The sequence below is a fragment of the Rhodococcus yunnanensis NBRC 103083 genome (genome assembly GCF_001895005.1).
Classification (GTDB): Bacteria; Actinomycetota; Actinomycetes; order Mycobacteriales; family Mycobacteriaceae; genus Rhodococcoides; species Rhodococcoides yunnanense.
Genome location: NZ_BCXH01000017.1, coordinates 1 through 57,671 on the forward strand (window position 1 = coordinate 1; position 57,671 = coordinate 57,671).

52 protein-coding genes and 1 riboswitch (1 of these 53 running past the window's edge) are annotated in these 57,671 nt (G+C 64.6%); of the genes, 34 read left to right on the top strand and 18 right to left on the bottom strand.

The features are described 5' to 3' along the window. Positions 1 to 130: 130 nt before the first annotated feature. The 4 genes from qcrB to ctaE all read right to left on the bottom strand — a co-directional run bounded on the left by qcrB (position 131) and on the right by ctaE (position 4,702). Positions 131 to 1,912 carry a cytochrome bc1 complex cytochrome b subunit gene (gene qcrB / locus RY1_RS22600; protein ID WP_072806306.1) on the bottom strand — a complete coding sequence of 594 codons (1,782 nt, stop codon included), beginning with the start codon at positions 1,910 to 1,912 and terminating at the stop codon, positions 131 to 133. After that, entirely contained in the window at positions 1,909 to 3,114 is a 1,206-nt protein-coding gene (qcrA, locus tag RY1_RS22605) for a cytochrome bc1 complex Rieske iron-sulfur subunit (protein ID WP_371829501.1), read from the bottom strand. The genes qcrB and qcrA overlap by 4 nt, the downstream gene beginning before the upstream one ends. After that, complete coding sequence (gene qcrC, locus RY1_RS22610) at positions 3,111 to 3,989, bottom strand: cytochrome bc1 complex diheme cytochrome c subunit (protein ID WP_072806308.1); 879 nt, start codon at positions 3,987 to 3,989, stop codon at positions 3,111 to 3,113. Before qcrC ends, qcrA begins: the two co-directional genes overlap by 4 nt. Before the next feature lie 101 nt (positions 3,990 to 4,090). Beyond that, positions 4,091 to 4,702, bottom strand: coding sequence for an aa3-type cytochrome oxidase subunit III (gene ctaE / locus RY1_RS22615; protein WP_072806309.1), 612 nt, complete (start codon positions 4,700 to 4,702; stop codon positions 4,091 to 4,093). 151 nt (positions 4,703 to 4,853) lie between these two features. Here ctaE and RY1_RS22620 point away from each other — a divergent pair, with 151 nt between their 5' ends. Together RY1_RS22620 and trpD are read left to right on the top strand one after the other, a co-directional pair. Continuing rightward, complete coding sequence (locus RY1_RS22620) at positions 4,854 to 5,339, top strand: hypothetical protein (protein WP_174565451.1); 486 nt, start codon at positions 4,854 to 4,856, stop codon at positions 5,337 to 5,339. A 59-nt stretch (positions 5,340 to 5,398) separates the two neighbouring features. Further along, positions 5,399 to 6,472: an anthranilate phosphoribosyltransferase gene (gene trpD / locus RY1_RS22625; protein WP_072806311.1), complete on the top strand. Its 1,074-nt coding sequence runs from the start codon at positions 5,399 to 5,401 to the stop codon at positions 6,470 to 6,472. Positions 6,473 to 6,474: 2 nt separating this feature from the next. On the opposite strand, the gene RY1_RS22630 is transcribed toward trpD, so the two are convergent. Next, the gene (locus RY1_RS22630) at positions 6,475 to 6,750 is read right to left on the bottom strand and encodes an Lrp/AsnC family transcriptional regulator (protein ID WP_072806312.1); all 276 of its coding nucleotides are present in this window, start codon (positions 6,748 to 6,750) and stop codon (positions 6,475 to 6,477) included. 54 nt (positions 6,751 to 6,804) lie between these two features. Then, positions 6,805 to 8,535 (bottom strand): DEDD exonuclease domain-containing protein, encoded by a 1,731-nt coding sequence (locus RY1_RS22635; RefSeq protein ID WP_072806313.1) that lies wholly within the window; start codon positions 8,533 to 8,535, stop codon positions 6,805 to 6,807. 141 nt (positions 8,536 to 8,676) lie between these two features. On the opposite strand from RY1_RS22635, the gene RY1_RS22640 reads away from it, so the two are divergent. From RY1_RS22640 to RY1_RS22660, 5 genes are all read left to right on the top strand, one after another. Continuing rightward, positions 8,677 to 8,958 carry a hypothetical protein gene (locus RY1_RS22640; protein WP_072806314.1) on the top strand — a complete coding sequence of 94 codons (282 nt, stop codon included), beginning with the start codon at positions 8,677 to 8,679 and terminating at the stop codon, positions 8,956 to 8,958. Positions 8,959 to 9,073: 115 nt separating this feature from the next. Continuing rightward, a riboswitch (cyclic di-AMP (ydaO/yuaA leader) is annotated at positions 9,074 to 9,236 on the top strand. Between the two features lie 17 nt (positions 9,237 to 9,253). Continuing rightward, positions 9,254 to 9,811, top strand: a complete 558-nt coding sequence (locus RY1_RS22645; RefSeq protein WP_072806315.1) for a C40 family peptidase — start codon at positions 9,254 to 9,256, stop codon at positions 9,809 to 9,811. 353 nt (positions 9,812 to 10,164) lie between these two features. Then, positions 10,165 to 11,178, top strand: coding sequence for a C40 family peptidase (locus tag RY1_RS22650; RefSeq protein WP_174565453.1), 1,014 nt, complete (start codon positions 10,165 to 10,167; stop codon positions 11,176 to 11,178). Further along, positions 11,162 to 12,481 (top strand): peptidase MA family metallohydrolase, encoded by a 1,320-nt coding sequence (locus RY1_RS22655; RefSeq protein WP_245819875.1) that lies wholly within the window; start codon positions 11,162 to 11,164, stop codon positions 12,479 to 12,481. The genes RY1_RS22650 and RY1_RS22655 overlap by 17 nt, the downstream gene beginning before the upstream one ends. A gap of 14 nt (positions 12,482 to 12,495) precedes the next feature. Beyond that, entirely contained in the window at positions 12,496 to 13,620 is a 1,125-nt protein-coding gene (locus RY1_RS22660; RefSeq protein ID WP_072806317.1) for a glycosyltransferase family 4 protein, read from the top strand. Between the two features lie 19 nt (positions 13,621 to 13,639). On the opposite strand, the gene RY1_RS22665 is transcribed toward RY1_RS22660, so the two are convergent. Continuing rightward, complete coding sequence (locus RY1_RS22665) at positions 13,640 to 15,436, bottom strand: AMP-dependent synthetase/ligase (RefSeq protein WP_072806318.1); 1,797 nt, start codon at positions 15,434 to 15,436, stop codon at positions 13,640 to 13,642. Between the two features lie 132 nt (positions 15,437 to 15,568). On the opposite strand from RY1_RS22665, the gene RY1_RS22670 reads away from it, so the two are divergent. The 6 genes from RY1_RS22670 (at position 15,569) to RY1_RS22695 (ending at position 20,177) form a co-directional block, all read left to right on the top strand. Continuing rightward, positions 15,569 to 15,961, top strand: coding sequence for a polyketide cyclase / dehydrase and lipid transport (locus tag RY1_RS22670; protein ID WP_072806319.1), 393 nt, complete (start codon positions 15,569 to 15,571; stop codon positions 15,959 to 15,961). Positions 15,962 to 16,096: 135 nt separating this feature from the next. Continuing rightward, complete coding sequence (locus RY1_RS22675; protein WP_072806320.1) at positions 16,097 to 16,534, top strand: SRPBCC family protein; 438 nt, start codon at positions 16,097 to 16,099, stop codon at positions 16,532 to 16,534. A 35-nt stretch (positions 16,535 to 16,569) separates the two neighbouring features. Continuing rightward, positions 16,570 to 17,808 (top strand): ArsA family ATPase, encoded by a 1,239-nt coding sequence (locus tag RY1_RS22680; protein WP_084727752.1) that lies wholly within the window; start codon positions 16,570 to 16,572, stop codon positions 17,806 to 17,808. Between the two features lie 14 nt (positions 17,809 to 17,822). Beyond that, the gene (locus tag RY1_RS22685) at positions 17,823 to 18,269 is read left to right on the top strand and encodes a hypothetical protein (protein WP_072806322.1); all 447 of its coding nucleotides are present in this window, start codon (positions 17,823 to 17,825) and stop codon (positions 18,267 to 18,269) included. Between the two features lie 71 nt (positions 18,270 to 18,340). Next, positions 18,341 to 19,315: an ROK family protein gene (locus tag RY1_RS22690; protein ID WP_072806323.1), complete on the top strand. Its 975-nt coding sequence runs from the start codon at positions 18,341 to 18,343 to the stop codon at positions 19,313 to 19,315. A 139-nt stretch (positions 19,316 to 19,454) separates the two neighbouring features. After that, a complete protein-coding gene (locus RY1_RS22695; RefSeq protein ID WP_072806324.1) occupies positions 19,455 to 20,177 on the top strand; it encodes a lysophospholipid acyltransferase family protein in 723 nt (240 codons plus the stop codon). 53 nt (positions 20,178 to 20,230) lie between these two features. Here the strand turns inward: RY1_RS22695 and RY1_RS22700 are convergent, their stop codons facing one another. Continuing rightward, the gene (locus RY1_RS22700) at positions 20,231 to 21,523 is read right to left on the bottom strand and encodes a glycosyltransferase 87 family protein (protein WP_139279961.1); all 1,293 of its coding nucleotides are present in this window, start codon (positions 21,521 to 21,523) and stop codon (positions 20,231 to 20,233) included. A 153-nt stretch (positions 21,524 to 21,676) separates the two neighbouring features. Between RY1_RS22700 and RY1_RS22705 the strand changes: the two genes are divergently transcribed. Both RY1_RS22705 and RY1_RS22710 read left to right on the top strand, forming a co-directional pair. Then, positions 21,677 to 22,162: a polyadenylate-specific 3'-exoribonuclease AS gene (locus RY1_RS22705; RefSeq protein ID WP_072806409.1), complete on the top strand. Its 486-nt coding sequence runs from the start codon at positions 21,677 to 21,679 to the stop codon at positions 22,160 to 22,162. A gap of 99 nt (positions 22,163 to 22,261) precedes the next feature. Continuing rightward, positions 22,262 to 23,650 carry a class II 3-deoxy-7-phosphoheptulonate synthase gene (locus RY1_RS22710; RefSeq protein WP_072806326.1) on the top strand — a complete coding sequence of 463 codons (1,389 nt, stop codon included), beginning with the start codon at positions 22,262 to 22,264 and terminating at the stop codon, positions 23,648 to 23,650. Positions 23,651 to 23,660: 10 nt separating this feature from the next. Here RY1_RS22710 and pknB read toward each other — a convergent pair whose 3' ends face one another. Next, positions 23,661 to 25,667 (bottom strand): Stk1 family PASTA domain-containing Ser/Thr kinase, encoded by a 2,007-nt coding sequence (gene pknB / locus RY1_RS22715; RefSeq protein WP_072806327.1) that lies wholly within the window; start codon positions 25,665 to 25,667, stop codon positions 23,661 to 23,663. A 151-nt stretch (positions 25,668 to 25,818) separates the two neighbouring features. Here pknB and RY1_RS22720 point away from each other — a divergent pair, with 151 nt between their 5' ends. After that, the gene (locus RY1_RS22720; RefSeq protein ID WP_072806328.1) at positions 25,819 to 26,190 is read left to right on the top strand and encodes an Rv2175c family DNA-binding protein; all 372 of its coding nucleotides are present in this window, start codon (positions 25,819 to 25,821) and stop codon (positions 26,188 to 26,190) included. Here the strand turns inward: RY1_RS22720 and RY1_RS22725 are convergent. From RY1_RS22725 to RY1_RS22740, 4 genes are all read right to left on the bottom strand, one after another. Next, a complete protein-coding gene (locus RY1_RS22725) occupies positions 26,162 to 27,202 on the bottom strand; it encodes a phytoene/squalene synthase family protein (protein WP_072806410.1) in 1,041 nt (346 codons plus the stop codon). The two genes, RY1_RS22720 and RY1_RS22725, sit on opposite strands and share 29 nt — an antisense overlap. After that, positions 27,195 to 28,826, bottom strand: a complete 1,632-nt coding sequence (locus RY1_RS22730) for an alpha-(1->6)-mannopyranosyltransferase A (RefSeq protein ID WP_072806329.1) — start codon at positions 28,824 to 28,826, stop codon at positions 27,195 to 27,197. Before RY1_RS22730 ends, RY1_RS22725 begins: the two co-directional genes overlap by 8 nt. Positions 28,827 to 28,912: 86 nt before the next feature. Beyond that, a complete protein-coding gene (gene crtI / locus RY1_RS22735) occupies positions 28,913 to 30,541 on the bottom strand; it encodes a phytoene desaturase family protein (protein ID WP_072806330.1) in 1,629 nt (542 codons plus the stop codon). Positions 30,542 to 30,558: 17 nt separating this feature from the next. Further along, complete coding sequence (locus RY1_RS22740) at positions 30,559 to 31,698, bottom strand: polyprenyl synthetase family protein (RefSeq protein WP_084727754.1); 1,140 nt, start codon at positions 31,696 to 31,698, stop codon at positions 30,559 to 30,561. Positions 31,699 to 31,804: 106 nt separating this feature from the next. Here RY1_RS22740 and RY1_RS22745 point away from each other — a divergent pair, with 106 nt between their 5' ends. Beyond that, positions 31,805 to 32,773 (top strand): methylenetetrahydrofolate reductase, encoded by a 969-nt coding sequence (locus RY1_RS22745; protein WP_084727763.1) that lies wholly within the window; start codon positions 31,805 to 31,807, stop codon positions 32,771 to 32,773. On the opposite strand, the gene RY1_RS22750 is transcribed toward RY1_RS22745, so the two are convergent. The 5 genes from RY1_RS22750 to RY1_RS22770 form a co-directional block, all read right to left on the bottom strand. Beyond that, positions 32,747 to 33,883 carry a glycosyltransferase family 2 protein gene (locus RY1_RS22750; RefSeq protein WP_072806412.1) on the bottom strand — a complete coding sequence of 379 codons (1,137 nt, stop codon included), beginning with the start codon at positions 33,881 to 33,883 and terminating at the stop codon, positions 32,747 to 32,749. The genes RY1_RS22745 and RY1_RS22750 overlap by 27 nt on opposite strands. A gap of 68 nt (positions 33,884 to 33,951) precedes the next feature. After that, positions 33,952 to 34,683, bottom strand: a complete 732-nt coding sequence (locus tag RY1_RS22755) for an LppM family (lipo)protein (RefSeq protein ID WP_072806332.1) — start codon at positions 34,681 to 34,683, stop codon at positions 33,952 to 33,954. Between the two features lie 35 nt (positions 34,684 to 34,718). After that, entirely contained in the window at positions 34,719 to 35,540 is an 822-nt protein-coding gene (locus RY1_RS22760; RefSeq protein ID WP_072806333.1) for a carotenoid biosynthesis protein, read from the bottom strand. Beyond that, positions 35,537 to 37,150, bottom strand: coding sequence for a phytoene desaturase family protein (locus RY1_RS22765; RefSeq protein ID WP_072806334.1), 1,614 nt, complete (start codon positions 37,148 to 37,150; stop codon positions 35,537 to 35,539). The genes RY1_RS22760 and RY1_RS22765 overlap by 4 nt, the downstream gene beginning before the upstream one ends. A gap of 10 nt (positions 37,151 to 37,160) precedes the next feature. Next, complete coding sequence (locus tag RY1_RS22770; RefSeq protein ID WP_072806335.1) at positions 37,161 to 37,769, bottom strand: GNAT family N-acetyltransferase; 609 nt, start codon at positions 37,767 to 37,769, stop codon at positions 37,161 to 37,163. A 188-nt stretch (positions 37,770 to 37,957) separates the two neighbouring features. On the opposite strand from RY1_RS22770, the gene RY1_RS22775 reads away from it, so the two are divergent. From RY1_RS22775 to RY1_RS22855, 17 genes are all read left to right on the top strand, one after another. After that, a complete protein-coding gene (locus RY1_RS22775) occupies positions 37,958 to 38,407 on the top strand; it encodes an SAV_6107 family HEPN domain-containing protein (protein WP_072806336.1) in 450 nt (149 codons plus the stop codon). Positions 38,408 to 38,623: 216 nt separating this feature from the next. Continuing rightward, positions 38,624 to 39,064 carry an SCO2097 family morphological protein gene (locus RY1_RS22780; RefSeq protein ID WP_072806337.1) on the top strand — a complete coding sequence of 147 codons (441 nt, stop codon included), beginning with the start codon at positions 38,624 to 38,626 and terminating at the stop codon, positions 39,062 to 39,064. A gap of 502 nt (positions 39,065 to 39,566) precedes the next feature. Beyond that, entirely contained in the window at positions 39,567 to 39,998 is a 432-nt protein-coding gene (mraZ, locus tag RY1_RS22785; protein ID WP_072806338.1) for a division/cell wall cluster transcriptional repressor MraZ, read from the top strand. 303 nt (positions 39,999 to 40,301) lie between these two features. Beyond that, a complete protein-coding gene (gene rsmH / locus RY1_RS22790) occupies positions 40,302 to 41,261 on the top strand; it encodes a 16S rRNA (cytosine(1402)-N(4))-methyltransferase RsmH (RefSeq protein ID WP_371829503.1) in 960 nt (319 codons plus the stop codon). Further along, positions 41,261 to 41,989 carry a cell division protein FtsL gene (gene ftsL, locus RY1_RS22795; RefSeq protein WP_245819878.1) on the top strand — a complete coding sequence of 243 codons (729 nt, stop codon included), beginning with the start codon at positions 41,261 to 41,263 and terminating at the stop codon, positions 41,987 to 41,989. The genes rsmH and ftsL overlap by 1 nt, the downstream gene beginning before the upstream one ends. A gap of 34 nt (positions 41,990 to 42,023) precedes the next feature. Beyond that, positions 42,024 to 43,973, top strand: coding sequence for a peptidoglycan D,D-transpeptidase FtsI family protein (locus tag RY1_RS22800; protein WP_245819879.1), 1,950 nt, complete (start codon positions 42,024 to 42,026; stop codon positions 43,971 to 43,973). Positions 43,974 to 44,176: 203 nt separating this feature from the next. Then, the gene (locus RY1_RS22805) at positions 44,177 to 45,775 is read left to right on the top strand and encodes a UDP-N-acetylmuramoyl-L-alanyl-D-glutamate--2,6-diaminopimelate ligase (protein WP_072806414.1); all 1,599 of its coding nucleotides are present in this window, start codon (positions 44,177 to 44,179) and stop codon (positions 45,773 to 45,775) included. Continuing rightward, positions 45,772 to 47,280, top strand: a complete 1,509-nt coding sequence (locus RY1_RS22810; RefSeq protein ID WP_072806341.1) for a UDP-N-acetylmuramoyl-tripeptide--D-alanyl-D-alanine ligase — start codon at positions 45,772 to 45,774, stop codon at positions 47,278 to 47,280. Before RY1_RS22805 ends, RY1_RS22810 begins: the two co-directional genes overlap by 4 nt. A 121-nt stretch (positions 47,281 to 47,401) precedes the next feature. After that, positions 47,402 to 48,481 (top strand): phospho-N-acetylmuramoyl-pentapeptide-transferase, encoded by a 1,080-nt coding sequence (mraY, locus tag RY1_RS22815; RefSeq protein ID WP_072806342.1) that lies wholly within the window; start codon positions 47,402 to 47,404, stop codon positions 48,479 to 48,481. Positions 48,482 to 48,487: 6 nt separating this feature from the next. Next, on the top strand, positions 48,488 to 49,966 hold the full coding sequence (gene murD / locus RY1_RS22820; protein WP_072806343.1) for a UDP-N-acetylmuramoyl-L-alanine--D-glutamate ligase: 1,479 nt from the start codon (positions 48,488 to 48,490) through the stop codon (positions 49,964 to 49,966). Beyond that, positions 49,963 to 51,432 (top strand): putative lipid II flippase FtsW, encoded by a 1,470-nt coding sequence (ftsW, locus tag RY1_RS22825; protein ID WP_084727756.1) that lies wholly within the window; start codon positions 49,963 to 49,965, stop codon positions 51,430 to 51,432. The genes murD and ftsW overlap by 4 nt, the downstream gene beginning before the upstream one ends. A gap of 68 nt (positions 51,433 to 51,500) precedes the next feature. Further along, on the top strand, positions 51,501 to 52,574 hold the full coding sequence (locus RY1_RS22830; protein WP_245819889.1) for a UDP-N-acetylglucosamine--N-acetylmuramyl-(pentapeptide) pyrophosphoryl-undecaprenol N-acetylglucosamine transferase: 1,074 nt from the start codon (positions 51,501 to 51,503) through the stop codon (positions 52,572 to 52,574). Between the two features lie 24 nt (positions 52,575 to 52,598). Then, positions 52,599 to 54,083 carry a UDP-N-acetylmuramate--L-alanine ligase gene (murC, locus tag RY1_RS22835; protein WP_072806344.1) on the top strand — a complete coding sequence of 495 codons (1,485 nt, stop codon included), beginning with the start codon at positions 52,599 to 52,601 and terminating at the stop codon, positions 54,081 to 54,083. A gap of 113 nt (positions 54,084 to 54,196) precedes the next feature. Then, complete coding sequence (locus RY1_RS22840; RefSeq protein WP_084727765.1) at positions 54,197 to 54,913, top strand: cell division protein FtsQ/DivIB; 717 nt, start codon at positions 54,197 to 54,199, stop codon at positions 54,911 to 54,913. A 208-nt stretch (positions 54,914 to 55,121) separates the two neighbouring features. Continuing rightward, positions 55,122 to 56,336, top strand: coding sequence for a cell division protein FtsZ (gene ftsZ, locus RY1_RS22845; protein WP_072806345.1), 1,215 nt, complete (start codon positions 55,122 to 55,124; stop codon positions 56,334 to 56,336). Between the two features lie 29 nt (positions 56,337 to 56,365). Further along, positions 56,366 to 57,097 carry a peptidoglycan editing factor PgeF gene (pgeF, locus tag RY1_RS22850; protein WP_072806417.1) on the top strand — a complete coding sequence of 244 codons (732 nt, stop codon included), beginning with the start codon at positions 56,366 to 56,368 and terminating at the stop codon, positions 57,095 to 57,097. Then, positions 57,094 to 57,671 carry the 5' portion of a YggS family pyridoxal phosphate-dependent enzyme gene (locus RY1_RS22855; RefSeq protein WP_245819881.1) on the top strand. Its footprint extends 190 nt past the window's final position, so only the first 578 of its 768 coding nucleotides appear in the window; the start codon lies at positions 57,094 to 57,096; the stop codon falls past the right edge of the window. Before pgeF ends, RY1_RS22855 begins: the two co-directional genes overlap by 4 nt.

Consider the following 57,671-nt stretch of genomic DNA (forward strand, 5'->3'; position numbering starts at 1 on the left):
GGGGGATGCGGTGTGCGTGGCCGCCGAGGCTCAGGGTGGGGGAGGGGAGGGTCGGCGTACTAGGGGTGCGGACGAAGCAAAAGAGGGCAACACCCGAATGGGTGCCGCCCTCTTTTCGTTCTGAAACTGTCTAGTGCTCGCTCTCACTGTCCTGGTGTGCAGGGGAGTGATCGCTTGCGCCGTTGCCACTGGACAGATCGTTGGATTCATGTCCGTTCGAGCTGTGGCCCTTCGACCCGCTGCCGTTCGAACCATTGCCGTTCGATCCGTGACCATTGGACCCATGGCCGTTGGTCGAACCGTTGCTGGTCTGGTAGGTCTTCAGCATCTTCAGCTGCTCTACCTCGCCGTGGTGCAAGGCCTCTTCGAGTGCCTTGCTCTCCGCTACCGGGTCGGGGCGGAAGATCGAACCGGAACCGGGCTTGCCGGCAGATCCGAGCTTGTTCATCTTCTTCGGGAGCGCTGCACCCTGGTAGTCGAGCGGGATCGGGTGACCGTGATCGTCGACCGGTCCGAGTGGCTGATGAATCTCGACGTACTGGCCGTGCGGCAGACGCTTGATGATGCCGGTCTCGATTCCGTGATCGAGGACTGCACGGTCACTGCGCTGGAGGCCGATGCAGAACCGGTACGCAACGAAGTACGCGATGGGCGGCAGTACGAGCATGCCGATTCGGCCGATCCACGTCATGGCGTTCAACGAGATGTCGAACTTGTACGCCACGATGTCGTTGACACACGAGATGGTCAACACGATGTAGAACGCCAGGACCATCGCGCCGATTGCGGTACGGACCGGGACGTCGCGGGGGCGCTGGAGCAGGTTGTGGTGCGCACGGTCCCCGGTCAGACGCTTCTCGATCCAGGGGTACGCGATCATCACGGTGAAGACGAGACCCATGATCAGCGCGACGGCGAACACGGCAGGGATCGTGTATCGACCCGCAATGTAGATGTCCCAGGCCGGCCACAGACGAGCGAGACCGTCGGTCCACATCATGTAGAAGTCGGGCTGTGATCCAGCCGAGACCTGCGCTGGGTTGTACGGGCCGAGGTTCCAGATCGGGTTGATCTGGAACAGACCGCCCATGAGTGCAAGCACGCCGAACGTGACGGCGAAGAACGCGCCGGACTTCACAGCGAACACAGGGAGGATTCGGACGCCGACGACGTTGGTCTCGGTGCGGCCGGGTCCGGGGAACTGCGTGTGCTTCTGGTACCAGACCAACGCCAGGTGAGCTGCGATCAACGCGAGGATGATGGCAGGCAGCAGCAGGACGTGTGCAACGTACAGGCGCGGAATGATGATGGTGCCGGGGAAGTCGCCGTCGAAGACCATCCAGTGCAACCAGGTTCCGATCACCGGGATGCTCATCGAGATGCCGGAGAACGCCGCTCGAAGGCCGGTGCCCGAGAGCAGGTCGTCGGGAAGCGAGTAACCGAAGAAGCCCTCGAACATCGCCAGGATCAGCAGAAGGCAACCGATGACCCAGTTGGCCTCACGCGGACGACGGAATGCTCCGGTGAAGAAGATGCGGAGCATGTGCACGATGATCGAGCAGGCGAACATGAGCGCTGCCCAGTGGTGAATCTGTCGCATGAACAGACCGCCGCGGACCTCGAACGAGATGTTCAGCGCGGTTTCGTAAGCACGAGACATCGATACGCCACGGAGTGGTTCGTAGATGCCGTTGTACTCGACCTCGCTGAGGGAGGGGTCGAAGAACAACGTCAGGAACACACCCGAGATCAGCAGGATGATGAAGCTGTACAGCGCGATCTCACCGAGGAGGAAAGACCAGTGCGTCGGGAAGACCTTGTTGATCTGGCGACGTATACCCGGTGCCAGGTGGTAACGACTGTCTACGTCGTCAGCCTGCTTGGCAGCGAGGGCTTGCAGTGAAGGGCTCATGATTCGCTCTCCGCTTCGGTGTTCGGGCGGCGCTCCCAGAAGGCAGGTCCGAGGGCTTCGATGAAGTCTCCGCTGGCAACGAGGAATCCTTCTTCGTTGACCGTGATCGGCAGCTGCGGCAGAGCACGAGCGGCCGGACCGAAGATCGGCTTGCAGTATTCGAGTGCGTTGAACTGCGACTGGTGGCAGGGGCACAGGATGCGGTTGGTCTGCTGCTCGTACAACGACGTCGGGCAACCGAGGTGGGTGCAGATCTTCGAGTAACCGAAGTAGTCGCCGTAGTTGAAGCTTTCCTGGCCCTTGCGCTTGATGACCTTGGCCGTGTCCTCGGAACGGAGACGGATGAGCATCACCGAGTTACGGATACCACGCAGCGACGCGAGCAACGCATGATCGTCGTCGCGGTCGGCCTCGCGGAACGGGAACACGGTTTCCATGGCTCCGGCATCCATATCCTCGGGGCGCACCAACACGACGTCGTGGGGACGTCCGGTGTCACGCCGAAGGTAGATCGTCTCCCCAGGGTAGCGCGGAGTCCAGCCGGAAACCCAGAGCGGAGACTTGTCGCCTTCTGCCCACGGGTTCTTGATCAGACCGCCGAGCGGAAGAATGGCCATGATTCCGAGGGCGCCGCCGCCGAAGAACAGCGAACGCTTGATGACCTTGCGACGACCGATGGTCGACGTGGCGAGCGAATCGCCGAGCTCGGCGACGACCGTCTGGCGGTCGACCTCCGAGGATTGACCGTCGTGGCGGTCCTGGATGGAGACCTCTTCAGGGATGAACTTCTTGGTGAACTGCACCGCGCCGACGCCTACGCCGAGAATCGCCAGACCCATGGTCAGACCGATCAGCGGTGTGTAGAGCGTGTACAGGCCGTAGTTCTCCTCTCCCATGCCCGCGTACTCCCACGGCCAGAAGAGGTAGATCCCGATGAATGCCACTGCCGATACACCGGAGAGCGCGAACCAGAACGCGACGTTGCGCTCGGCGCGCTTCTCGGCGCGGGTGCCTGTGACGGCCCAGCGATCGCGGCGGTAGGCAACATCGACGTGGTCGAGGTTGGTTCCCAGCTCGACGAGCTGGTCGCGCGTCATTCCGGCGAGTTCCTCGTCGGTGTACTTCTTGTTCACGTCCACCTTGTCGACTTTCGTGCTGTCGGCGTGGCCACTGTCGGTACGCCCGGAATCAGCATCGCTCATGACCTTGATCCGATCCATAGTGTTGCGCCGACGACAGCAGCGATTCCGACTACCCAGATTGCGATTGCTTCGGTACCGGGACCGAAGCCGCCCAGACCCCAACCGCCGGGTGCGGTCGTTTCCTGCGCCGATTTCACGTACGAGATGATGTCGATCTTCTCTTCCTGCGTCAGCTGACGGTCGGAGAATTTCGGCATGTTCTGCGGCCCGGTGAGCATTGCCGCGTAGATCTGCTGCTCGCTGGCGGGTCCGAGTGGGGGAGCGAACTTGCCCGAGGACAGTGCGCCTCCCTCGCCGGTGAAGTTGTGGCACGAGGCGCAGTTCAACCGGAAGAGTTCGCTGCCGCGAGCGATGTCGCCGCCGGTGAGCGAGGACTGTGCGATGTCACCGTTGCTGTCGCGGATGACCGTCGGTCCTCCGCCGTTCGCCTGGATGTATGCGCCGAGTGCGTCGATCTGCTTGTCGTCGAACTTCGGTGGCTTACGCATGATCTGAGCCTCGTTGCGCACCGCCGGCATACGCCCTGACGAGACCTGGAAGTACACCGCAGCTTCGCCGACGCCGATGAGGCTGGGTCCGCGGTCCTGTACGCCCTGCAGGTTCACGCCGTGGCACGTGACGCACGAGGTGTCGTAGAGCTGCTTGCCTTCGCGGATCAAGGCGGCCGAATCCTGATCGGCCGTCGCCACCTGCGGTGTCGGTGTCAGAGCAGAAGCGAGGAATCCCGCGCTGATGAGTCCCATCATGAGTACGAGGGCGCCGGTCACGCGTCGACGCACCTTGCGCTGACGTCGGCTCTTGATGGCCGATGGTGATCCTGCCGAGGCGGATCCGTTGGTGCTGTCACCGGATGCTGCTGGGGGAGATGAACTCATCTTCTATCCCTTGTCGTGTCGGGACGGACTGAACGTCGGGGGCTGATACCGAACGTCCGCTGCGGTTGACGAAGTGAAAACACTGAAACTGCGTTCGTGCATCAGCGGATGAAGTAGATGGTCGCGAACAGTGCGATCCAGACGATGTCGACGAAGTGCCAGTAGTAGGAGACGACGATCGCGGCGGTTGCCTGAGCAGGCGTGAACTTGCTGACCAAGGTTCTGGTGATCAGGAACACGAATGCGATCAATCCGCCGATGACGTGGAGTCCGTGGAAACCGGTCGTGATGTAGAAGACCGATCCGTAGACACTCGACGACAGCGTCGTGCCCTCGTGCACCAGGTGGTAGTACTCGTACCCCTGGCCGGCAACGAAGAACGCGCCCATGAACAGGGTGATGATGTACCAGCGTCGCAACCCGAAGACGTCACCGCGCTCGGCGGCGAACACACCGAGCTGGCAGGTGAACGACGACGCGATCAACACGGCGGTCACCGGCACGGCGAGCGCAAGGTTGAGCTCGGTCGGTTCTGGTGGCCAGTTGCCGTTGGCTTGCGCCCGTGCGACGAAATACATCGCGAAAAGTCCAGCGAAGAACATGAGTTCGCTGGACAACCACACAATCGTGCCGACGCTGACCATATTGGGGCGGTTCAGCGAGTGCACGCGTTGGGTGATTGCCGATCCTTGAGTCCCTACAGCGCTCGTCACAGAAAGAAGTATGACTGGCCGTAGTACCGAACGCATACCCGGGTCCGGTGTTGGCGCGTCGCGAACTGGACGACCGTCGACGGCAGCACTCGCGGGCCAGGTCGAACCGGGTGAGTGGGCTCGAGATCCGGTGTCGTGGAAGGCTTGCCTCATGGCAACGAACGATGGCGCAGGTTGGTTCCGGCGTCTGTTTTCGCGCTCGAAATCGATTCCGCTCGACCCCACGCAGGGCGATTTGGTGGTAGTCGCGTACTCGTACGACGACGCCGAGTCCTGTTCGGCGGCTCTGGCTCGCGGTGCCGACGACGGCGGATGGGTCGCGGAGGCCGAAGCCGTGCTTCGGCACCATCTGATTCTCCCGTCGGACACGGTCGGGGATGCGGCGTCGATCGCCGCACAGGATGGATACGCGCTGACCGACCCGGCGGCGATAGTCGTCCACGCCGAACCTGTGCCCGTCCATCGGCCGGTCGTCGAGGGCGGGGTGTCGGTGACACTGCAACGAGTGCAGGTGGTCGACGCGCTGCATTGCTCTCAGGAACGGTCGAGGATGGCGGGTTTGGCGCAGCGGCGAGGCGGCATCGTGCTGGGTTGGGATGCACTGCAACCTGCATCCGGCCCGGACCTGGACGTCTGACTAAGCTTTCGACGCACGTTGTGGGTCCAAGTCGTCAGTCCAGGAAGGCACGGGAGAACATGACCGAACCGAAGACCGGCGAGGCACAGCGGACGTGGAAGTCGATACTCGGCGCACTGACGTCCTCGAAGGATCTCTCGGCTGCCGATACCGGCTGGGCGATGGACGAGATCATGTCCGACAACGCCACCGCGGCACAGATCGCCGCTTTCGGGGTCGCCTTGAAGATGAAGGGTCCGACCTCGGCCGAGGTGCGGGGTCTCGCGGACTCGATGTTGGCCCACGCGAGCCTCGTGGACAGCGAACCGGATGCGGTCGATGTCGTCGGGACCGGCGGCGACGGCGCGGACACCGTCAACATCTCGACGATGGCGGCGATCGTCGTTGCTGCTGCAGGGGCGCCGGTTGTGAAACACGGCAACAGGGCCGCGTCGTCGCGCAGTGGCACCACCGATGTCCTCGAGGCGCTTGGAGTGAAGTTCGGCCTCGGCCCCGCGGGCGTTGCGCAGAGCGTTCGTGACGTCGGGATCGGATTCTGCTTCGCTCCCGTCTATCACCCTGCGCTGCGATTCGCCGGTCCACCGCGCAAGGAAATCGGAATTCCGACGGTCTTCAACGTGCTGGGTCCCCTGACGAACCCGGGCAGACCTCGTGCAGGCCTGATCGGTTGCGCGTTCGAAACGCTGGCTCCCGTTGTTGCAGGAGTATTCGCTGAGCGAGGGACGAGCGCCCTCGTCGTCCGGGGCGACGACGGATTGGACGAGATCACCTTGTCGTCGACGACCACGGTGCACGTGGTCTCGAACGGCGATGTGACGGTGACACAGATCGATCCACGAGACTTCGGGTTCGATCTGGTGCCGATCGGCGCACTGCGGGGCGGGAATGCCGAATACAACGCCGGTGTCGCACGTGCGGTCTTCGGCGGGGAAACCGGGCCTGTCCGTGACGCTGTCCTGCTCAATGCGGCTGCTGCACTGACTGCGCACGACGGCATTGCGGGCGGAGTCGACGCGAAGGAGCTGGTGACATCGATGGCCGGAGGGCTCGAGCGCGCGATACGTGCAGTGGATTCCGGTGCCGCAACCGATCTGCTCGCACGCTGGGTCGCCAGGTCAAACGAGTTGGAGTAGTCCTACTCGCCGATCGAGAAGCCTGCTTCCACGTCCGCGCTCGAATACGACTGGAACGCGATGTGGGTTGCCGTGTTCACTACACCAGGCACCTTGTTGATGCGGCCTGTCACGACCTCGGCGATCTCTTGGTGGTCGCGGACCTTGACGATCGCGATGAGATCCACATCGCCTGCGCACGAATAGACTTCGGTCACACCTGCGACGTCGGCGACGGCCTGAGCCGTCTCCGGGATGGCACGGGCTTCGGCGTCGATCATGACGATTGCGTTGATCACGGGGTTCCTTCACGATCGGTGACACGGCACGCGGGTACGTGACGAACGACAAGCTTAAAGGGCGCGCCGCGCGGGGACCTCGTGTGCGGTGTGTTCGCGTCGCGAGATGTCGCGCGCGGCGGCGCACCACTGTTTCCAGCTCCCTGCGGCGTGGACGGGTTCGAAGTACCCGTCGGTGGTCCGCACTATCCGAACCCCGTCCGTGTCCAGCCAGCGCGCGATGAGGCCCACCTCCTCCGGCGATGCGCCCCGAAGCGGAGTCGAGTCGGGGACGACCGTCTCGGCGGCGGCAGTGATCGCGTCCACGACGGGCATCGGATGTACGCGGCGCGGCGCCACGGCTGCGCCGGTCAGCCTGCCGTGTCGAATCACCGCCAGTTCCCAGCCGCCCTCCGCGGTGCGCCGCGCGACGACCAGTTCGGCGATCGCGGCTACTGCGGCAAGGCGGTGCATCCGGGCGAGCATGTCCGCGAGAACGGCGAGACGGTCCCGCAAACGAGCCGCGGATTCGAACAGCTCGGACTCGGCCAACTGCGTGACCCTCGACAGCGCAGCCTGCAGTGCGGAATCGTCGGTGCCTGCCGCCAACGCCATGAACTTCGCCGGGAACGACGCGTAGTCCTCGGCCGACAGAAGTCCGGCTTCGGCAGCGGCGCAGCCTCCCACCGCGGTGGGCGGGCAGTCGGCTCCGTGCATCGCCGATCTCGGAATACGCCGAGTGCAGGTGCGAATCGAACAGAATTCTGCGATCAGGGCAGCCGCGTCGGCCGCGTCGGCTCGGGCGGCGAACGGACCGAGTGATCCGATGGCAGGTGTCCGAACCACCGACAACCTGGGGAAGGCCTCGACGGTGGCAGTGATCCACCATCCCTTCTTCGGAAACTTCGACCGCCGGTTGTAGGGCGGGATGTGCGCGCTCAGAAGCCTCAGCTCGCGTACTCCGGCTTCGAGTCCGTGTGCACACTCCACATGGGCGACGTCGACGGCCAACGACACCATCTCCTTCATCCGCCCGCGGGTCTCCGAGCCGGTGAAGTAGTTGCGGACGCGGCGTTGCAGATTGGTCGACGTACCGACGTACAGAACCTCGTTGCCGGGTCCCTTGAACAGGTAGACCCCAGGCGATCTCGGTAGTCCAGCGGCAAGATGACGCTTCGCTCGTTGGCCGGACGAGACGTTCGGCAAGTAGTCGACGAGCTCCGCGTAGCTGTGCACCCCTTGGTTTCCGACGCGCTCGATGAGGGCATGCAGCACGTCGACGGTGGCGCGGGCGTCGTCGAGAGCCCGGTGCGTCGGTTGCGTACTCACCTCGAAGAGCGTGGACAGCGCGGACAGCTTGACCGACGGTGCTTCGTCGCGGGTGAGAACGCGACGCGCGAGTTTGACGGTGCACAGGACCGAGAACGAGGGCCAGGCGATGTCCATGCGGCTTGCTGCGGCGCGCAGAAAGCCGGTGTCGAAGCGTGCGTTGTGTGCGACCAGCACGCTTCCGCGAGCGAACTCGAGGAATGCCGGTAAGACGCGTTCGATTCTCGGCGCTCCGATCAGCATTGCCGTCGTGATCCCGGTCAGCTCGACGATGTACGGGGGAATGGAGCGGCCGGGATCGACGAGTGTCGCGAACTCGGCGATCACCTCGCCGCCTCGAATCTTGACCGCACCGATCTCGGTGATCGCCTCCGTGTCGGCGCTGCCCCCCGTCGTCTCCAGGTCGACGACGACGAACGTGGTCTGGTGCAGTGGTGTGTCCAGTTCGTCGAAACTGAGTTGGATCGGAAGGCTCACAAGATCTGGACGCTAGACGCGAGCACCGACAGGTCTCGCCCGCACGGACAGGGCGCGGCAGATTCCTGTCGGAGGCCGCCGCTAGGTTTCGCTCGTATCGGCCGAATTCGGCTCCGCTTCGAGGAAAGAGACGAGGATCACATGATTGTCGACTGCGGTGATTGCAAGGTCCGAGATGTCGCCTGCGGGGACTGTGTCGTCACGGTCCTTCTCGGGGCGCCGGGATGGCCCGCCAGGGGCGGTGTGGGTTCCGGCGCGGGGACGCCGAAAATCGACATCGACCAGGAAGAACTCGGAGCAATCGGTGTGCTCGCCGATGTCGGTCTCGTGCCACGCCTGCGGCTGGTGGTCGACGACGGTTCACCGGCCCGAAGCGGTTCGTTACCGTCTCGTGATCAGAGCGCCGATCAGCGTGCGGTCTAGTCGAAATCCGAACTATTCGGGGCCGTACGGCGCGTTGGGGTCGACACAAGGGGATGCCGTTTCGTAACCTTCCTGAGACCTTGCGGAGTCTCGCCAATCCACACCGGAGCGGCGTCGCAAGTCACCGCCTAATCGGGCACTCGTGAGAGTGGCCGTACCGGGAACCCGATTTCCACTGGGGTGAATCCCGCCGAACCGCACATGCGAGCCGGTGGGTAGGGCTGATCTTCCCAGCCCGAACCCGTCAGCTAACTCGGTCGGCGGATGAGTGGAAGAAACGGAGCAAAACCCTCTCGTGGCGTCACATACTTCAACCCGTTCATTGCGTCGAATCCTCGTAGCCGGCGCGATCACAGCCGGCGCGGTCATCCTGCCCGCTGCCCCCGCACTTGCGGCCCCCATCACCATCCCCGGTGTCGGTACCTTCGAAATCCCCGACATTCCGGGCCTTCCCCCGCTGCCTGCCGTTCCGGGTCTTCCCGCGCTGCCTGCGCCTGCTGCACCTCAGGTGACTCCGGCTGCCAAGGCAGTGCAGGCTGCCGAGTCCAAGATCGGCGCCCCGTACGTGTACGGCGCATCGGGACCGGACTCGTTCGATTGCTCCGGTCTCGTCCAGTGGGCATACAAGCAGGCAGGCATCAGCCTCCCGCGTACGAGCTACGACCAGGCTTCGGCGGGCGTGGCGGTGTCGCAGTCCGACTTGCAACCCGGTGACGTCATCTCCTTCTACGGCGGATCGCACTCGGGAATCTACGCAGGTAACGGCAACGTCATCCATGCGTCGACGTCCGGTGTTCCGGTCAAGATCGCGCCGGTGGCGTCGATGCCGTACGACGGAGCTCGTCGCTACTGATTCGATGATCTACGGACGAGCAGCATCAGGTCAGGGCCGTGCAGGTCCGCCGCCTGATGCTGCTTTGTCGTTGTGTAGTTCGTGTCGGGGCACCGAGGTGCAACGGCGAATGGACACCGCGAACGAGGTTCCGTAGCCTAACGAAGTTGCTTCGTCCGTCCGTTATGGACCAGCGGTACGGAAATCTCCCGAAATACCGGCGTCAATCTTGCCCATTGTGCTGTACCGATGGGTAGGGTTCGTTTTCGAATCGTTACCGCCGCCTGTATCGGTGGACCACCGTAAGAACGGAGAGTCACTTTCTCGTGGCGACACCGACAGCCTCACGCGTCACCCGCTCCAAGCGCACGGTCATGGCCGCTGCTGCACTCGCTGCGTGCCTACTGGCCGGACCGACGGCCGTTGCGCACGCACAACCCGAGATCGGTAGCGCCTCCGACGCGCAGACCCGATTGGCGGACCTCTCACGCGAATCCGAGCAGACCACCGAGGCGCTGCACAATGCGCAGATCGACCTCGACGCCAAAACGGCAGCACAGAAAGAGGCAGAAGCCTCCGTCGAAGCACACCGCAGTGCGCTCGACGTCGCCGAGGCAGCACTCACGCAGCTGAAGCCATCGATCGACAAAGTCGCCAACGTCAACTATCAGGGTGGCCGGACCAACCGTCTCTTTGCAGTCATGGTCAGTGATTCGCCGCAGCAGCTCCTCGACCAGATGTCGGCCCTCGATGTCATATCGGCCGAGACCGCCCGTCAGGTCGAACAGTTCAAGCAGGCCACCTCGGATGCCGCGGCGGCCGAGCTGGCCGCTCGACAGGCGGCCGATCAGGCCAAGACCGCTGCCGAACAGGCGAAGATGGTCAGCGACGATCTACAGGGCAAACAGAGTGAACTGCAGGGGCAGATGGCCGAGGTCATGGCCGCATTCAGTGCCCTGTCCAGCACCGAGCAGAGCGCACTCGCCGGGACGCCGTTGCCGCCCGGCTTCGACCTCTCGAAGATTCTCTCGAACCTGATTCCAGGATCGGGCTCGGGCGCGCTGCAGGCAGGAATGACGCAGATCGGAAAGCCATACGTCTGGGGTGCAACCGGACCCGACGGATTCGATTGCTCGGGTCTGGTCGTATGGGCGTACAAGCAGGTAGGAAAAACGCTGCCCCGATCCAGCCAGGCCCAGGCAGCAGGCGGAACTCCGGTGGACCAGAAGGATCTGCAACCGGGCGACGTCGTGTTGTTCTACCCCGACGCCTCGCACGTCGGCCTGTATGCAGGCAACGGAAATGTGCTGCACGCATCCACTTTCGGAGTTCCGGTCAAGGTTCAGTCGATGGCGTCCTTCCCGTACTACGGTGCGCGTCGCTACTGATCACACGCCGACGGTGACGCGGCAGCGCCGTGCTGCGTCCGTACTTGCAATCCTGCTGCTGGCTGCGTGCAGTGTGCCGAACGTCGCCGTCGACCCACCACCGCCGAGCAATCCTTACGAGAGCGAGCGCCGCGCGGCCGTCGAGACGCTTCTGCACGACTGGGCCGACGCAGTGCGGTCCAGCGACAGTGCAGCATTGACCGCTCTGACGGATTCAGCTGCACCGCCAGGGTTCCTGCAGCAACAGATCGATCGATCCGTCCAGGTGGCTGCGTCTCCGCTGGCGGACTGGGGATACGAACTGGTCGACGAGCCCGAGACTCCGGTTCCGTCCGAGGTCGCCGAACCGCTGAACGCAACCGATGTGTGGGCGCCCTCGGTGGTGCTGAGATACGCGATACAGGGCGCCGACGATCTACCTACCCGTAGACCGGTGTCGCTGCTGGTCGCCGAGAGAGACGGCCGGTGGAGGCTCGTCTCCGATTCCGACATCGCCGGGATCGACCGGCACACGTGGCGAGGGCCGTGGGACTTCGGATCCGTCACGTCGTCGAACGCCCAGACCTCCGGTGGTGCCTCGGTCGTCGTCGGACATCCGGAACAGGCGACACTGATGTCCGCGATCGTCGACGAACTACCTGCCGCGGTCGATGCGGTGTCCGACTTCTGGGGTGAGGAGTGGGCGCGCAAGGCCGTGATCTTCACGGCAGGCTCACCGGCCGAGTTCGTCGCCTCCGTCGGTACGGCAGCCGCGGGTGCCGACGCCGCGGCGGTGACCATTTCCGATCTCGTGGTGCCGGATCGGCCGGTCAGCGGTCAGCGCGTCGTCTTCGGTCCGACCGCATCCGAGCGACTGACCGAGTTCACGACGCGTTCGGTGCTGAGACACGAACTGACGCATGTCGCGACACGGTCGAACACCGTCGACGGGTCGCCGATGTGGATGCTCGAGGGCATCGCGGACTACTCCGGTTATCGAGGATCCGGTCTGGACCTGGGTCGACTGGCTCCCACTCTCAGCCGGGCAGTTGCCCGAGGTGGACCCCCGACGGTCCTGCCGACAAATGCGGACTTCGCCGCAGGCGGACTCCGCGCGACTCTCGCATACGAGTCGGCGTGGTCCGTCTCGGCGTTCGTTGCTCAGCGGTTCGGTGAGCCCACTCTGCGGGCGCTGTACCTGAAGATCGCGGACGGGCCCAAGAGCGACGGCGAGGTTTCTGCAGTTCTGACCGCAGTCCTCGGACTCGGCATCGGGGACTTCGTCGCCGACTGGGGGGCGTGGGTGGCAGCCGGCGGACGCTGACCTACGGTTGACCGATGCGTCGGACACTGCTGGTGACGAACGACTTCCCGCCACGTCCTGGCGGTATTCAGTCCTACCTGCACAGCTTCGCGTCGAGGTTCCCCGGCGACGAACTCGTGGTGTACGCGCCCCGGTGGCGCGGGGACAGCCACGTGAAGTTCGATGCGCGGCAACCTTTCGAGGTCGTCCGGCATCCGACCACGCTGATGCTGCCGACACCGCTGGTCGCGCGACGGGCCGCGGGACTGGTGAAGTCTCGTGAGTGCGACAGTGTCTGGTTCGGTGCGGCAGCGCCACTGGCGGTGATGGCTCCCGTGGTTCGACGCGCAGGCGCCGAGACGATCGTGGCGAGCACACACGGCCACGAGGTGGGGTGGTCGATGGTGCCGGGAGGGCGAGGAACTCTGCGGCTCATCGGCAATTCGGTGGATACGGTCACCTATGTCAGCAAGTACACGCGGGGTCGCTTCGCGTCGGCATTCGGTGCCCGCGCAGCCCTGGAACATGTTCCGCCCGGCGTCGACACGGACCGCTTCAGGCCCGATCCCGGTGCCCGCGAGGAGCTTCGCGCACGGTACGGGCTCGGGGCACGGCCGACCGTTCTGTGTCTGTCGCGGCTGGTTCCGCGTAAGGGCCAGGACTTCCTGATCAAGTCGATCGCGGGTGTGCGTGCTCGCATCGACGGTGCCGTTCTGGTGATCGTCGGCGGCGGACCGTACGAGGGAGCGCTGCGTGAGCTTGCAAGAAAGGAAGGCGTCGACGAGCACGTGATCTTCACGGGCACGGTACCTTCCGCCGAGCTGGCAGCCCATCACACGATCGCCGACGTCTTCGCCATGCCGAGCCGAACGCGAGGAGCAGGTCTCGACGTCGAAGGTCTCGGAATCGTCTATCTCGAAGCCTCCGCGTCCGGTGTGCCCGTCGTGGCCGGAATGTCCGGTGGAGCACCGGAAACCGTGGTGCAGAACAAGACCGGCATCGTCGTCGACGGCCGTTCGGTCGAGCAGATCACCGCCGCCCTCGTCGACGTACTGAGCGACCCGGCCCGCGCGGCCGGCATGGGTGCAGCCGGCCGCGCATGGGTCGAGAAGAGTTGGCGCTGGGACACTCTCGCGGAGCGGCTGCGCGCGCTCCTGTGATGGGCGGCGCAGCCGCATCTCACTTGGCGTAGATCGCCTCGATATCGTCTGCGTAGGACTTGGTGATGACGTTGCGCTTCAGTTTCATCGTCGGCGTCACTTCACCCGCTTCCTCGGTGAAGTCGGCCGGCAGAATCCGATACTTCTTGATCGCTTCGGCGTGCGAGACGGACTTGTTGGCCTCGGCCACTGCCGCATCGATCTCCGAGCGCAGGTCGGCGTCGTCGACGAGATCCGCGGGGCTCGCCTCGGCGGGCTTGTTGTGCGAGGACTTCCATCCCGTCAACGCATCCGCGTCGAGCGTCAACAGTGCACCGATGAACGGCTTCTGATCGCCGACGACGATGGCCTGGCTGATGAGAGCGTGCGCGCGAAGTTGGTCCTCCAGGCCGGCGGGGGAGACGTTCTTGCCGCCTGCGGTGACGATCAATTCCTTCTTGCGGCCGGTGATGGTGATGTATCCGTCGTCGTCGAGCGAGCCCAGATCCCCAGTGCGGAACCAGCCCTCGTCCAGTGCTTCGGCGCTCGCGTCGTCGTTGCGCCAGTATCCGGCGAACACGACAGGCCCGCGCAGTTGGATCTCGCCGTCGTCGGCGATGCGAACCGTGTTGCCCGGCAACGGTTGTCCGACACTGCCGACGTGTTGGCGGCCGATCGTGTTGACCGCGAAGGCGGCGCTGGTCTCGGTGAGCCCGTATCCCTCGTAGATCGGGACGCCGACACCGCGGTAGAAGTGACCGAGGCGGGCGCCGAGAGGAGCTCCACCGGAAATCGCCAACTGGCACCGGCCACCCAGTGCCGCACGGAGTTTCGAGTACACCAGCTTGTCGAACACGGCATGCTTGAGCCGGAGCACGATGCCGGGGCCGGAGTCCTGTGCGCGGCTCCACTCCACTGCCGTGTCGGCCGCCAGATCGAAGATCTTGCCCTTGCCGTCGGCGTGCGCATTCTGCTTGGCAGTGTTGAACACCTTCTCGAACACACGCGGAACCGACAGGATGAAGTCAGGCTGGAACTTGCCGAACGTCGACACCAGGTTCGGAATGTCGTTGGTATGGCCGACGGTGGTTCCCGCGTCGAAGGCCGCGATCGTGACCGCGCGTGCAAGAACGTGTGCAAGAGGGAGGAACATCAACGTCCGGCTGCCCTCCTTCAGCAGGTTCTTCAGGCTGGTCTCGCGGATTCCGCGTGACTCGGAGATGAGATTCGAGTGTGTGAGCTGAACACCCTTCGGACGTCCGGTGGTTCCGGACGTGTAGATGAGGGTGGCCGGATCCGAGGACTTCAGCGCTGCGACGCGTGCGGTCACCACGTCCTCGTTGATCTGGTTGCCCAGAGCTGTCAGTTCCGCAATTGCGCCCTCGTCACCGTCGATGCAGAACGTGCGGCGAACGGTCGGCGACGACGTGACGACCTCCGCGGTCGCTGCCAGCATGGACGGCGACTCCAGTAGGAGCAGTACCGGCTCGGCGTCGGACAGAATCCATTCGACCTGAGCGGCGGACGACGTTTCGTACACGGGAACGGTGACGCCGCCTGCGGACCAGATCGCATAGTCGAGCACCGACCACTCGTACCGGGTCGACGACATCAGCGCGACGCGATCACCCTGCCCGACGCCTGCCGCGATCAGGCCCTTGGCGATGTCAACCACCTGACCAGCGAATTCCAGTGCGGTGACGTCGGTCCAGGTTCCATCGACGACGCGTCGGAACGCGACCGAGGAAGGAGCGCTCACCCGACGTTCGAATACGGTGTCGACGGTCGACGCCCCGTCCTCGACTTCGAAGTGGGCGGGGACGGTGAACTCACGCACGGGTGACCTCCAACGGCGAATCGATAGCTCTACTCACGAGTAGCTCGGATTTGTCTTACTGTAGACCCGCTGTTCGAGCGCATCCGACTGCCTCGTGTGCGGCGTGGCGGGTCGATATGTGAAGCTCATCCGATGAGCAGTATCCAAGTGGCGGATCAAACCTTCATCGCGGCACCCGGCAGCAGGGTGTCCGAGGCGCTGTCTCCCCGTGACCGGTGGCGCCAGTGGTGGCCGGACCTGCGGCTGTCGGTGACCGAGGATCGCGGTGACAAAGGAATCCGGTGGGCCGTCGACGGTGCGTTGACCGGCACGATGGAGGTGTGGCTGGAGGCCGTCGATGTTCTCGACGGAGTCATAGTCCACTACTTCCTGCACGCCGAGCCCGGTTCGGGGCGTGAGCGGGTCGACCTCGGAGACGAGAGTCGTCGCCGAAGGTCCGCGGGCAAGGCGATGACGTTCGAGTTGAAGCGTCGGCTCGAGGCAGGTCGAGCGGCAGGAGAGCGTCCAGCGGACGCAACGAATTAGCCACACCGACGCGTGCCTGGCGCGAGCCCGTTGTGTGTTCGACCGAAGATCGTGTGTGATGAGTGAGAGCCGATGACGACCGTTCACGCCTGAGCGAGATCGGTACCGAACATGGAGAGGAAGCGGACTTTCAGCATGGCCGAGAAAACTCAGAGGTCGATCACCGTCGACGCTCCTTCCGCACAGGTGATGGACGTCATCGCCGACTTCGATGCGTATCCGTCCTGGGTCTCGGCGGCGAAGAACGTCGAGGTACTCGCCGTGGGTGCGAGCGGCCGCGCGGACCGGGTCAAGTTCGTCCTCGACGCGGGCATGGTCAAGGACACCTACGAGCTGCAGTACGAGTGGGCGGCCGACGGCAGCGCGGTCGCATGGGAACTGGTGTCCGGCGAGATGCAGAAGTCGCAATCGGGCTCGTACACCTTGAAGGACAACGGTAGCGGTGGCACCGAGGTCACCTACGAGTTGACCGTCGACCTCAACATTCCGATGATCGGGCTGTTCAAACGTAAGGCGGAGAAGGTCATCACCGACACCGCGCTCAAGGAACTGAAGAAGCGGGTCGAAGGCTGAGCGAAGCTCGCGCCGAAACCCACACCACGGTCCGGCTGTTCGTCGGCAAGGGTGGTGTGGGTAAGACGACGGTGGCTGCGAAAGCCGCGCTCGATGCGTCGCTGTCCGGTGAACGCACGTTGATCGTCTCGTTCGACCAGGCGCATTCGCTGCTCGACGTGATGGATGTGTCCGCGCCGAGCGCTCGACGCGGCAGTGTCGTGCCGGTGACAGAGCATCTCGATCTGATGGAGCTGGACACTTTAGCGCTGGTCGAATCGAGCTACCGCGCGCTCTCGGTGATCTTGGCGGTGGCGAAGACCGGGCACGAACACGGGGTCAGGTTCGGTGCGATAGACCCGGAGGAAGTCGTCGGTGCGCCAGGAGTTCAAGAGGTGCTCGGACTCGATCGCATAGTCGGACTCGTGGGCGAGAATCGTTGGGATGCAGTGTTCGTGGACCTTCCTGCGACCGCCGATGCGCTCCGTACCCTGCAGTTGCCGGACCTGGTGTGCGGATATCTCGACCGGCTGTGGCCGCAACACGATCGTGTCGTCGCAGGAACTGGAACCGACCCTCGCTTGACCGTGGTCGTGGCAATGGTGGAGAGAGTCGCCGCGACCGCCGAAGGTGTACGTGACCTTTTGTTCGACAGTGAGCGCACGTCCGCGACCCTGGTGGTCACGCCCGAGGCGGTCGGCCTGGCCGAAGCGCGACGGACGTTGTCCGCTGCGGCCCTCATGGGCCTCGGCATCGATACCGTGATCGTGAACAAGGTTCTCCCGAACCTGAATTCGGCCTCCATCGGTCTGGTCGGTGCGCACCCAGCTGTCTTCTGGTTCGAGGGATGGCGCGCCTCCCAACAGTCGGTTCTCACCGACATCACGCAGGCGGCAGCGCATCTGTCGGTAGTGATCGTCGAGCGAGCTCCCCATGAACCGGTAGGGTTGGCCTCTCTCGGCGCATTGGTGTCGGAGAACGAGCACGAGCCTTCGCCGCGAGCTCCAGGGCTGTTCGCGCGCGCGAATCGGCGTGACAGCAGGACGGTTGTGGCACACGAGTCGGGGGCGGGGTTGGAGTCGGTGTACACGATGACGATGCATCTGCCGGTCGTGGATCCGTCGACACTGACGCTCGGTCGGGTGGAGGACGATGTGATCATCGGTGCAGACGGTGCGCGTACCCGTGTGCGACTGGCGTCGGTACTGCGTCGATGCGAGGTGGTCGGTGCCGAATTCGACGCCGAGGATCTGGTGGTTCGGTTCATGCCCGATCCGAATGTGTGGCCGGCGTGAGAACGGAGACATAGGTGACCTCCGAACATTCGGACGTGGCCGCTGAACTCTGGGCGCTGGCGGAAACCGTTCTCACTCGGCTCGAGCCGATGCTGCGGCGGGCGGTCGAGGAACAGGCGACAGCGACGCAACAAGGGTGCAGTTGGTGCCCGGTGTGCGCACTCGCCGCCTTGCTTCGAGGTGAGCAGCACGATCTTCTGACATTCGCCGCAACCGAGGGTGCAACCATCGTCGCGATGATCCGTCAGTTGGTGGCCGAGCATTCCGGGAATCCGCAGACACGCGAGAGCGGCGAAGCGGCGACTTCGACGCCGCACGCGAATCCGACCGCCGGTGATTCGGGCCACAGCGACGACTCGACTATTGCGCCCGACACGGATGACCCGGTAGTTCGACGGGCAGGATTCGTACCGATTACGGTGGACGTCAAGAAGCAGTCGCCGGAGGATCGAGACCGCTGAACATCCGATCTCGCGATCGGGAGATCACATCGTACGGCCGTTTCGGGGGCGGCAGAGAAAGGGTCGAACACATGAAGCGGCAGCGTGATGCCCTGAGCATCGGAATCGATGTCGGCGGTACCAGCCTCCGTGCGTCGGTCGTCGATTCGAACGGTCAAGTGATCGACTCGACGCAGTCGCCCACGCCGCATTCCGCTCGTGCCCTCGAGCGAGGCTTGGACCGTGCTGTCAAGGAATTGGCTGCACGACACCCGGTTTCGGCGGTGGGCTTGGCAGTCGCAGGTTTCGTCAACTCGGACCGGACGTCCGTCCGCTTCGCGCCTCATCTCCCGTGGGTGAACACCCCTGTTGCAAAACAGATGAGTGAAAGAATCGGCCTGCCGGTAGTTCTCGAGCACGACGCGAACTCGGCGGCGTGGGCAGAGTATCGATTCGGCGCTGCGGCGGATGGACGCAACGTGGTCATGGTCGCGATCGGTACCGGTATCGGAGCTGCGTTGCTGATCGACGGTCGGATCTACCGCGGAAGCTACGGCGTTGCGCCCGAACTCGGTCACATACAGGTCGTTCCCGATGGCCGCGCGTGTCCGTGCGGGAAGCGCGGTTGTTGGGAAAGGTATTGCAGTGGAACGGCTCTCGTCGACACTGCGGTCGAGTTCCTGGCCTCGGACCAAGGGTCGTCGACAATTCTGGCCAGAGACGTCTTTCTCGATCCCGGTTCTCTGACCGGCCGTCGCATCGCATCGGCCGCACAGGAGGGTGACGAGATCGCTCGTCGAACCATGGAGGATTTCGCCCGCTGGCTCGGTATGGGGCTTGCGTTGGTCAGTGATGTCTACGATCCGGATCTGATCGTCATCGCCGGAGGTGTCGCGACGTCCTCCAGTCAATTCCTCGATCAGGCGCGTGAGCACTACGGACGGCTGATCACCGGTGCGGGTCACCGACCGCTGGCACAGATCCGAAGTACGCAACTCGGTGAGGCGGCCGGAATGATCGGTGCAGCGGACCTTGCGCGGTCGGAGTTTCTCACCTCATCTCGGTAGTGTGTGACCTCGGTCCCGACCCCGGCGTTGTTGTGGCTGGCGTCATAAACGATAGGTAGAGTCACCGACGGATCCACGTGTGCGAAGCAGACACGTATCGCTCCGCTTGCCATGACAGAATCGAATCAGGAAGGACGCCATGTGGTACTGGCTGTTCAAGTACGTCCTCATCGGTCCAATCCTGATCGCGTTGGGTAGACCGACGGTCGAAGGTGTCGAGAACATTCCGACCCGCGGGCCCGTGATTCTCGCGAGCAATCACCAAGCCGTCCTCGACTCGTTCTACTTGCCGTTGAGGGTGCCTCGCAGAATCACGTTTCTCGCCAAGAGCGAGTACTTCACCGGCACCGGGTTCAAGGGTGCGTTCCAGAAGTGGTTCTTCACCGCAGTCGGACAGGTGCCGATCGACAGAACAGGCGCCGATGCAGCACAGGACGCTCTCGACGCAGGTGCACGTGTCATATCGAAGGGCAAGATTCTCGGTATCTACCCGGAGGGCACGCGGTCGCCCGACGGTCGTCTGTACAAAGGCAAGACCGGCATGGCGCGATTGGCCCTGCAGACCGGAGTTCAGGTGGTCCCGGTGGCCATGATCGGAACCGACAAGATGAATCCGATCGGTTCCAGGGTGTGGCGACCGGCGAAGATCACCATCAAGATCGGAAAGCCGATCGACTTCTCTCGCTTCGACGGAATGGCCGGGAACCGATTCGTCGAACGCGCGGTGACGGACGAGGTCATGTACGACCTGATGTTGCTGTCGGGTCAGGAATACGTCGACGTGTACGCAGCGTCGTTGAAGAAGCCGATTTCCCGCCCCGAATCCAGTGCCGATCGCCTTCCGGACTCCAAGGCAAGCTGATCCGGGGGACGCGGTGACGCCCTGATGGCGTGACGCCCCGACACTGTCAGAACCTACGGGCTCACTACGGCACCGGATCTCGGTGCGGACTTCGCATCGAGATCGGGTGTGCCAGGCTCGCGCGCGGTAGGCCAGGTCACGGATGCGACGGCGACGATGGCGGCGATACCCCACCAGACGTAGGACGAGGCTGCCAGCTGGTCCCACAGGGGCCAGTCGAGTCCGGAGGAGCGGCCGATCGCAAGGCCCCAGTGCGGAGCGAAGTGCATCAGTACCGCTCCGATTCCGACGAAACACAGTACGAGTGCATTCTTTCGTCGATAGGCCAGGGTTGCGAGCGCCACCATGAACGGCACGACCCACACCCAGTGATGCGACCAGGACACCGGGGAGACCAGCAGCCCGAACATCGCGTTCACGCCGAGTCCGAGGGCGGTCTGGTTCGCCGCGAAAGCTTTTCGCATCGCGAAGAACGTGAGCACCAGCAGGCCGAACGACACGGCGATCCACGTCGCCGAGCGGATCGAGTCCTCGAGCCCCAGCCGTGCGAGCACGCCGCTGATGCTCTGGTTGGCCGGGTACGCAGGCCGACCGATTCGGTCCGAGTCGACGAGTGTTTGCGTCCAGTACTGGAGGGAATCGGAGAACGTCACCGCAAATCCGAGTGCGGTGAACGCAGCAAAACTGATCCCGGAGACGACGGCCGCGCGAAAGTCCTTGCGAAACAGGAAGAACAGGACGAACACGGCGGGGGTGAGCTTTACCGCGGCGACGAAGCCGATGAGAACGCCTCGCGGCCACGGCGTCTTGCGCGGTAGGCAGTCCGCGGCGACGAACGCCATGAGGATGATATTGATCTGCCCGTAGTCGAACGTCGAGAACACCGGCTCGAGAATCATCGACACCGCGAACACAGCGCCCGCAACCCACAGCAGCACTGTGCGAGGTGCGACTCCCAACGACACCAGCGTCAGCACGATAGTGCCGAACAGCAAGGTCAACGACACCGCGGTGACGACGATGCCCGCCCAGTGCAACGAGATCATCGACAGTGGACCGAAGATCGTTGCTGCGATGGGGGGATAGGTGAACGGCAGGGTGTTGCCGATGGCCGTCGGCGGCATCTGGCCGTACAGCGGTGAGCCGGAGACGAATACGCGGCCGCCGAGTCGATACACGTCGAGGTCGATACGGTAGTAGTCCCCGAGTGCCCGCAGTCCAGGCAACCCCACCAGGTTGTACGCCAACCCTGCGACGACGGCGAGCACGATGACGACGCACACGAGTGGAATCGCTCGTCTCGACAGTGCGGCACGACGACGAAGGCCGACGTCCGTCGCCGACACATCGGAGTCGAGCGGCGTGGTGATGTCGGATGACGTCAAGGAACTTCCTATCGATACGGTTGAACTTCGCTGGCAGTGAAACGTCGTTCGCAGTGGAACTTCGCCGACGGTCGAAGTGTTCTCGACGTCGGCGCTCGGGCTAGTCTGTCGTTCGTGCGCTACTTCTACGACACCGAGTTCATCGAAGATGGTCGCACGATCGAGCTGGTCTCGATCGCGGTCGTATCCGAAGAAGGCCGCGAGTTCTATGCGGTCTCGTCCGAGTTCGACCCCGAACGTGCCGGGAAGTGGGTTCGACGCAACGTCTTGCCCAAGCTGCCACCGTACTCGTCGCCGCTGTGGATGAGTCGGACCCGGATCCGGGAAGAACTGCTCCAATTTCTGGTTCCGACCCCCGGTTCGGAGGTCGAGCTCTGGGCATGGGTCGCTGCGTACGATCACGTCGCACTGTGTCAGCTCTGGGGTTCGATGACGGAATTGCCGCGATCGCTTCCACGTTTCACTCGCGAGCTCCGGCAGCTGTGGGAGGACCGTGGCAGCCCGTACCTGCCGCCGGCCCCTGACGACGCCCACGACGCACTTGCCGACGCTCGTCACAATCTCGCGAAGTTCGAGGCGATCCAGGCCGCATCGGTCTGAGAGACCCGAGCCCTGACAGTCGAGCCCTGAGAGCCGGGGTCCGACTGCACCGGGGGAGCCGACCGCCGCCGGTTTGCGGCAAGCGAATATCCTGGGCACGTGAACTGGACTGTCGACGTACCCATCGATCGCTTGCCCGAGCTTCCGCCGTTGTCGCCGTCGTTGCGGTCTCAGCTCGACGAGGCGCTGGCGAAGCCAGCGGCTCAACAGCCGCAGTGGGACGCCGACCAAGCCGCCGACATGCGCAAGGTTCTCGAGAGCGTACCGCCGATCACGGTCGCGAGTGAGGTCGAATCGCTGTCCGACCAACTAGCTGCCGTCGCCCGTGGCGAAGCGTTCCTCCTGCAGGGCGGCGACTGTGCCGAGACGTTCGTCGACAACACCGAGCCGCACATCAAGGGCAACATCAGGACCCTGCTTCAGATGGCAGTCGTGTTGACCTACGGCGCGAGCATGCCGGTGGTCAAGGTGGGTCGCATCGCCGGGCAGTATGCCAAGCCTCGCTCGTCGGACACCGACGCACTCGGTTTGAAGTCGTACCGCGGCGACATGGTCAACTCGCTCGTCGCCGACGAAGGCGTGCGCCGCCACGATCCGTCACGTCTGGTTCGCGCATATGCCAACGCGAGTGCCGCGATGAACCTCGTCCGAGCGCTCACCGGCGCTGGGATGGCCGACTTGCACAAGGTTCACGACTGGAACCGTGAGTTCGTGCAGAGTTCGCCTGCCGGGGCGCGCTACGAGGCTCTTGCAGGCGAGATCGATCGTGGGCTGCGGTTCATGGATGCCTGCGGTGTGACGGATCCGAAACTCGAGACCGCACAGATCTTCGCCAGTCACGAGGCGTTGGTGCTGGACTACGAGCGCGCGATGCTGCGCCTGGACAACGCCGATGCCGACGAGCCCAAGCTGTACGACCTGTCTGCACACTTCCTGTGGATCGGCGATCGAACCAGGCAGCTCGACGGCGCGCACATTGCGCTAGCGGAGCTGATCTCCAACCCCATCGGTCTGAAGATCGGTCCCACGACGACGCCCGAGATGGCACTCGAGTACGTCGAGCGGCTGGATCCGACCAACAAGCCGGGCCGACTCACGCTCATCTCGCGGATGGGGAACGGCAAGGTGCGCGATCTGCTGCCTCCGATCATCGAGAAGGTCCAGGCGTCCGGGCACCAGGTCATCTGGCAGTGCGATCCCATGCACGGAAACACGCACGAGGCGTCGACCGGATACAAGACACGTCACTTCGATCGGATCGTCGACGAAGTTCAGGGGTTCTTCGAGATCCATCGCGCCCTCGGAACGCACCCGGGCGGCATACACGTCGAGCTCACCGGAGACGACGTCACCGAGTGCCTCGGTGGCGCGCAGGACATCTCGGACCTCGACCTGTCGGGACGCTACGAGACCGCGTGCGACCCGCGGCTCAACACCCAGCAGTCCCTGGAGTTGGCGTTCCTCGTCGCCGAGATGCTCCGCGGCTGAAATCCAACCGCTAGGGCAGGGATACGAGGGACACCGACGAGCCCGGTGCGACTCTGGTACCCGGGCTCGGGTTCTGGGTGATCACCAGCGACCCGTCGGTGTCCACCACCTGCCGTACCTTGACGTCCAGCTCGAGTGTCTGCAGCACATCACGGGCAGATCCGACCGATCGGCCGAGAAGTGACGGCACCGTGATCGCGTTCGACACCGTCAATCGGATCGAACTGCCGGCTGTCACCGACGCACCGACCTTCGGGTCACTGCTGACGACGTGGCCGCCGTCGACGCGTTTGTCGAACTCGACGTCCGTGCCCGACACCGAGATTCCGACCGTGGCCAGTGCGGCAGTCGCGTCGCTCTCGGTCATGTTCTCGATGTCGGGAACATCGACGGGGGGAGCGCCCTTGGACCGAAGAATCTTGACGGTGTCTCCGACGGAGAGCGCCGTGCCGGGGGCGGGGTCCAACGCGGCCACGCCGCCGACAGGCGCGGTGGTGCTGAATGCTTCGCCCCCGTCGGTGGGGTCGAACGTTCGGTCGCGGAGTAGTTGCTGCATGTCACCGATGGCGATGTTCGGTGCGATGTCGGGGACGGTGGGTCGACCGAGTGACGTCAGGAGAAAGACCGTGCTGCCCTTGGTGATACGTGATCCGGACGTCGGGTCGGTCCCGATGAGCGAGTCGGCGGGGGCTGTGTCGGAATAGGTGCCTCGCGTGGCCACCGTCAATCCTGCGGATTCGAGCTCCGACGTCGCGCCTGTGAGATCGAGCCCCTCGACGAGCGGAACGGACGTGTACCGACCGGACCCCATCCACCAGCCGCCTACACCGACGAGCACTGCCAGCAGGGCGACGATGGTGAGCCATATGACGATTGCTCGACGCGACCGCTGCCGGTCGGCGGCGAAATCGGGGAACTGGTACTGACCTCGCGCCGGCGGTGAGTCGTCGATGTCGTGTTCGCCCCGCGACGTCGGGGCTGTGTGCACACGTGTGTGTTGAAGCCCCGCTGCCGGTCGCGGAGAGTGCGCCTCCGATGCAGGTGCGCTCACCACCTCGGTGGCAGGCGCGTCGGGCAGGTCGTGACGCTGGCCGGCGAAGGTCGTCGGCGCACCGAGTGCGGCTGCACTGCGGTGTTCGGCCGACTTCTTCGGTGCGGGCACTCGATAGGGCGGCAGTTCCAACCGTGCGCACACACCGCGCAAGGCGCGTGCCATCTCGTCGGCGTTCTGATACCGACCCGCTGGGTCTCGAACGGTCGCCCGTCGAACGAGGTCGTCGAACTCGGGCGGAACACCGGCTATGAGGCTGCTCGGTCTCGGCACGTCGTTGTCGATGCGTTGGTACGCGATGGACAGCGAGGTGTCTCCGGTGAAGGGCGCCCGGCCGGTGAGCAGCTCGAACAGTACGACGCCTACGCCGAACACATCACTGCCTGCGTTCGCGGATCCGACGGTCACCTGCTCGGGGGAGAGATACGCGGCAGTGCCGAGAATCACGCTGCTGGAGGTGGCGTTCGACGCGGCGACAGCTCGAACAAGTCCGAAGTCGGCGATCTTCACATCACCCGAATCCGAGATCAGGATGTTCTCGGGTTTGATGTCGCGATGCACGAGCCCTGCCCTGTGCGCGGTCCCCAGCGCGTCCAGTACCGGCCGCAGTACTGCCGCAGCTGCGTGTGGAGGCATCGGTCCGCGCTCACGCAGCAGCTCTCGAAGTGTGCCTCCCTCGACGAGTTCCATGACGAGGAACGCGTACTCGCCGTCGCGCCCGTGGTCGTACACCGCGACGAGACCTGGATTGGTCAACCGAGCGACTGCACGCGCCTCGAACTCGAATCGAGCCACGAACTGGGGATCGTCGGCGAACTTCGGATCCATTATCTTGACCGCGACGGGTCGATCCAGCCGCGTGTCCAGAGCGCGGTAGACCGTCGACATCCCTCCACGTGCAATCGGCGCATCTATGCGATAGCGCCGATCCAACAACGAACCCGCTGACGCGGACCCAACTGACATCACCTGAGGAACACCTCCTTCGAAAGTCGCTACCGGACGATGGTAGCCAGCGCAGATATCGTCTCTGTCTCAGCCGGAGACGACCCTGTGGGCGGGCTTTTCGTAACCAGCGCTTTTCTGATCCAGGGACGAACCCGTTAACGTTACCGGAGTGAGCACTATCCCTTACTCCGACGACGTCCTCGACCCCGCCGAGTCTCTGATGCAGTTGACGGACGTCAGCAAGGCGCTCGGGGTGCCCAAATCACGCGTCGAGCAGATGCTGCGTGATCGCCTACTCATCGCGGTGAAGCGAAATCGGGTTCCTGGAGTTCCCGAGGTATTCCTCGACACGAGCGACGGCACGATCGTCAAGGGCCTCCCGGGGCTGCTGGCAGTGCTGCACGATGGTGGATTCGAAGACGAAGAGGCCCTGCGCTGGCTTTTCGCGGAGGACGAGAGTTTGCCCGGCCGTCCGGTCGACGCGCTGCACGGCGACTTGATGCGAGAGGTGATCAGGCGCGCTCAGGCAATGGCGTTCTGATCTTCCCGCGTCCCCTGATCGTGCCTCGTGCGGTGATCCATCCCGCAGCCGCGAGGCCGGGAGCCGCGACGGACAGGCGACGCCATCCTGGAACACGTGCGCGCTGGCGTAGAACTCGGTAACCGCTGTCCTCGACTTCGCGCAATATGTCGCCGTACAGCGTGAATGCGGTGCGCATGCCAGGTCGAACCGCAGGGGCGAGCATGTCGATGCCCGGTTCGGCCGTGCGATACATCGCCCGAGTGTGCGCGATCAGGTGGGCAAGTGCGCGTTCGACACGTGGATCGGTCCGGTCGGTGGCTCTGCTCTCGCGCAGCACGTCTTCGTCGACGCCGAATGCAGCGAGCTCCTCGGTCGGGAGATAGATTCGATCGCGGTCGAGGTCCTCGCCCATGTCGCGGATGAAATTGGTCAGTTGGAAGGCCTCGCCGAGAGCGGCCGCTGGTCCCTCGGCGACGTCTCGATCGACGGTCGTGCCGAGGATCGGCAGCATCTGCAATCCGATGACGGCCGCAGAACCGTACATGTACTCGGACAGCTCGGTCATGGTCCGGTAGCGCGAGACGAACATCGGCGTTCCCGGAATGTCCATTCGCATCGAATGAAAGAACGCGTAGTAGTACTCGTGCGGAATACCGTACCGATCGGTGGTGTCGACCAGCGCTGCGAGCACCCGGTCGGAGCGACTCGCGCTCAACGTATCTCCGGCGAGGGCGGCACGAACGCGGCGCTCGAGGACGTCCAGCTTGGCTGCTGCTTGCCGATCCACCGTGGACACGCCTGCCGTGTCCGGGGGGAGATCAGGCAGTTCTACATCGGCCGAGTTCACGTCGACATCGACGATGTCGTCGACCATGCGGGCAAAGCCGTACAGCGCGTGCACTGCAGGTCTCTTGTCCGTGGGGAGCAGCCTCGTGGCGAGGAAGTACGTCTTGCCGTGCTGCGCGTTCAGGTCACGGCAGATCACGTACGCGTCGTGGAGCGCGGGATCGATGCCGTCGAGTTCACCCACGGTCGGCGGTACTCGCTTCGGCTTCACGAGCGACTCCGGTCGAGGACCTGGAGCGGAGTCGGAGGGGATCGACTCGGGTCAGCGACAGCGCGGCGACGACAGCGGCGAACGTCGCCAGTGCAACGTGCGCAACGGTGTACAACCCGATGGATCCGTCGGGACGGAAGACCAGCATGAGCCACGTCGACAACCCGACGAGAATCATCAGGGTGCGAGGCGACAACGCGAACCCGGCGGCAAGCGCCAGTGGCCACGAGTAGTACCAGGGCAGCGCGGCGGGGGACAACACCACCACTGCGACCAGGGTGATCAAGATGCCCTTGACGGCGTCGCGCTCGGTGCGCCGGTACAACCACCACGTCCCGAGAATCACCACGACGAGGACTATCGCGCACAGCATGCGAGTCACCTCGAGTACCGGGGCGAGGCGAACGTCGAGGAACCACGACGTGCTGACGGTGACGAGGTGCGCGAGGATGGTGGGCAGCGACAGCCAGTTGATGATCTTCGCGGAACCCGACAACGCGGTGAGCCAGCCGATTCCGACGCCTGCGACTGCGGAGGCGATTGCGAACACAGCGGCGAAGACCCCGAAACCGATGCCTGCGGTTTTGGCGAATGCCGCAACAGGAGACATCGGTTTCCGATGCTCCTCGATGGCCTGACGACGTTCGTGAATCATCCAGATCCAGACCAGGAACGGCAGCGCTAGACCTGCGGTTGCCTTGATGGCGACGCCGATGGCCACGAGCGCTATTCCACCGACGTGATGCCGCTCGAGAACGAGGACGATACCTGCGGTCATCAGCCCGACCATCAGAAGTTCGTTGTGCACACCCCCGATGAGATGGATCAGCACGAGCGGGTTGAGGACGGCCAACCACAGCGCAAGAGCAGGTTTACCGCCGAGATGTCCGGCCAGTCGTGGCACCGCCCACACCATCAATGCCAGTCCGGGGAGCATCGTCACGCGCAGCAGCATCGTGCCTGCGATGACATTGTCTCCGGTGACCGCGGTGATCGCCTGCCCGAGCAGGAGGAACAGAGGTCCGTACGGCGCTGTCGTCGTCGTCCAGACGTTGCTGACGTTGTCGAGGAGTATTCCGGGGTTCGCCACGGGCCCAACGGCGTACGGGTCGAACCCGTCGCGTAGCAGCGCGCCCTGCGCAAGGTAGGAGTATGCGTCGCGGCTGAACATGGGTACCGCCAACAGCAGCGGAGCTGTCCATGCGGGCACCACCCAGCGGAGTTCACCGAGCGTCGTGCGCCCACCCAGAGTTGCTCGGCCCAGACGAACCCACGCGATGATCATGAACAGCACGCCCAGCCAGACGAAGATGCTGGACAGAACCAGGCCGTGCCCGAAACGGAGCCATGACAGATGCATCGACTCGAGTAACGGATCTCGTCGCCGTACACTCCCAGCTCCGAAACCGCCGAACGTGATAAGAATCGCACCGACAACACCGAGCAGGGCAGCGTGGCCTTCGGGGCTACGGAGAAAGAGGGAAAGCCTGCGTACTCGCGAGGGCGACGCAGGCGCCGCTGCGTCGACGGGCGCCCCGTCGGCGGGCTCGGAATCGGCAGCACCCGAGGTAGCAGCACTCGACGAGATCGAGGACATTGCCGGGTCATTCTCCTCTCGGGTGGGGACGAAACTGGGGGCAGAGGGGGCGAACAAGAGTGCTCGACCGGCGGACCGGAGCCAGTTTAGTGGCTACCTCCGTCGTCTCCGAACAACGACGCCTTCGGTCGGGGCGCACCGAGTGGTCCGACGACACGTTCAGCGGCAAGTCTGCCCGATACGAGGACTGTCGGCACGCCGACACCCGGAGTGGTTCCCGACCCGGCCAGGACCACGTTGTCCAGGCCCTCGACGACGTTCTTGCGACGAAACGGCCCGGTCTGGCGGAACACGTGAGCCGACGAGAACGGTGAGCCGTGCAGCATCCCGCGGTCGAGCCACGTACGTGGTGTGTCGAGATGGTCGACGGTCATGTCGGTAGTGAGACCTCGGTACCCTCGCTGCTCGAGCACACCCTGTATCTCACGCATGTAGGGACGCCCGAGGCGCGCCCAATCGAGCGGGGCGCTCGCGAGGTTGGGGCACGGCGCCAGAACCGAAATCGGCTCGCACATCACACCGTCCCGCATGATGCGGAGCGTCGGATCGGTGACCGATGGTCGGGTGATGAGCAGCGAGGGGTCGTCCATCAGTTGTCCGCGGCCACGCCGTGCGGTGATCCGTGCGAAAGTTTGCGCCCATGCATCGCCGAAGTCGATGGTGTGATGCGCCGACGTCGGCCACGTGTCCGTCACCCGGATCGGCACGGTCCCGTGGAACACGACCGCGGACGGCGAGACCACCGAGTATCCGCGTCGCCGGCCGCGGGAGGTGACTCCGGCTCGGTCGAGAAGCCGATCCACGACGGGAAGATCGGGCGTGAGTACCACGGCGTCGCACGGAAAGCTGCGACCGTCCGCAACCTCGACTGCGGTGACGCGCCCGCCCTCGACGGTCAGCCCGTTCACCTCGGCATCGGTGATCAGAATTCCACCGCTGCGTACGAATGCGTCCGACATCGCCGCGGCGATGGTCGACATTCCACCGGCCGGAAAGTACACGCCCATGGACGTGTCCATGTGCGCTATGGCGCCGTACACCGCCAGCGCTTTCGATGGTGCCATTCCGGCGTACAGGGCCTGGAACGTGAAAACCCGCTGCAGCCTCTCGTCCTTCAGGAACGATCCGACCCGGGCTCCGAGGCGACCGAAGCCGCCGAGGGCCGCGAGCGTCGCGGTGTCCCGCAGTGCCGACCGGGTCGAGACGAGGTCGAGTGGTGAATCGAAGTTCGAGTCGATGAATCGGTCGAACTCCGCGTCGAAGATCGATGCCAGCCACCGTCGCAGGCGGCGGTAACCGTCGGCCTCGGCGTTGCCGCACGCTCGTGCCACCTCGGCACTCATCAGTTCGGGGTCGGAGAACACATCGATGTGGCTGCCGTCCGCGTAACGGGTGTGATAGCTGGGGGAGAGCTTTTCGAGGCGGATCGGCGGCGTCGTGCTCGCGAAGGTTTCTCGGACGGCGGCGAGTGCGGAACCGATCAGCTCGGGCATGGTCAGCACACTTGCGCCGTTGTCGATGTCGTACAGCGGCTTCCCGTCGGCACCGGGCACCGTGTACGTCCCGACTCGGCCGCCGACGGTGCTGGAGAGTTCGAGCACGGTCACGCGCTTGCCCGCTCCCGTCAGATGCAGCGCCGCGGACAGGCCTGCAAGTCCTGCGCCGACGACGACGACGGAGTCGACTGGGCCTGGAATCGATCGTGCTGACGGCATGTGTGTCCCCGGTCCGATCAGTACTGTCGTTGAGTTGCGGACACGGCCATTGCGCGTAGACGTGCTGCGGCGCCCGGTTCGACGGTGCTGCCGTCCAACGTGCCCAGTGCCCGCTCGGTGAGTTCGGTGATGCGTCGTTCGACGTCGTCGACGGCGCCGAGTTCGGTCAGCGCGGTCCGAATGGCGCGGATGTCGTCTTCGGCGAGATCGGCGTCGCCAAGGCTGGTACGCAGCAGCGCAGCCAGGTCCGGTCGGTCCCGGTCGGCCAGTTGCATGCCGACGGCCATCAGCACTGTTCGTTTTCCCTCGCGGATGTCGTCGCCCGACGGTTTGCCGGTGACGCCCGGATCACCGAAAACGCCGAGCAGGTCGTCACGGAGCTGAAATGCCGACCCGATGTCGGAGCCGAACGCCCGGTAGCTCTCGACCAGCTCGCTCGGTGCACCGGCCAGCAGTGCACCGAGGTGAAGTGGGCGCTCGACGGTGTACGCGGCCGTCTTGAAACGGTTGACACGCATGGCGGCGTCCACCGATTCGTCGAGCCCGGCCTCGGCTTCGATATCGAGCAGTTGACCACCGAGCACTTCGGTACGCATCGACGACCACACAGGTGAGATCCGCGCCGCGGTGTCGGAGTCGAGACCGGCTTCACGCAGCATGTCGTCGGCCCAGCACAGTGCGAGGTCTCCGAGAAGGATTGCTGCGGATTCTCCGAACCGCTCGGCCGAACCCGACCACCCGAGACCACGGTGCCGGTCCGCGAAGCCGATGTGGACCGTCGGGTAGCCGCGCCGCGTGACGGAGGCGTCGATGATGTCGTCGTGAATCAGTGCGCACGCCTGGATCAGTTCCAGAGATGCGCAGGCGCGCAACACCGACGGTGCGCTGGTACTGCTTCGATCGCCTCCAGCGCCCAGCCATGCCGTCCACGCGAATGCAGGCCGAATCCGCTTTCCGCCGCGCAGGACGAAGGCAACGAGGTCTTCGACGGCCGCTGGGTATCCACCGCCTACGGCCGCGACCTGAGGCCGTTTGGACGCGAAGAAGGCTTCGAGGGCCGACTCGACGAGGGTGGCGGGATTCGCGGTCGCGTCGTGTACGGCGAAGTCGTGTTCTGTCGATTCGCGAGTGGTGTGCGAGGTCAGGTCTCCGGACAGGGGATCCTCCAGTCGAGCGCGGGCGGTCTAGCCCCGCCAACCCTAGTCGGCACCCGTCCACGAGGCTGCCGTGACGGCACCGCCGGACCGAAACTATGATGTGGCGGTGACAAGTGATGCCGTCAGGGGGCGGTCGAGTGAGGGCTGGGTCACCCGAACCCCGTCGATCGTCGATCGCCTGCGGACGACTACCGAATCCAAGATTCCCTTCTCGGTCGAGTTCTCGCCGCCGCGCGATCAAGCAGCCGAGGCTCGGCTGTGGCGAGCGGTTCGAGAGTTCGAGCAGATGCAACCGGCGTTCGTGTCGATGACCTACGGAGCAGGTGGGTCGACGCGTGATCGAACGGTGCGTGTCACCGGACAGATTGCCGAGGAGACCACGCTGCTGCCCGTTGCTCACCTGACAGCGGTGTCTCACAGCATCGACGAGCTGAGATCGATGGTCGGGGCGTACGCCGATCGGGGAATCTCGAACATTCTCGTGTTACGCGGAGACCCGCCCGGTGATCCACTGGGGGACTGGGAAAAGCATCCCGAGGGCGTCGAATACGCCGAGGAACTGGTATGTCTGGTTCGCGAACTGGGCGATTTCCACGTCGGTGTCGCCTCGTTCCCCGAGGGCCACTACCGGGCGCTCGACCTCGAGCAGGACACCCGGGTACTGGTGAACAAGTTGCGTGCGGGCGCCGAATATTCGATCACCCAGATGTTCTTCGACGTCGACGATTATCTGCGTCTGCGAGATCGAGTGGTCGCGTTCGATCCCGAGCAGGGACGCAAACCGGTGATTCCCGAGATCATGCCCATCACCTCGCTGCGTTCGGTGCGCCGCGCGCTCGCACTGTCCGGATCTGCACTTCCGCGCGAGATAGACGACAGGTTCGTCAAGGCAGCGGGAACCGGTCAGGAGGAGGACCGTGCAGCTGTGCGCGAGGTGGGAATCGAACTCGCGACTTCGATCGGTGAGCGACTGATCGCCGAGGGCGCACCGGCGTTGCACTTCATCACGCTGAACTTCGCCAGGGCCACCCGCGAGGTATTGACGAATCTAGGACTGTCGCCCGCCCGGGTCTGAGATGTCTCCCGCGCCGAGGAGCGCACGCTCCTTCCACGACAGCCGCCCACGGGCGCGTCGCCGATGCGAGTCGACGGTCAAGAAGGCGTAGGTCACCGTCGACACCGGGTGCGCCGACGCTGCTGCCGCGTGCCGGACCGCACCGACGACGGATCTGTCACCGGATTCGGACAGTGCGGCGACGGTTCTCGACAGAACGGCCGCGCCGTACCCGGCACATCCGATCCGACGTGTTGCACCGGATCCGGCGACAGCGGCGAGTGGCGGAACCAGGTAGGCCAGCGCCATCGTGACCAGCACGAGGCCCGAGCCGATCCGACCTCCGAACGCCGACCACAACCACCGCGTGTATCCGCTGCCCAACTCCGCCCAGCCGTCGTACATCCGGCACGAGAGAAATCCCGCTCCGGCGACCACGGCGGTTGCCTTGCCGCGGCGGCGAAGAACTCGGGCGATGTCCAGATCCTCCGTCGCGCTCGACGCAACGCTCGCGTGGCCACCGATGTCGCGGTAGTCGGATGCGTCGAAGACCATCAGCTGCCCGCACGCCACCACAGTCGACGACCGAGACGAGTGATTGGCCGAGCGCACGGCCAGCATGGACATCCACGAGAAGGCGAGCAGCGGCTGAACGAGCTTTTCGGCGACGCTACCGGTGCGCTGGACAGGCCATGGGCACAGCAACGAGACATCGTGGGTGCGTAGTGCTGCCACTGCGGCAGCGATCGCGTCGTCGGCGAGCCGTACATCGGCATCGACGAACACGAGAACATCGAGGTCCGGGCGGCCGGTGTACGCGAGATCGGCCAAGGTCCTGCACGCCGCGGCCTTGCCCGTCCATCCTGGCGGAGGCTCAGCATTCGACGCGAAGACCGAGATGCACGGATCACCGTCCACCGCAGCGAGAGCCGTGGCGTAGGTGTCGTCGGTCGAGTCGTCGTCCAGCACGAGCACCTGGAGATCGCCGTCGTAGTGCTGCGCCCGGAGATCGGCGATCAGTCGCGCAATGGTTCGTGCCTCGTTGCGTGCGGGTACGCAGACGGTTACCGATTCCCCGACCGATCGTGCACGGCGCAGGCGCGGCATCGTCGCCGCGTTGAGGACGCACATGGCCGCCGACACTCCGGACAACGCAGCGCCGGCGACGGTGAAACATCGCAGAAAGGTGGAACCCCGGCTCACGCCGAATCGCGACCGGAACCTGCGGGCTTGTCGCTTCCCTCGGCATCACGCCTGACCGAAGGATTGCGCGTGACCCATGCCATCGCTCCTACGATCGCCGCGACACCCACGGTCACGCCGCCCACGATTCCGGCCCAGCCGGCGAAACTACGAGTGTTGGGGTCCGGGTAGTTCACCTCGGCGCGCATCGAGGTGACCTCGCCCGCCGGCAGCTTCCAGGTGATGATGTTGTCGCCGTCGCGCGTGCCGTTGGTCGTGCCTATGCGAGCGGGAAACGCGATCGTGAACTGCACGTCGGTTCCCTGGACCGGGACAGTCTGCAGATCGGCCTTGCCGTCCAGGGTGACCTGGTCGCCGGAGCGCTGCATGACGAGTTGAAAACTTCCCGTTGCCTGGCCGGACATCGAACCGAGCGTCTGGACGTCACCGAAGGACAGATCGCTGAATCGTGCCTGCGTCCCGACGTACCCGTCCTGCTTGTATTCCTCGATCCGAATCTTGCTCGCCAGAGTCGACGGGGCCGTGAGGGTCGGCCCGGTGTCGGTGTCCGAGGTCGGAATCGTGGCTGCGACGATCTGGCCGGACACGCGGTCGTCGGCGGACACGCCCATCGAGACCTGGACTCGCAGGCATCCGGTCAGCAGGGGCGCGAGAAACAGCGCCAACGCGAGCACCGACAGGAGTCGGCGACGGTTACGAGACTTGCCTTCACGGATTGTCGACTGCACAGCGACATCGTGCCAGACGAGTAACCGAGAGCGTGTCAGGGAGTTACCGCGGCGGCGCGTCTGTACCCCCGTAGCCAGGTTCGAACGAAGGGAATGCCGACGATGGCCATCGCCGCGCATCCGTATACCGCGGAAAAACGAAGTTCGCCGCCGCCCAGGAGCACTGAATGCGCCAACGCAGAACCGAGCCACGTCCAGGTGAACAACACCAGGGGAGCCGCGTCCGAGAGCGGCGCCGCGGGCATCGTCGACGGACCGATCCGGTCACCGACCGCATCGACGATCAGAGCCATGACCAGGGCTGTGATGAACCATCCGAGGTAGTTCGTGACGGGAATGGACGGAATGCCGGGTAGGCCCGCAATGTCCGACGTCCACGTCCACTGTCCGTCGGTGACCATCTGAGTGTCGAGATACAGATCCCATCCGACCATTCCCAGTGCCGTTGCGATCGCGCGGTGTACGCGCAGCCGATCCTGGGTCGCTTCGGTGCGCTCGAGCACGTAGGTGACGGCACATCTGATCGGGTAGAAGCCTGCGGTCCACGCGAGAGGCACGATGGCGGGGACGCCCCATATTTCGGGGCCGAGCCGGTCGGTCGCGTAGAAGTAGCTTCCGAAGGGAAATCCGGTTGCTGTCCCGACGATCTCGGCGAGGAGTCCGAGGCCGGCTGTGGTTACCCACAGCACGAGTGTCCACGCGATGCCGCGCGACGCTGCGGCATGGGTCAGAACGGCTGCGGCGAGAAGCGCGACGACGGCAACGGTGACCACATCGCGCTGCGTGCCGGTCACCAGCGGATATGCGATCTGGGCCAACAGGGCCGCCGTCACGAGAACCCAGACGAGTCGAATCATCGGACCTTCTCGCCTATCCACCGGCGAAGACGGCCTGCCCTGGTGTCCGCGAGGGCGATACGGGCAGCGCTGCGTCCACTCGCCGCGGAGACACCGCCGCCGGGGTGCGTGGATGCACCGGTCAGATACAGACCAGGGGCGCCTGGAACCCGATGCCCGGACAGCTGAGGAACAGGTCGCCACATCATCATCTGATCCAGCGACATCTCCACGTGCATGATGTTGCCGCCGATCATGCCCAGCTCGCGTTCGATGTCCACGGGGGACTGAACATGACGATCCAGAATCGACGCGGTGAACCCCGGTGCATGCACCTCCATCTCGGCAATTATCCGAGCGGCCTCACGCTCGGCCACATCGTCGACGGCGCGAGATTCCGAGGAGTCCCGCCATGTCCTTCCACCGGAGAGCGTGTGCGGGTGCCATTGCGACCACAACGAAATTTGGTGTTGCCCAGGGGGAGCGACACTGGGGTCGAGTGCGGTGAAGGACATTCCCAGTACCGCAGGAGTCGGGGGAAGCTCACCCGCGGACGCCGCCCCGTGTGCCGCACGGAGGTGCGCTCTGTCCCGAACCAACAGCTGCAGGCCGCTCGTGGCGTCGGATTCGATGTCCGCGCTGGCGTAGCGCGGCAGCGAGTCGGTCGCGAGACGTACAGCCATGCCGATGCCGGGCCCGACGCGTATACGCCGCCGCCAGGCTTCGACGGGGATGCTGTCGTGGCCACCGGCGATCAGCAGGTCGAGTGTCGTGAGAATGTGGCATCCGGCGACGACGATGCGGCTCGGCAGAACCCGCCCGGATGCAGTTCGCGTCTCCCACGTTCCTCCTCGGCGGGAGACCGACGTCACCGCGTCGCCGACGCTGAGTCCGCCGCCTGTCGAGGTCAGCCTGGAGATCAGCGCCTCGCTGAGTGCGCCGCTGCCTCCGATCGCGCGGCCGGGCGGGAGAGTGTGCATGAGCGCGGCGAATCCGACCATCGGAGCGGTACCGGGTTCGGACATGGGAGGGCCGGACTGTGCGCCGAACCAGGCGAGCGCAGCTTTGAGTCGCTCACTGTCGAACATCTCGTCGAGTAGTGCGTCACCGGTGGTCAGGAACTCTCGCGAGAGGGCGCTCCCGCCGTCGGGGGCGCCGAGACCCCAGAACGAACGAAGCAGATTGCTGCCCGTCGGGGGCGCCGAGAACGCTCGCATCGTGCGAGCACTTCTCGGGCCCCACGTGGCGACGAAATCTCTGTACGCCTTCGCGTCGGCAGGCCCGCACGCAGCGGCAATGGAATCGCAGGTGCGGCCCAGATCACGGTGGAACACCAGCGCGGGTTCATCGGTTCCAGGTGCGCCCGGCGCGAAAGCCCATGGGTCGCATTCGGCGTATCGAAGCCCGTGCGCCGCCAGCGAGAGTTCCTCGATGATGCCGGTGTGGCGGACCATGATGTGCGCCGAGGACCCGCGGTCGACGCGGTGACCGGGAAAGCGTTCGACGGACGATACGGCGCCACCGGCGATGACGTCGCGTTCGAGAACTTCGACGGCGAGGCCGGCGTCGGACAGGTAACAGGCCGCGGTCAGGGCATTGTGCCCGGAGCCGACGACAACGACGTCGATCACCTCTCACACGCTATATGTCGGTGGGTACGTCGAACGGCAGCGCATGACCCAGCACGGCGAACGGCCGTCGATCGCCCGAGAAGGTGAAGTTCCGCAACACGTCCTCGAAGCCGAGTCGTCGGTACAGACGCCACGCACGGTTGCCTTCGTCCGCGACCTCGGGCGTCGAGAGCAATACGGTGCGCTCGTCGCGCCCGTGGAGGAGTCGGCGCGTCAGTGCGCTGCCGAGTCCGTGTCCCTGCGCATCCGGTTTGACGTGTAATTCGGTCAGTTCGAAGTAGTCGGACAGCACCTCGTCGACGTGCTCGGCGCTGCATCCGGATCTACGTAGTCCATCGCGAACCTGCTGGTGCCACCACTGATGTCGTGCTCCGCGGTACCCGTATGCGATGGCAACCATCGGTGCGTCCGAGGTGGGCAGCACGGCTGCCACGCCGCGCCATCCCGGTCGTGACACGTGTTCGGACCACATGGGTGCGCGATGGTATTCGGTGCCTCGCGGGTAGCCCATGGCCTCGACGTAGATCGCCAGTGCCTCGGGAAGGCGACGGCGAATTTCCTGGGGGGACAGGTCCACCAGGTAGGGGGTCGTCTCCGCGTCGGTGTCGACTGTTCTCAACCTTTCCTTGACTACTTGTCGGTGGGCACAGCTATATTGAATATGTCGAACGGATGTTCGATGTCGGTGATCCGGCGATGAGCTCGAGGGAAGCGAGTCTCGCCGGGTTCCGACCTTAGAGCTTCATCATGGTCCGGGCGTGTCGGAATGTGATCACGTACGGCGTTTCGAACGGGAGGTGTTCGAGTATGGCCACAAAAGTTCTCCATAGCGGTGTACGTCCGCCGGTGTCGCCTCGTGCCAGGGTGCTCCTGGGTCGAGCCGATGCGTTTCTGTCACGCTCGGTCGGCGCGGCGGACGCAACCGAGCGGTTCCTCGATTGCTACATGGCCGCGTTGCGCGGTGCGGCTGCTGTTCTCGAAGCGACACCGATATCGCAGTCCCGCGCTCGATCGCGGAGCGCGTGGGTGCTGCTGAGCAAGGCGGCGCCGGATTTGGACGAGTGGGCGGAGTACTTCGCGGGATTCTCCGCGACTCGCGCGGCGCTGCAGGCAGGATTGTCTCGGTCGATCAGCGAAGGTGATGCGGACGAGTTCTATCGTGAAGTGGGGCACTTCCTTCATGTCGTGGAGGACCGTATCGGTGCGGATTCTCGGCTGGATCGCTCCGACAGTGCTCGTCGATCGATGACTGCGTGACGTGCGTCGCCCCCGGGCCGGTCGGTCCGAGGTAGTTCGACATGGTGTTCTGTCCCTCACGCGGCCAAACTTCGAACTTTCTCAGGAACACATCGACCGAGTAGGTGGTAAGCAGGCGATTCTGCTCGTATTATTGACAGCAGGTAGCCGCCAAGGTCAGCTTCCCGTCGTTTCGCATCCGAAATGACTTTCAATATCTGTGCAGGGGGAGGTACCGTGCCACTCTCCGAGCACGAGCAGCGCATGCTCGACCAGATCGAGAGCGCTCTCTACGCCGAGGATCCCAAGTTCGCTTCTCACGTCCGAAGTGGACGCATGCGTACGGCATCGAGCAAGCGCCGCTTTCAAGCGGCGGCTGTTTTCGTGCTGGGGCTTGTTCTTCTCATTGCCGGGCTGGCTCTGCCCTTCAAGCCCGGTGGTTTTCCGGTGGTCAGCCTCGTCGGCTTCGTCTTCATGTTCGGTGCGGGTGTTCTCTTCATTCTCGGGGGATCCCGTAAGGGTGCCCCCGCGGGCAAGGGCGACGCGACAGCCGAAAACGGGTCCGAGCAATCCGGCAGGCCTCGAAGCGGGGGCAACAAGCCGAAGTCCGGCCGTAAAGGCGGTGGCTTCACATCTCGCATGGAAGATCGATTCCGGCGGCGGTTCGAACAAGAGTGATCACGATGTGTGATGTCGACGCCGTTCGGCGTATGGCCTCGCACGCCGTGAATCCGTAAACCGAAGTTCACGAACACCGAAGTTCAAGAACACCGAAGCGGTGCCCACAGATTGTGGGCACCGCTTCGGTGTTTGTGCTGTCTGAGTGTTCGTGCTGTCTGGGTGTCGCCCGTCTGTCCGGAGTCGAGCGTTCTCGGGTGCATTCCCCGAGCCTGATTCGTGTGGTTCACGCCGGATCCCCACTTCCCCCCACTGTGCCCACGCCGATGATCAGTGCGGTGGTCCAGCTGTTTTCGACCTGCGCTTTCGCGATCCTGGGCGTCTCCGATGACGCCGGAATCGTGAGGTTTCGGGTTCGCTGTCAAAATTTCCCCCACCTCACCCCACTGTCTCGAGCTGGACTTTTGTCACTCCTCACAGAAGTTGTCACCTCTTCGGGGTTGAAGGTGGGTGAAAGTGGGGTAAAGTGGTGGAAGCGATCGAGCGCGAGTGGAGGTGTCGAGTGTTCCTCGGTACCTATACGCCCAAGCTCGACGACAAGGGGCGGCTGACATTGCCGGCGAAGTTTCGTGAAGCACTCTCGGGAGGTGTGATGGTGAGCAAAGGGCAGGATCACAGCCTCGCTGTCTACACCCGCGAGGAGTTCGCCGAGAGAGTCAGAAAACTCACCGAGGCATCTCGGTCCAATCCTGTCGCTCGCTCCTACATCCGGCAGTTGGGTGCGGGTACCGATGAGCAGCAAGTCGACGGCCAAGGGCGGATCACGCTCAGTGGTGAGCATCGGCGTTACGCCAATCTCGAGCGCAACGTCGTCGTCAACGGTTCGATCGAGTTCATCGAGATCTGGAACGAGGACGCGTGGACTCGCTACTCCACCGAGAGCGAGCAGAGTTTCTCCGACGCGTTCGACGAGTCCCTCGGAGGAATCTTGTAGCCCCTTCGATCACATGCCGAGTGCCGCGAGGCCTCTGCCCGATCAGAACCCTGACGTTCTTCCCCAACGCCAGGTTTCGCAGATCAGGACCCTGACGTTCTTCCCCAACGCCAGGTTCCCTATCGGACAGGGACCTCGAAGCATTCAGCCCATCATCGATCGACCAGCTCGCCATCGGTCAGGCGAGCAGAAGCAAGACCGGGAGGAATCATTGTGGAAGGCGAAGAATCGCCCGCCCCGGATAGCGCTCCCGAACCATCCGACACTTCGGAGAATTCAACGAATGCCGCCGCGCCGAAGCATATTCCGGTGCGGCTGGGTCGCGCGGACGAACTTCTGGGACCTGCACTCATCGCCGCACGCGAGCGGGGCGACGGCGGTGTGATGATCGACGCGACCCTCGGGCTCGGTGGACACTCGGAGCACTTTCTCCGCACCTATCCGGACATGAGGCTCATCGGCCTCGATCGAGATCCCATGGCGCTCGTGCTCGCCGGCCGCCGACTCGCCGAGTTCGCCGACAGAACCACCTTCGTTCACACGACGTACGACGGCATCGACGTCGCGCTGGAGCACGCTGGATTGTCGGAATACGAGTCGGTCGACGCGATCCTGTTCGACCTCGGTGTCTCGTCGATGCAGCTCGACGAAGCCGACCGGGGTTTCGCGTACTCGGTCGACGCGCCACTCGACATGCGCATGGACCCGACGGTCGGTATCACCGCCGCCGATGTGCTCAACACGTACAGTCACGGCGACATCGCGCGTGTGCTCAGCACGTACGGCGAGGAGCGGTTCGCAGGTCGAATCGCATCGGCCGTTCTGCGTCGCCGTGAAACGACTCCCTTCACGACGAGCGGTCCCCTGGTCGAGTTGTTGTACCAGTCGATCCCGGCGGCTACTCGTCGTACCGGTGGGCATCCCGCCAAGCGGACCTTTCAAGCTCTTCGCATCGAAGTCAACGGTGAACTCGATTCGCTCGAAAAGGCCGTTCCAGCAGGGCTGGATTCTCTGGCGGTCGGCGGGCGAGTGGTGTTCATGTCCTACCAATCCTTGGAGGATCGAGTCGTCAAGAAAGATCTGGCGCCTCGGATCAAATCGAGATCGCCCGAGGGACTTCCGGTCGAATTACCCGGCATGGGGCCGGAATTCACGATGTTGACTCGGGGAGCAGAACGAGCCTCGGATCAGGAAATCGAAGAGAATCCGCGTTCGGCGCCGGTGCGCCTGCGTGCAGCCGAGCGAATTGCGAGGAGAGCCTAATGACTGTCACCGCGAGTTCTGTTGGAACTCGACGCACTCGTCGGAACAGAACTTCGTCCGAGGACGGATCTCCACGCTCGGGTGCCGCGTTGCGCGCGTACGAGCGCCGGCAGCAACGCGTCAGCGAGCATTCCGGCGATCTCGTGCCGACCAGTCATGGGGCTGCACGAATCTCGTTGTCGAGCGCTTCCCTTGCCGCCCGTATTCCCTTCGTCGCGTTGATCATCGGCCTGTTGACGCTCGGGCTCGGACTCACCCTGCTGCTCACGACACGCTCGGCCGGAGATTCGTACGAACTCAGTGACGCCAAGCTGTACAACGAGCGTCTTGTTCAGCAGAGTGCATCGCTCCAGCGTGACGTCGAATTGGCGGATTCCGCACCGGAACTCGCACGAAAGGCTGCGGAACTCGGCATGGTTCCTGCAGCCAACGCGGCGCGCATCGTCGTGGCTCCCGGCGGATCGGTGCAGATCATCGGCGAGCCCGCTCCCGCGGCAGGTAAGCCCGTCGCACCATTGGATCCACCGACATCGCAGTCGGTTTCGCAGCAGGCGACCGGTACCCAGACAACTCCCCGTGCCGCATCGGCGCCGCCACCCGCATCCGCGGCATCGTCTGCGGCATCCGCCACGCCGAACGCATCCAATAACGCTCTCGCAGGGGCTTCCGGTGAACAATTGGTTCCCATGAGTACTCCGTCGGCCGGCCCAACGGGTAACCGGCAGTGACACGGCCGGGAGCAGAGCCGGTAGGTACGAGCCGATGAAGCCGACTACCGGAGCTCCTCGTCGTACATCCTTGCCGCGCAACACATCCGGAGGTCGACGTCCCCGCGATGATGCGCGGGGACGACCGAGGTCACCGCGCAGTTCGGCACGTCCGCCACGCCCGCCCGCAGGCGGAAGGTTCGACGCCTCGTCCTTCGGGTTTCGTCACGGACTCGGGCGCTGGCTGATGTTCGGGGTACTGGCCGTAGTCGCCTTGCAATTGTTGTGGATCATGGGGATCAACGGTCCGCGGCTGTCGGCCGAGGCGGCGTCGCAGCGGACCACCACCTTGGTGGATCCCGCTCAGCGAGGGGCGATCACGGACCGCAACGGAAAGCCGATCGCCTTCACGATGGAAGCGAAGGCACTCACCTTTCAGCCGGTTCGTGTCCGCAAGGAACTCGACGAGGCCCGTGCGAAGGACCCGTCGAAGCCGGCGACCGACGATCGGCTGAAGGCGATCGCCGCAGGCATTCACGACGCACTCGGTGATGTCGCGAACGAGAAGGACATTCTTGCGAAATTGAAGAGCGAGGACACATTCGCCTACCTGGTCAGGGGAGTGGACTCGACGACGGCAACCGAAATCAGCGAAGAGTTCGAAGAGGTCGGTCTCGAACGCCAGGACATACGCGAGTACCCCGGTGGCTCGCTGGCGGCGAACATCGTCGGCGCCACGGGTTGGGACGGTCACGGCCTGCTGGGTTTGGAGGATTCACTCGATTCCTCGCTCGCTGGAACTGACGGGTCCGAGACGTACGACAGAGGCTCCGACGGTGCGGTCATTCCAGGCAGCTGGCGAGACAAACAGACGGCGGTGAACGGGTCGAGCGTCGAGTTGACCATCGACTCGGACCTGCAGTACTACGTCCAGCAGCAAGTTCAGTTGGCCAAGGACCTCTCGGGTGCAAAGAACGCGTCGGCGTTCGTGCAGGACGCACATACAGGTGAGGTTCTGGCGATGTCGAACGACAACACGTTCAATCCGGGGATCGGTGTCGGCAACAACGACAAGAACAAGGAGATGGGCAATCTCGCCGTGTCCACTCCGTTCGAGCCGGGTTCGGTGAACAAGATCATCACTGCCGCCGCGGCAATCGAGTACGGGCTCACGACTCCGGACGAGGTGCTCCAGGTTCCCGGCAACATCTTCATGTCCGGGGTGTCGGTGAAGGACGCGTGGGAACACGGAGTGGTTCCGTACACCTCGACCGGCGTGTTCGGTAAGTCGTCGAACGTCGGAACGTTGATGCTGGCGCAGCGAGTCGGCGAGGATCGCTTCGCGGACATGCTGTCTCGATTCGGGCTCGGACAACGCAGCGACGTCGGTCTGCCGGGGGAGAGTGCAGGAAACGTGCCGAGCCGCGATCAGTGGTCCGGCGGCACGTTCGCCAATCTCCCTATCGGACAGGGATTGTCGATGACCCTGTTGCAGATGACGGCGATGTACCAGGCGATTGCCAACGACGGGATGCGTATTCCGCCGAGGATCGTCCGCTCGACCATCGGTCCCGACGGAAACAGGACGGAGACCGAGCAGCCGGAGGGCGTCTACGTCGTCAGCCCTCAGACGGCAGCCACGGTCCGAGACATGTTCCGTGCGGTCACTCAGGACGACACCGGGAATCAACGCGGCACCGGTGTCGCTGCGGGCGTCGACGGTTATCAGATCAGCGGCAAGACCGGGACTGCGCAGCAGGTGGATCCTGAATGCAAGTGCTACTCGAACTCGAACTACTGGATCACGTTCGCCGGTATCGCACCCGCTGACGATCCCCGGTATGTGATCGGAATCATGCTGGACGCTCCGACTCGTAGTGCAGATGGTTCGGGTGGTCAGTCCGCTGCACCGCTGTTCCACAACATCGCCAGCTGGATGCTGCAGCGAGACAGTGTTCCGCTGTCCGCCGACCCGGGTCGCAGGTTGGTGCTCCAGGCCGACTGACGCTCGGCGGGCCCCAAAACCGAACGTGCTGTTCCGATCACGATCGGGCATCGGACGGTCTCCCGTGTCCATCCGCCGAGAGACTCGCCGGTAACCTGACTCGTCGGCCCTGTCCGGACATCGACGTCATCGGCGTCGGGTCCGTGTCGGGAATCGGCACCGTCGACGTGACCATCTCCACTTCTCGAGCAGGAAGGAGCACAGTGTCTGTGCCAGCAGCACCGCAGCCTGCTCCGTCGGATTCTCGTCCCGCCCGGCCACCGGAAACCACGGTCGACGAGATCGCATCGGCGTCGGGTGCCTGGGTGGTGCCGGGGGGACCGTCGGACCCTCGGCTCGTGACCGGTGTCGACCTTCGAGCGCAAGGTATTCGGCCGGGGGACCTCTTCGCCGCGCTACCCGGTGCATCGGTGCACGGCGCCACCTTCGTCGGTGATGCGCTAGGGCTCGGCGCGGTGGCAGTTCTGACCGACCCGGCCGGGTTGCAGATCATGCAGGCGGCGTCGGCAGAGCTGCCGGTACCCGTCCTGGTGCACGATGCTCCGCGCAGCGTGCTCGGCACGGTCTCTGCACTCGTCTACGGCAACCCGTCCGCGCAGATGACGGTCATCGGGATCACCGGCACATCGGGGAAGACCACCACGTCCTATCTCCTCGAGGCAGCACTGACCGCGGCAGGCAGAACCACCGGTCTGATCGGGACGATCGAGACCAAGATCGCCGGAGCTCGTGTTCCGAGCGCTCTCACCACACCCGAGGCTCCACGGCTGCACGCCTTGTTCGCCGTGATGCTCGAACACGGGATCGACACCGTTGTCATGGAAGTGTCCAGTCACGCACTCACCCTCGGCCGCGTCGACGGGACCGTGTTCGCAGTCGGTGCGTTCACCAATCTGTCGCAGGACCACCTCGACTTCCACGACTCGCTGGAGGACTACTTCCAAGCCAAGAGTCGCTTGTTCGCTTCGGAATCGGCGGTGCACAGCCGGTCGGCCGTGGTGTGCACCGACGACGTCTGGGGAAAGCGAATGGCGGAGATCGCGGCTGCCGCCGGATCTGCCGTCGTGACTGCCTCCGTGTCCGGCGGCTCCGATTGGACGGTCTCCGACGCGACGACACTGCAGGACGGGACACAGACATTCTCGATCGTCGATCCCACCGGCACGACGCATCCGGCATCGATTCGGCTTCCGGGGCGATACAACATCGCCAATGCAGTGTTGGCTACGGCGACATGCTCGGCGGCAGGCGTCGATATCGAGCGTGCGATCAGCGGCATGGCGTCGGTCGACGTCCCGGGCCGAGTGCAGCGCATTTCGCGAGGACAGGACTTTCTCGCTGTTGTCGACTACGCGCACAAACCGGCTGCGGTCGAGGCAGTCATCGACACCTTGCGTCAACAGACTCGCGGCCGGATCGCGGTCGTGCTCGGCGCAGGCGGCGATCGCGACACCGGCAAGCGCGCGCTGATGGGTGCAGCCGGTGCACGTGGCGCGGACCTACTGGTCATCACCGACGACAATCCCCGATCGGAGGATCCGGGATCGATCCGCGAGGCCGTCGCGGCGGGGGCGTACGCGGTGGATGCGTCGGTTCGGGGTGAGATCCGCACCGTGGACGGGCGTGCCCGGGCGATCGACGAGGCGGTCGCATGGGCGCGGGCAGGCGACGTCGTGCTCGTTGCAGGCAAAGGGCACGAGACCGGCCAGGAAGTTGCGGGCGTCAAGCACCCGTTCGACGACAGGCAGGTCCTCGCCGAAGCAATCGATCGCAAGAACGCAGAATCCGGAGAGCAATCGTGAAGTCCCTGACCCTGGAGCAGATCTGTCGGATCGTCGGCGGAACACTGCACGACGTGCCGAACGCGAGCCTGCTCGTCGACGGATCCGTCGAATTCGACTCGCGAAAAGTCACTCCGGGAGGGTTGTTCCTCGCGTTGCCGGGAGCCCGCGTCGACGGGCACGACCATGCCGCCGCCGCTATCGCCTCGGGCGCCGCCGCTGTCCTTGCCGCTCGTCCGGTCGGGGTACCTGCGATCGTCGTCGACCCCATCCCGCACGACGGCCGTGCGATGGCACTCGAACACGATCTCGACGGTTCCGGGGCAGCAGTGCTGCAGGCGCTGGCCGCACTCGCGCGCGCGTCGGTCGTCGAACTGACCGAGTCGAGTGGTCTGACGGTCGTAGGAGTCACCGGGTCCTCGGGCAAGACCTCGACGAAGGACCTGCTGGCCTCGGTACTGGCACCCCTCGGACCGGTCGTCGCACCTCCGGGCTCGTTCAACAACGAACTCGGACATCCATGGACAGCGCTGCGCGCCGACGAGTCGACCGACTTCCTCGTCCTCGAATTGTCAGCGCGAGGGGTCGGCCATGTTGCGGCACTCGCGGCCACGGCACCGCCGCGTATCGGCGTGGTGCTCAACGTGGGCACCGCTCATCTCGGTGAGTTCGGCTCACGGGAGAGAATCGCGGTCGCGAAGGGCGAGCTGGTCGAGGCGTTGCCGAGCGCCGCCGACGGCGGAGTGGCTGTGCTCAATGCCGATGATCGACTCGTGCTCGAGATGCGCTCGCGCACGGCGGCACGAGTGGTGACGGTCGGTCTGTCGCCGGATGCGGACATTCGTGCGAAGAACGTCTCCCTCGATGCAGATGCACGCGCGAGGTACACGTTGGTCGCACCTGGCGGCGAGGTCGACATCGCGCTGGCAGTGCACGGAGAGCATCAGATCGGGAACTCGTTGGCGGCTGCGGCAGTAGCGCTCGAATGCGGTGCCACACTCGATCAGATCGCTGGCTCGCTCGCGGGTTCGACGGCTGCGTCGGTTCGACGTATGGATGTACGTACTCGTACCGACGGCGTGACGATCGTCAACGACTCCTACAACGCAAACCCTGATTCGATGCGTGCTGCCCTCAAAGCATTGGTGTCGATGTCCAGGTCCGGGGCGGATTCACGCAGGCGAACGTGGGCTGTATTGGGCGAAATGGCCGAACTGGGGTCAGAATCGATCATCGAGCACGATTCGATAGGGCGTCTGGCTGTGCGATTGGACGTCAGCCGTCTGATCATCGTGGAATCCGGTCGGCCGACCAGAGCGATGCATCAGGGTGCAGTGATGGAGGGTTCGTGGGGTGAGGAGTCCATGCTCGTCCCCGACGACGCGTCGGCGATCGCGGTGTTGAGATCAGAGGTGGCGCCGGGTGACATCGTCCTGGTGAAGGCGTCGCAGTCGGTCGGACTGTGGTCGGTTGCCGACGCACTTCTCGGCGACGACGCACTTCTCGGCGACGATGCGCAGCAGTGAGGACGGCAGCGTCAGTGAAGACAGCGGTAGTGACGACAGCGGTAGACAAGACAGCCAGTGACACGGGCAGTGGCAGCGGTAGGGATGGGGAGAATCAGACGATGACACCGGAGGACATGCAGTGAGACAGATCCTCTTCGCCGGAGGTATTGCCCTCGCTGTCGCGATTCTGCTGACGCCGGTACTGATCAAGGCGTTCTCGAAGCAGGGTTTCGGTCAGGAGATTCGTGTCGAGGGCCCGGCCAGCCACCAGTCGAAGCGGGGAACCCCGACGATGGGCGGCGTCGCGATTCTTGCCGGACTGTGGGCCGGGTACTGGGGCTCGCACCTCATCGGTGTCGGATACGACGCGGATGGACCTTCGGTATCGGCGCTGTTGGTCCTCGGTCTGACGACCGTCCTCGGCCTCGTCGGCTTCCTGGACGATTTCATCAAGATCCGCAAGCGCCGCAACCTCGGGTTGAACAAGACGGCCAAGCTCGTCGGGCAGCTGATCGCCGCGGTCATCTTCGGCGTTCTCGCTCTGCAGTTCCGCGGGCCGAACGGGCTGACACCCGGCAGCACTCAGCTGTCGTACGTGCGCGACATCGCGACGGTGAGCATGGGTTCTGTCGTGTTCATCCTGTTCTGCTACCTGCTCGTCAGTGCCTGGTCCAATGCGGTCAACCTGACTGACGGTCTGGATGGGCTCGCCGCGGGGTCGATGACCCTGGTTCTCGGTGCGTACACGGTCATCACGTTCTGGCAATACCGCCAAGCGTGCTCCACCAGCCCTGGTCCTGGATGCTACGACGTACGGGACCCGCTCGACCTTGCGTTGATCTGCGCATCCGCAGCAGGCGCCTGTATCGGATTCCTGTGGTGGAACGCTGCTCCGGCGAAGATCTTCATGGGCGACACCGGTTCACTCGCACTCGGCGGACTGCTCGCCGGTCTGTCGATCGTGACGCGGACCGAGTTGATCATGGTCGTGATCGGCGCACTCTTCGTGGCCGAGGCGGCATCGGTGTTGATTCAAGTCGCAGTCTTCCGGTCCAGTCGACGACGCGTCTTCCGGATGGCGCCGTTCCACCATCACTTCGAGCTCGCGGGTTGGGCGGAAACCACGGTCATCATTCGGTTCTGGCTGTTGGCGGCGATATCGTCCGCGGTCGGGTTGGCCTTGTTCTACAGCGAGTACCTCGCAGCAGTCGGAGGATAGAGCCCGGTGTCGCAGCAGCTCGAACCGACGGAGAACGATCTGGCGAGGTGGTTGCACGGTCGCACCGTCCTCGTTGCAGGAGGCCGGGTGTCCGGTCTGGCAACCGTGAAGCCGTTGCAGGATCTCGGCGCCGTAGTCGTGGTCACGGATGCGGACCCCGTTGCCATCGAGAAGGCGCGGTCGATGGGCGTCGGGGGAGTGCTGCAGGACGACCTGCTCGCCGACCCGGCACTGTTCGAGAGCATCGGGCTGGTGGTGACGAGCCCCGGGCTGCGCGCCGACGCACCGGTCCTCGCGGCGGCGGCAGGTCTCGGAGTTCCGATCTGGGGTGATGTCGAACTGTCCTGGCGCGTCGACCGTGCCGGGCTGTACGGTCCGCCGACACGCTGGCTCGTCGTCACCGGCACCAACGGCAAGACGACGACGACGTCGATGCTCGCGTCGATTCTCGAGTCCGCTGACCTTGCCAGTGCCGCCTGCGGGAACATCGGACTACCGATCCTCGATGCGCTGCAGCAGGACCCGCATCCCGCGGTGCTCGCAGTCGAATTGTCCTCGTTCCAGCTGTTCTGGGCGCCGTCGGTCCGGCCCGAGGCCGGTGTGGTGCTCAACATTGCCGAGGACCATCTCGACTGGCACGGCGGCATGGACGGATATGTCGAGGCCAAGTCCCGTGCCCTCGCCGGGCGAACTGCCGTCGTCGGTCTCGACGACGAACGCGCCGCGGCACTCGGGTCGTCGTCTCCGGCCGCACGGGTCGTCGGATTCCGCCTCGGCGAGCCGGTCGTCGGCGAGTTGGGAGTTGCCGACGACGTCCTCGTGGACAGGGCCTTTGCCGAGAACCTCCCTTTGGTGGCGGTGCAGGACGTCGTACCGGTCGGTCCGGCTGGCGTGATGGATGCGCTGGCTGCGAGTGCTCTTGCGCGGGCGATCGGAGTGTCGGCGGGCGAGATCGCAGACGGGCTGCGGACGTACCAGGTCGGCCCACACCGCGCTGCTGTGGTTCGCACGCTCGGTGGGGTGACGTTCGTCGACGATTCGAAGGCCACCAATCCGCACGCGGCTCGCTCGTCGCTGCTCGCGCACCAACGGATCGTCTGGATCGCCGGTGGGTTGCTCAAGGGCGCTGCGATCGACGATCTGGTGGAGGAAATCGGTCCCAGGCTCGTCGCAGCCCTCGTGATCGGCCGCGATGGGACACAGATCGCACAGGCTTTGGCGCGACACGCCCCGGATGTTCCCGTTGTGACGTATCCGGCGGGAGACGATGCTGGTGTGACTGAAGTGGCTGACGATGCAGATGTAGTGATGCGAGCAGTTGTGCATGAGGCCGCGCGCCGAGCCGGTTCGGGTGACACCGTTCTCCTGGCGCCCGCGGCCGCGTCGCTCGACATGTTCGTCGACTACGGCCACCGCGGGCGTAGCTTCGCAGCCGCTGTCGGCGAACTCGACGCCACCGACATCTCGGGTGGGCAGTCGTCGTGAGTGTTGGGGCGCCACGCGTCGGACCGCGAACACGGGTCGGCCTGTGGCTCGGTCGGCCGTTGGCGTCGTTCCACCTCATCGTCACGGTTGCCGCACTCCTGACTCTCCTCGGGCTCGTCATGGTCCTGTCGTCGTCGGCCGCGGAGGCGTATGCGGCGGACGGTTCGGCCTATTCACTGTTCACCCAGCAGTTGATCGGCGTCGGACTCGGCGTCGTCGCCTTCTACATTGCGTTGCGGATGTCGGTGCGGTTCCTGCGCAAGATTTCGTTCCCCCTGTTCTGCCTCTCGGTCGTACTGCTGATGATGGTGCTGATTCCCGGAGTCGGTTCCGAGGGCGCCGACGGTGCACGCCGGTGGTTCAACATCGCCGGAGTCTCGTTCCAGCCGTCCGAGCTCGCCAAGGTGACGCTCGTTCTCTGGGGCGCGCATCTGCTCGCGTCGAGGCGCAGCGAGCATGCGTCCCTGAAGTCACTGCTCATTCCGCTGGTTCCGGCGGCGTTGCTGATGGCAGCGCTGATCGTGCTGCAGCCGAACCTGAGTACGGCCATCGCCGTCGGCATCATCCTGGTCTCGCTCCTGTGGTTCGCCGGTCTGAACGCACGCCTGTTCGCAATCCTGCTCGGCGGCGGCCTCGCCGCGGCGACCGTGCTGGCCTTCACCGCGGGCTACCGCTCCAATCGAATCAAGGCGTGGCTCAACCCCGGTGACGACCCGCAGGGCCTCGGATACCAGTCGAACCAGGCCAAGTTCTCCCTGGCCGACGGCGGTCCGTTCGGCGTCGGACTCGGACAGAGCCGTGCCAAGTGGAGCTACCTCCCGAACGCCCACAACGACTTCATCTTTGCGATCATCGGCGAGGAGCTCGGATTCATCGGGTGCATGGCCGTTCTCGGCCTCTTCGCGCTGTTCGTCTACACGGGCCTGAGGATCGCCATGCGCTCGGTCGACCCGTTCCTCCGGCTCCTGGCTGCAGGATCCACGACGTGGATCTTCGCCCAGGCGATGATCAACATCGGCTACGTGGTCGGCCTGCTTCCGGTGACCGGTCTCCAGCTTCCACTGGTGTCCTACGGCGGTTCGTCGACCGCGATCACGCTTCTGATGTTCGGCATCATCGCCAACGCCGCCAGGCACGAGCCCGAGGCCATCGCGGCTCTGCATGCGGGTCAGGACAGTCGACTGGACCGCATGCTGAGGCTCCCGTTGCCCGCATCGTTCTCTCCCATGCGTGCAGCAGTGGCCAGAGCGAAGTCGACGCGGCCCGCGCTCGACCGATCCGATCGCCGCACTCTCGACGCTCGGACCGCCGGTGCACGGCGACCCGTCCGAGCCGAAGCAGGGGCACGATCGGGACGCGACCCCCGGCCGCTCGCCGGCGAACGTCGTACAGACACCGGTCGCCGCGGCGCCCGGCAACCCGGAGTGCAACGCAGACACCCGGATGGGCCAGGATACAGACGGTGAACTCACGTAACAGGCCGCTGTCCGTCGTTCTCGCAGGCGGCGGGACAGCAGGCCACATCGAACCTGCCATGGCCGTCGCCGATGCGCTTCGTGAGCTCGACCCGAACGTCCGAATCACCGCACTAGGGACGGCGCGTGGCCTCGAGACGAAGCTCGTTCCTGCACGCGGATATCAGCTCGAATTGATTCCGCCGGTGCCTCTGCCGAGGAAACCGACACTCGATCTTCTTCGCCTGCCTGCTCGCGTCGTGGCATCGGTGCGGCGGACTCGAGCAGTTCTGAAGGACAGCGAAGCCGACGTCCTGATCGGGTTCGGCGGCTACGTCGCGCTGCCCGCGTACCTCGCGGCGCGGGGTGTGCTGCGACGTCGAGGCACTCCGATAGTCGTCCACGAGGCCAACGCGAGTGCCGGTATCGCGAACAAGGTCGGTGCCCGGCTGGCCACCCGTGTCCTCGCGGCAGTGCCGGGCTCGGGGGTCTCGGCCAAGGGGCAGTCCGAGGCGGAGATCGTCGGAATACCGGTCCGGCCCACCATCACGGGCCTCGATCGAGCCGCGACGCGCAGCCTTGCCCGCGACCACTTCGGTCTTCCTGCCGACGGGCCGGTACTTCTCGTCTTCGGCGGATCTCAGGGTGCGCGCTCGCTGAACGACGCGGTGTCCGGCGCTGCGGAGGCACTTGCCGCAGCAGGCGTGTCCGTTCTGCATGCGCACGGACCGAAGAACACCGTCGACATCGGCAGGGGAGACGAGCACACTCCGTACGTGGCAGTGCCGTACCTCGACCGGATGGACCTCGCCTACGCGGCGGCTGACCTCGCGGTGTGTCGTTCGGGGGCCATGACCGTCGCCGAAGTGTCCGCGACGGGGTTGCCCGCGGTGTACGTTCCGTTGCCGCACGGCAACGGCGAACAGGAACTCAATGCCAGGCCAGTGGTCGACGCCGGTGGTGGCAGGTTGGTGTCCGACTCCCAGCTGAACGCCCGTTACGTCGGGGCCGAGATCGTCGAGCTGATCACGAACCCGGAAGCTCTCGCCGCCATGTCGGCAGGCGCGGCAGGGGCGGGACATCGTGACGCAGCCACTGCAGTGGCGACAATCGTGCTCGACGTCGCGTCGGCACACAGGAACGAGGCGACGTAGGTCGTGACGAGTGAAAGGAACGAGATGGCCGAGCTTCCCGCAGAGCTCGAGCGGGTTCACATGGTGGGAATCGGCGGTGCAGGCATGTCGGGGATCGCCCGCATTCTGCTGGCCCGTGGCGGGCAGGTGTCCGGCTCGGATGCGAAGGAGAGCCGCGGAGTTCTTGCCCTGCGTGCTCGCGGGGCCGATGTTCGCATCGGCCACGACGCGTCGGCGCTCGACATTCTTCCCGGCGGCCCGACCGTCGTCGTGACGACGCATGCCGCGATTCCGAAGTCGAATCCCGAACTCGTCGAGGCCGAGCGGCGAGGTATTCCGGTCGTTCTGCGGCCTGCCGTGCTGTCTTCGCTGATGGACGGATATCGCACGCTGCTGGTGTCGGGCACGCACGGCAAGACGTCCACGACGTCGATGCTCGTGGTGGCGCTGCAGCACTGCGGGTTCGATCCGTCCTTCGCGGTCGGTGGTGAACTCAACGAGGCGGGAACCAACGCGCATCACGGAAGTGGTGACGTGTTCGTCGCCGAAGCCGACGAGAGCGATGGCTCGCTGCTGCAGTACTCGCCGAACGTCGTGGTAGTGACCAACATCGAGGCCGATCACCTCGACTACTTCGGTACTGCCGAGGCATACGTCCAGGTCTTCGACGATTTCGTCGCGCGCCTCGAACCCGGCGGTGTCCTGGTCGCATGCATGGACGATCCAGGCTCGGCGGCGCTCGCTCGTCGCGTGCACGATGCAGGCATCGACGGTGTACGTGTACTGGGGTACGGATCCGAGGGCGCCGACTCCGGTGACGTCGAGATGGCGGTCGAGCTTCTCGGCTGGGAGCCCGAGGACGCAGGCGGCGTCGCGCAGTTGCGTGTTGCGGGCGAGGACAAGCCGCGCACGCTTCGGCTCGGGGTGCCAGGGCGCCACACTGCGTCGAATGCACTCGGTGCGTTCACCGCAGGTGTGCAGGTCGGTGCCGCCGTCGACGATCTGTTGGCGGGGCTCGCCGGGTTCGGGGGTGTCCATCGCCGGTTCCAGATTCGCGGCCGCGAGCACGGAATCAGGGTGTTCGACGACTACGCGCACCATCCCACCGAAGTGCGTGCCGTGCTGACCGCTGCTCAGCAACTCGTCGCGTCGGCAGCGGGCGACGGCCGTCGTGGCCGTGTGATCGTGGTGTTCCAGCCGCATCTGTACTCCCGGACCGAGACGTTCGCCACGGAGTTCGGTGCTGCACTCGGCCTCGCCGACGAAGTGGTGGTGCTGGACGTCTACGGTGCTCGCGAGGAGCCCCTACCCGGTGTGACGGGCGCGTTGGTGGCCGCCGCGGTGACGAAGCCGGTGAACTATCAGCCCGATCTTTCACTCGTGGCAAAGCAGGTGGCGGCGCTGAGCGCACCGGGAGATGTAGTTCTCACCATGGGCGCCGGCGACGTGACGATGTTGGCCGGGCCGATTCTCGATGCGCTTCGGTCGAAGACCGACTTCCGGATCGGGCAAGGTCGGGCATCGGAGTGAATGCGCGCTCGGGCCGCCCGACGCGACTGTCCGCGGCCGAATCGGACTCGCACGGGCGTGGGCGGACACGGTCGTCGAAGTCCGGTGACGCGGCGGATCGTTCCCCGGAAGCGATGGAACGTGAACGCAAGCGGGCCGCGCGCGAGGAAGAACGTCGACGGGTCGCTCGATCGCGTCGGCGTGCGGGCCTGATCGCGGCTGCAGTCGTCGCCGTGATCGTCGGTGGGTTCGCGGCCGTGTACTTCACCCCGTTGCTGTCCGTGCGCACCATCGAGGTGGAGGGCAATTCCACGGTGCCGACCGAGGAGATTCTCGCCGATCTCGCGATTCCGATGGGGGAGCGGCTCGTTCGAGTCGACGCGGGTTCCGCAGCGCAACGTGTGGCCGGAATTCCGGCGCTCGCGTCGGTACGGGTGCAGCGGCAGTACCCGTCCACGGTCCGTGTCACCGTCGTCGAGCGCGTCGCAATCGTGTTCGTGGACAAGCCGGACGGTACCCATCTCATCGACGCGGACGCGGTGGACTTCGCTGTGGCTCCGCCGCCGCCCGGAGTCGTTCGACTCGTGGTCGACTCGCCCGGCCCGGGTGATCCTGTGACGGAAAGTGCGCTGGCAGTGCTGACTTCGCTACCGGATGTGCTCCGCGGTCAGGTCGGCGAGATCCGCGCGTCGTCGATTTCGGATGTGTCGTTGCTTCTGACCGACGGGCGAACACTGGTGTGGGGTAACAACGAGAACTCCGAGCGCAAATCGGCTGTGGCTCTTGCTCTGTTGTCGCAGCCGGGTCAGATACTCGATGTCTCGAGCCCGGACCTGCCGACCACCAAGTAGATTGTTCGAAAGGACGCGTCGAAATCTCGTGCCGACGCGCGAATCACAAAATCTTTCGGTGTCGTCCGGCGCGCCTAATGGCGGATGGTGGCACCGGTGAATAGCGTTCCCAGAGTCGAATACTTGACATAACACTAAGCCTGTGGTTGAGGTTGAGGGTTTTCGAGAATTCGACAGACCCGAAAACAACCACGGAAGGCGAGAGCCCATGACGCCCCCGCACAACTACCTCGCCGTAATCAAGGTCGTCGGCATCGGCGGCGGCGGCGTGAACGCAGTCAACCGCATGATCGAGCAGGGACTCAAAGGAGTCGAGTTCATCGCGGTCAACACCGATGCGCAAGCTCTGCTGATGAGCGACGCCGACGTCAAACTCGATGTCGGCCGTGAACTCACACGCGGTCTCGGTGCAGGCGCGGACCCCGAGGTCGGTCGCCGAGCGGCCGACGACCACAAGGACGAGATCGAAGAGGTCCTCAAGGGCGCCGACATGGTCTTCGTCACCGCAGGTGAAGGTGGCGGTACCGGCACCGGTGGGGCTCCCGTCGTCGCCAACATCGCACGCAAGCTCGGCGCATTGACGGTCGGCGTGGTGACACGTCCGTTCTCGTTCGAAGGCAAGCGACGTGGCGGCCAGGCAGATACGGGCATCCAGCAGTTGCGCGAGTCCTGCGACACACTCATCGTCATTCCCAACGACCGCCTGCTGCAACTCGGTGACGCGGCCGTGAGCCTGATGGATGCCTTCCGTAGCGCCGACGAGGTTCTCCTCAACGGTGTGCAGGGCATCACCGACCTCATCACCACGCCCGGTTTGATCAACGTCGACTTCGCGGACGTCAAGGGTGTGATGTCCGGAGCCGGTAGCGCATTGATGGGCATCGGGTCCTCGCGCGGTGAGGGTCGCGCCATCAAGGCAGCCGAGTCGGCCATCAACTCGCCGCTTCTCGAAGCGTCGATGGAGGGTGCGCGCGGAGTGCTTCTGTCGATCGCGGGTGGGTCGGATCTCGGTTTGTTCGAGATCAACGAGGCCGCATCGCTCGTGCAGGAAGCTGCGCACATCGACGCCAACATCATCTTCGGCACCGTGATCGACGATTCTCTCGGGGACGAAGTGCGCGTGACGGTCATCGCGGCCGGCTTCGACGGTGGCACTCCCGCTCGTCGACCGGTCGAGGCTGCACCCGCATCAGGTCGCAGTCCCATCGGTTCGGCTCGGTCCGGGGATGTCGCCGCTCGTTCGTCCGAATCGACGGAGTCCGGAGCAGTGTTCCGGGATCCGGTCGGCGCGTCCAGCGGAAGCAGCCTTCCTCCGTTGTCCTCCTCCAACTCCAGCAACAAGCAGAGTTCGGGGCGTCGTGTACCCGTGTCCGAGGAAGAGGGCGAGGACGAGGTCGACGTACCCTCGTTCATGCGTCGGTGACACAGGCACACACGAGAGGATCGAAGACACTGAGTTTCACAGTTCGGCGAGTGACCACGACACGAGCGGGAGGTATCTCGGCACCTCCGTTCGACACGTTCAATCTCGGAGACCACGTCGGGGACGATCCGGTAGCAGTGGCGTCGAACCGCGAGCGGCTCGGCCGCGAACTGGGCCTCGGCCCGGAGCGGTTGGTGTGGATGGAGCAGGTTCACGGGCGGTCGGTGGCTGTGGTCGACGAGTCGACGGCCGGTCCCGTACCTGTCACCGATGCGTTGGTGACCACGGTCCGTGATCTCGGTCTGGTGGTGTTGACCGCCGACTGCGTTCCGGTCCTGTTGTCCGACGAAGAAGCGGGCGTCGTCGCCGCGGTCCATGCCGGACGCGTCGGAGCCAGAATCGGGATCGTCCCTCGGGTTCTCGAGGTCATGGTCGAACAAGGCGCGGATTTATCTCGCATCGGTGCGTTCCTCGGACCTGCGGCCAGCGGTAGGCAATACGAAGTGCCGGCACACATGCGGGCAGACGTCGAGAAGCACCTACCGGGGAGTGCGACGACGACCGTGCGGAAGACACCTGGGTTGGACATCCGTGCAGGTATCCGAGCCCAACTGCTGGCAGCGGGTGTTCGCGGTGTTGCGGTGGATCCGCGATGCACCATCGAAGATCGGACTCTGTTCAGTCATCGTCGCGGCGCGCCGACGGGCAGAATCGCCAGTGTCATCTGGATGGACTCCGGCGCTGCTGGATCGAACTCGTGACGACGCCCGAGGGCAGAGCCCTGGACATCGAGAAGGCTCTGCGCGAAGTACAGGATCGTCTACGGGCGGCCTGTAGCGACTCCGGGCGAGGTGAGAGCGAAGTGATGCTTCTCCCGGTGACCAAATTCTTTCCAGCGAGCGATGTCGAGATTCTGTATCGACTCGGATGTCGGGAGTTCGGTGAGTCTCGCGAACAGGAGGCTTCGGCGAAAACCGAGGAACTCGATGTCGTGTTCGCGGATGCACCTGCGAAGTGGCACATGATCGGCCACCTGCAACGCAACAAAGCGAAGTCGGTCGCCACATGGGCGCATTCCATCCATTCCGTGGACAGCGACAGGCTCGTCGGTGCGCTGCAGAAGGCTGTACGCCGCGCACTCGACGACGGCGATCGCGTGACGCCGCTGAGGGTGCTGATTCAGGTGAGCCTCGACGGCGACGTTCACCGGGGCGGGGTCGAGCGCGACGACCTCGCGCGTCTGGCCGACCGTGTGTCCTCGTGTCCTGATCTCGAGTTCTCGGGCCTGATGGCGGTCCCACCGATCGAGGCCGATCCCGATGCGGCTTTCGCCGA

Excerpts from the sequence above, each read along its gene's own strand:
- qcrB (WP_072806306.1), bottom strand. The coding sequence starts at position 1,912 with ATGAGCCCTTCACTGCAAGCCCTCGCTGCCAAGCAGGCTGACGACGTA.
- qcrA (WP_371829501.1), bottom strand. The coding sequence starts at position 3,114 with ATGAGCGATGCTGATTCCGGGCGTACCGACAGTGGCCACGCCGACAGC.
- qcrC (WP_072806308.1), bottom strand. The coding sequence starts at position 3,989 with ATGAGTTCATCTCCCCCAGCAGCATCCGGTGACAGCACCAACGGATCC.
- RY1_RS22620 (WP_174565451.1), top strand. The coding sequence starts at position 4,854 with ATGGCAACGAACGATGGCGCAGGTTGGTTCCGGCGTCTGTTTTCGCGC.
- trpD (WP_072806311.1), top strand. The coding sequence starts at position 5,399 with ATGACCGAACCGAAGACCGGCGAGGCACAGCGGACGTGGAAGTCGATA.
- RY1_RS22640 (WP_072806314.1), top strand. The coding sequence starts at position 8,677 with ATGATTGTCGACTGCGGTGATTGCAAGGTCCGAGATGTCGCCTGCGGG.
- RY1_RS22650 (WP_174565453.1), top strand. The coding sequence starts at position 10,165 with ATGGCCGCTGCTGCACTCGCTGCGTGCCTACTGGCCGGACCGACGGCC.
- RY1_RS22660 (WP_072806317.1), top strand. The coding sequence starts at position 12,496 with ATGCGTCGGACACTGCTGGTGACGAACGACTTCCCGCCACGTCCTGGC.
- RY1_RS22670 (WP_072806319.1), top strand. The coding sequence starts at position 15,569 with ATGAGCAGTATCCAAGTGGCGGATCAAACCTTCATCGCGGCACCCGGC.
- RY1_RS22675 (WP_072806320.1), top strand. The coding sequence starts at position 16,097 with ATGGCCGAGAAAACTCAGAGGTCGATCACCGTCGACGCTCCTTCCGCA.
- RY1_RS22690 (WP_072806323.1), top strand. The coding sequence starts at position 18,341 with ATGAAGCGGCAGCGTGATGCCCTGAGCATCGGAATCGATGTCGGCGGT.
- RY1_RS22695 (WP_072806324.1), top strand. The coding sequence starts at position 19,455 with ATGTGGTACTGGCTGTTCAAGTACGTCCTCATCGGTCCAATCCTGATC.
- pknB (WP_072806327.1), bottom strand. The coding sequence starts at position 25,667 with ATGTCAGTTGGGTCCGCGTCAGCGGGTTCGTTGTTGGATCGGCGCTAT.
- RY1_RS22730 (WP_072806329.1), bottom strand. The coding sequence starts at position 28,826 with ATGTCCTCGATCTCGTCGAGTGCTGCTACCTCGGGTGCTGCCGATTCC.
- crtI (WP_072806330.1), bottom strand. The coding sequence starts at position 30,541 with ATGCCGTCAGCACGATCGATTCCAGGCCCAGTCGACTCCGTCGTCGTC.
- RY1_RS22750 (WP_072806412.1), bottom strand. The coding sequence starts at position 33,883 with ATGTGCGTCCTCAACGCGGCGACGATGCCGCGCCTGCGCCGTGCACGA.
- RY1_RS22760 (WP_072806333.1), bottom strand. The coding sequence starts at position 35,540 with ATGATTCGACTCGTCTGGGTTCTCGTGACGGCGGCCCTGTTGGCCCAG.
- RY1_RS22775 (WP_072806336.1), top strand. The coding sequence starts at position 37,958 with ATGGCCACAAAAGTTCTCCATAGCGGTGTACGTCCGCCGGTGTCGCCT.
- ftsL (WP_245819878.1), top strand. The coding sequence starts at position 41,261 with ATGACTGTCACCGCGAGTTCTGTTGGAACTCGACGCACTCGTCGGAAC.
- RY1_RS22800 (WP_245819879.1), top strand. The coding sequence starts at position 42,024 with ATGAAGCCGACTACCGGAGCTCCTCGTCGTACATCCTTGCCGCGCAAC.
- RY1_RS22830 (WP_245819889.1), top strand. The coding sequence starts at position 51,501 with ATGGCCGTCGCCGATGCGCTTCGTGAGCTCGACCCGAACGTCCGAATC.
- murC (WP_072806344.1), top strand. The coding sequence starts at position 52,599 with ATGGCCGAGCTTCCCGCAGAGCTCGAGCGGGTTCACATGGTGGGAATC.
- RY1_RS22840 (WP_084727765.1), top strand. The coding sequence starts at position 54,197 with ATGGAACGTGAACGCAAGCGGGCCGCGCGCGAGGAAGAACGTCGACGG.
- ftsZ (WP_072806345.1), top strand. The coding sequence starts at position 55,122 with ATGACGCCCCCGCACAACTACCTCGCCGTAATCAAGGTCGTCGGCATC.